The organism is Bradyrhizobium frederickii (assembly GCF_004570865.1).
In the GTDB taxonomy this organism is placed as follows: Bacteria; Pseudomonadota; Alphaproteobacteria; order Rhizobiales; family Xanthobacteraceae; genus Bradyrhizobium; species Bradyrhizobium frederickii.
This window is the reverse complement of record NZ_SPQS01000003.1, coordinates 1-57,671: the sequence shown is the minus strand read 5'-3', so window position 1 is coordinate 57,671 and position 57,671 is coordinate 1. Positions and strand designations below refer to the sequence as shown.

Annotated in this window: 50 protein-coding genes (1 of these 50 running past the window's edge); 12 read left to right on the top strand and 38 right to left on the bottom strand. The window is 63.3% G+C overall.

What is annotated here, in order from left to right:
* The 7 genes from E4K64_RS05725 to E4K64_RS05695 all read right to left on the bottom strand — a co-directional run.
* Window positions 1-419: the start of an ABC transporter ATP-binding protein gene (locus E4K64_RS05725; protein WP_167771827.1), read on the bottom strand. Its footprint begins 427 nt before the window's first position; the window shows 419 of its 846 coding nt (coding positions 1-419); the start codon lies at window positions 417-419; its stop codon lies beyond the left edge, outside the window.
* On the bottom strand, window positions 419-2,242 hold the full coding sequence (locus tag E4K64_RS05720) for an ABC transporter permease (protein ID WP_135162589.1): 1,824 nt from the start codon (window positions 2,240-2,242) through the stop codon (window positions 419-421). Before E4K64_RS05720 ends, E4K64_RS05725 begins: the two co-directional genes overlap by 1 nt.
* Window positions 2,243-2,298: 56 nt before the next feature.
* The gene (locus E4K64_RS05715; RefSeq protein ID WP_135162588.1) at window positions 2,299-3,456 is read right to left on the bottom strand and encodes an ABC transporter substrate-binding protein; all 1,158 of its coding nucleotides are present in this window, start codon (window positions 3,454-3,456) and stop codon (window positions 2,299-2,301) included.
* Between the two features lie 60 nt (window positions 3,457-3,516).
* The gene (locus tag E4K64_RS05710) at window positions 3,517-4,092 is read right to left on the bottom strand and encodes an alkylhydroperoxidase domain protein (protein ID WP_135162587.1); all 576 of its coding nucleotides are present in this window, start codon (window positions 4,090-4,092) and stop codon (window positions 3,517-3,519) included.
* Window positions 4,093-4,104: 12 nt separating this feature from the next.
* Window positions 4,105-4,704 carry a CMD domain protein gene (locus E4K64_RS05705; protein WP_167771826.1) on the bottom strand — a complete coding sequence of 200 codons (600 nt, stop codon included), beginning with the start codon at window positions 4,702-4,704 and terminating at the stop codon, window positions 4,105-4,107.
* 37 nt (window positions 4,705-4,741) lie between these two features.
* On the bottom strand, window positions 4,742-5,776 hold the full coding sequence (locus tag E4K64_RS05700) for a putative FMN-dependent luciferase-like monooxygenase (protein WP_135162585.1): 1,035 nt from the start codon (window positions 5,774-5,776) through the stop codon (window positions 4,742-4,744).
* 168 nt (window positions 5,777-5,944) lie between these two features.
* Complete coding sequence (locus tag E4K64_RS05695; protein WP_135162987.1) at window positions 5,945-6,739, bottom strand: MetQ/NlpA family ABC transporter substrate-binding protein; 795 nt, start codon at window positions 6,737-6,739, stop codon at window positions 5,945-5,947.
* Between the two features lie 585 nt (window positions 6,740-7,324).
* Here E4K64_RS05695 and E4K64_RS05690 point away from each other — a divergent pair.
* A complete protein-coding gene (locus tag E4K64_RS05690) occupies window positions 7,325-9,112 on the top strand; it encodes a peptide ABC transporter substrate-binding protein (protein WP_167771825.1) in 1,788 nt (595 codons plus the stop codon).
* A 352-nt stretch (window positions 9,113-9,464) separates the two neighbouring features.
* On the opposite strand, the gene E4K64_RS05685 is transcribed toward E4K64_RS05690, so the two are convergent.
* Together E4K64_RS05685 and E4K64_RS05675 are read right to left on the bottom strand one after the other, a co-directional pair.
* Window positions 9,465-9,806: a DUF2934 domain-containing protein gene (locus E4K64_RS05685; protein ID WP_235884563.1), complete on the bottom strand. Its 342-nt coding sequence runs from the start codon at window positions 9,804-9,806 to the stop codon at window positions 9,465-9,467.
* A gap of 130 nt (window positions 9,807-9,936) precedes the next feature.
* Window positions 9,937-10,098, bottom strand: coding sequence for a DUF2934 domain-containing protein (locus E4K64_RS05675; RefSeq protein ID WP_135162582.1), 162 nt, complete (start codon window positions 10,096-10,098; stop codon window positions 9,937-9,939).
* A gap of 349 nt (window positions 10,099-10,447) precedes the next feature.
* Between E4K64_RS05675 and E4K64_RS05670 the strand changes: the two genes are divergently transcribed.
* Window positions 10,448-11,485, top strand: a complete 1,038-nt coding sequence (locus E4K64_RS05670) for a FecCD family ABC transporter permease (protein WP_235884562.1) — start codon at window positions 10,448-10,450, stop codon at window positions 11,483-11,485.
* A complete protein-coding gene (locus tag E4K64_RS05665) occupies window positions 11,479-12,231 on the top strand; it encodes an ABC transporter ATP-binding protein (RefSeq protein ID WP_135162580.1) in 753 nt (250 codons plus the stop codon). The genes E4K64_RS05670 and E4K64_RS05665 overlap by 7 nt, the downstream gene beginning before the upstream one ends.
* Window positions 12,232-12,258: 27 nt before the next feature.
* On the opposite strand, the gene E4K64_RS05660 is transcribed toward E4K64_RS05665, so the two are convergent.
* The 10 genes from E4K64_RS05660 to E4K64_RS05615 form a co-directional block, all read right to left on the bottom strand.
* Complete coding sequence (locus tag E4K64_RS05660; RefSeq protein WP_135162579.1) at window positions 12,259-13,182, bottom strand: alpha/beta hydrolase; 924 nt, start codon at window positions 13,180-13,182, stop codon at window positions 12,259-12,261.
* A complete protein-coding gene (locus tag E4K64_RS05655) occupies window positions 13,175-13,936 on the bottom strand; it encodes a 2,3-dihydro-2,3-dihydroxybenzoate dehydrogenase (RefSeq protein ID WP_235884561.1) in 762 nt (253 codons plus the stop codon). Before E4K64_RS05655 ends, E4K64_RS05660 begins: the two co-directional genes overlap by 8 nt.
* Window positions 13,933-17,874, bottom strand: coding sequence for a non-ribosomal peptide synthetase (locus tag E4K64_RS05650; protein WP_135162577.1), 3,942 nt, complete (start codon window positions 17,872-17,874; stop codon window positions 13,933-13,935). Before E4K64_RS05650 ends, E4K64_RS05655 begins: the two co-directional genes overlap by 4 nt.
* Window positions 17,871-18,128: a phosphopantetheine-binding protein gene (locus E4K64_RS05645; RefSeq protein ID WP_209311943.1), complete on the bottom strand. Its 258-nt coding sequence runs from the start codon at window positions 18,126-18,128 to the stop codon at window positions 17,871-17,873. Before E4K64_RS05645 ends, E4K64_RS05650 begins: the two co-directional genes overlap by 4 nt.
* Window positions 18,125-18,775 (bottom strand): isochorismatase family protein, encoded by a 651-nt coding sequence (locus tag E4K64_RS05640; RefSeq protein WP_167771824.1) that lies wholly within the window; start codon window positions 18,773-18,775, stop codon window positions 18,125-18,127. The genes E4K64_RS05645 and E4K64_RS05640 overlap by 4 nt, the downstream gene beginning before the upstream one ends.
* Window position 18,776: 1 nt before the next feature.
* On the bottom strand, window positions 18,777-20,405 hold the full coding sequence (locus E4K64_RS05635) for a (2,3-dihydroxybenzoyl)adenylate synthase (RefSeq protein ID WP_135162575.1): 1,629 nt from the start codon (window positions 20,403-20,405) through the stop codon (window positions 18,777-18,779).
* Window positions 20,406-20,413: 8 nt separating this feature from the next.
* A complete protein-coding gene (locus E4K64_RS05630) occupies window positions 20,414-21,622 on the bottom strand; it encodes an isochorismate synthase (RefSeq protein WP_209311942.1) in 1,209 nt (402 codons plus the stop codon).
* A gap of 64 nt (window positions 21,623-21,686) precedes the next feature.
* Window positions 21,687-22,817, bottom strand: a complete 1,131-nt coding sequence (locus E4K64_RS05625; RefSeq protein WP_135162574.1) for an ABC transporter substrate-binding protein — start codon at window positions 22,815-22,817, stop codon at window positions 21,687-21,689.
* A 105-nt stretch (window positions 22,818-22,922) separates the two neighbouring features.
* Window positions 22,923-25,292, bottom strand: a complete 2,370-nt coding sequence (locus E4K64_RS05620; protein WP_135162573.1) for a TonB-dependent siderophore receptor — start codon at window positions 25,290-25,292, stop codon at window positions 22,923-22,925.
* Window positions 25,293-25,454: 162 nt separating this feature from the next.
* Window positions 25,455-26,303, bottom strand: a complete 849-nt coding sequence (locus E4K64_RS05615) for a helix-turn-helix transcriptional regulator (RefSeq protein ID WP_135162572.1) — start codon at window positions 26,301-26,303, stop codon at window positions 25,455-25,457.
* Window positions 26,304-26,744: 441 nt separating this feature from the next.
* Between E4K64_RS05615 and E4K64_RS05610 the strand changes: the two genes are divergently transcribed.
* Both E4K64_RS05610 and ppsA read left to right on the top strand, forming a co-directional pair.
* On the top strand, window positions 26,745-27,686 hold the full coding sequence (locus E4K64_RS05610; protein ID WP_135162571.1) for a 1-phosphofructokinase family hexose kinase: 942 nt from the start codon (window positions 26,745-26,747) through the stop codon (window positions 27,684-27,686).
* Window positions 27,687-27,790: 104 nt separating this feature from the next.
* A complete protein-coding gene (gene ppsA, locus E4K64_RS05605) occupies window positions 27,791-30,259 on the top strand; it encodes a phosphoenolpyruvate synthase (protein ID WP_135162570.1) in 2,469 nt (822 codons plus the stop codon).
* A gap of 769 nt (window positions 30,260-31,028) precedes the next feature.
* Here ppsA and E4K64_RS05595 read toward each other — a convergent pair.
* The 4 genes from E4K64_RS05595 to E4K64_RS05580 form a co-directional block, all read right to left on the bottom strand.
* Complete coding sequence (locus E4K64_RS05595) at window positions 31,029-32,978, bottom strand: S8 family serine peptidase (protein ID WP_135162569.1); 1,950 nt, start codon at window positions 32,976-32,978, stop codon at window positions 31,029-31,031.
* A gap of 47 nt (window positions 32,979-33,025) precedes the next feature.
* Entirely contained in the window at window positions 33,026-33,256 is a 231-nt protein-coding gene (locus tag E4K64_RS05590) for a hypothetical protein (protein ID WP_135162568.1), read from the bottom strand.
* A 63-nt stretch (window positions 33,257-33,319) separates the two neighbouring features.
* Window positions 33,320-34,495 carry a hypothetical protein gene (locus E4K64_RS05585; RefSeq protein ID WP_135162567.1) on the bottom strand — a complete coding sequence of 392 codons (1,176 nt, stop codon included), beginning with the start codon at window positions 34,493-34,495 and terminating at the stop codon, window positions 33,320-33,322.
* An 87-nt stretch (window positions 34,496-34,582) separates the two neighbouring features.
* The gene (locus E4K64_RS05580; RefSeq protein WP_135162566.1) at window positions 34,583-35,410 is read right to left on the bottom strand and encodes an AfsR/SARP family transcriptional regulator; all 828 of its coding nucleotides are present in this window, start codon (window positions 35,408-35,410) and stop codon (window positions 34,583-34,585) included.
* A gap of 1,395 nt (window positions 35,411-36,805) precedes the next feature.
* Here E4K64_RS05580 and E4K64_RS05570 point away from each other — a divergent pair.
* The 4 genes from E4K64_RS05570 (at window position 36,806) to E4K64_RS05555 (ending at window position 40,036) form a co-directional block, all read left to right on the top strand.
* Complete coding sequence (locus E4K64_RS05570) at window positions 36,806-37,000, top strand: hypothetical protein (protein ID WP_135162565.1); 195 nt, start codon at window positions 36,806-36,808, stop codon at window positions 36,998-37,000.
* An 880-nt stretch (window positions 37,001-37,880) separates the two neighbouring features.
* Window positions 37,881-38,237 carry a hypothetical protein gene (locus E4K64_RS05565; protein WP_235884559.1) on the top strand — a complete coding sequence of 119 codons (357 nt, stop codon included), beginning with the start codon at window positions 37,881-37,883 and terminating at the stop codon, window positions 38,235-38,237.
* A 240-nt stretch (window positions 38,238-38,477) separates the two neighbouring features.
* Window positions 38,478-39,290, top strand: coding sequence for a sensor histidine kinase (locus tag E4K64_RS05560; RefSeq protein ID WP_135162563.1), 813 nt, complete (start codon window positions 38,478-38,480; stop codon window positions 39,288-39,290).
* A 212-nt stretch (window positions 39,291-39,502) separates the two neighbouring features.
* On the top strand, window positions 39,503-40,036 hold the full coding sequence (locus tag E4K64_RS05555) for a DUF1003 domain-containing protein (protein WP_135162562.1): 534 nt from the start codon (window positions 39,503-39,505) through the stop codon (window positions 40,034-40,036).
* 104 nt (window positions 40,037-40,140) lie between these two features.
* Here E4K64_RS05555 and E4K64_RS05550 read toward each other — a convergent pair whose 3' ends face one another.
* Both E4K64_RS05550 and E4K64_RS05545 read right to left on the bottom strand, forming a co-directional pair.
* The gene (locus E4K64_RS05550) at window positions 40,141-40,512 is read right to left on the bottom strand and encodes a signal transduction histidine kinase (RefSeq protein ID WP_135162561.1); all 372 of its coding nucleotides are present in this window, start codon (window positions 40,510-40,512) and stop codon (window positions 40,141-40,143) included.
* A 26-nt stretch (window positions 40,513-40,538) separates the two neighbouring features.
* Window positions 40,539-41,042, bottom strand: coding sequence for a hypothetical protein (locus E4K64_RS05545; RefSeq protein WP_135162560.1), 504 nt, complete (start codon window positions 41,040-41,042; stop codon window positions 40,539-40,541).
* Between the two features lie 488 nt (window positions 41,043-41,530).
* Between E4K64_RS05545 and E4K64_RS05540 the strand changes: the two genes are divergently transcribed.
* Window positions 41,531-42,208 (top strand): Crp/Fnr family transcriptional regulator, encoded by a 678-nt coding sequence (locus tag E4K64_RS05540; protein WP_135162559.1) that lies wholly within the window; start codon window positions 41,531-41,533, stop codon window positions 42,206-42,208.
* A gap of 43 nt (window positions 42,209-42,251) precedes the next feature.
* On the opposite strand, the gene E4K64_RS05535 is transcribed toward E4K64_RS05540, so the two are convergent.
* Both E4K64_RS05535 and E4K64_RS05530 read right to left on the bottom strand, forming a co-directional pair.
* Window positions 42,252-43,406: an AI-2E family transporter gene (locus E4K64_RS05535; protein WP_135162558.1), complete on the bottom strand. Its 1,155-nt coding sequence runs from the start codon at window positions 43,404-43,406 to the stop codon at window positions 42,252-42,254.
* 213 nt (window positions 43,407-43,619) lie between these two features.
* Window positions 43,620-44,378 (bottom strand): DUF1236 domain-containing protein, encoded by a 759-nt coding sequence (locus E4K64_RS05530; protein ID WP_235884558.1) that lies wholly within the window; start codon window positions 44,376-44,378, stop codon window positions 43,620-43,622.
* A gap of 115 nt (window positions 44,379-44,493) precedes the next feature.
* Between E4K64_RS05530 and E4K64_RS40180 the strand changes: the two genes are divergently transcribed.
* The gene (locus tag E4K64_RS40180) at window positions 44,494-44,787 is read left to right on the top strand and encodes a hypothetical protein (protein ID WP_167771823.1); all 294 of its coding nucleotides are present in this window, start codon (window positions 44,494-44,496) and stop codon (window positions 44,785-44,787) included.
* 47 nt (window positions 44,788-44,834) lie between these two features.
* Here the strand turns inward: E4K64_RS40180 and E4K64_RS05520 are convergent, their stop codons facing one another.
* From E4K64_RS05520 to E4K64_RS05495, 7 genes are all read right to left on the bottom strand, one after another.
* Window positions 44,835-45,188, bottom strand: coding sequence for a phasin family protein (locus E4K64_RS05520; protein WP_135162557.1), 354 nt, complete (start codon window positions 45,186-45,188; stop codon window positions 44,835-44,837).
* Between the two features lie 204 nt (window positions 45,189-45,392).
* Window positions 45,393-45,629, bottom strand: coding sequence for a hypothetical protein (locus E4K64_RS05515; protein WP_135162556.1), 237 nt, complete (start codon window positions 45,627-45,629; stop codon window positions 45,393-45,395).
* A gap of 292 nt (window positions 45,630-45,921) precedes the next feature.
* The gene (locus E4K64_RS40175) at window positions 45,922-46,086 is read right to left on the bottom strand and encodes a hypothetical protein (RefSeq protein ID WP_167771822.1); all 165 of its coding nucleotides are present in this window, start codon (window positions 46,084-46,086) and stop codon (window positions 45,922-45,924) included.
* A gap of 171 nt (window positions 46,087-46,257) precedes the next feature.
* A complete protein-coding gene (locus E4K64_RS05510) occupies window positions 46,258-48,201 on the bottom strand; it encodes a glycosyltransferase (protein ID WP_135162555.1) in 1,944 nt (647 codons plus the stop codon).
* The gene (locus E4K64_RS05505) at window positions 48,198-49,580 is read right to left on the bottom strand and encodes an HlyD family secretion protein (RefSeq protein ID WP_135162983.1); all 1,383 of its coding nucleotides are present in this window, start codon (window positions 49,578-49,580) and stop codon (window positions 48,198-48,200) included. The genes E4K64_RS05510 and E4K64_RS05505 overlap by 4 nt, the downstream gene beginning before the upstream one ends.
* 153 nt (window positions 49,581-49,733) lie before the next feature.
* Window positions 49,734-51,698 carry a putative bifunctional diguanylate cyclase/phosphodiesterase gene (locus E4K64_RS05500; RefSeq protein WP_135162554.1) on the bottom strand — a complete coding sequence of 655 codons (1,965 nt, stop codon included), beginning with the start codon at window positions 51,696-51,698 and terminating at the stop codon, window positions 49,734-49,736.
* Between the two features lie 6 nt (window positions 51,699-51,704).
* On the bottom strand, window positions 51,705-52,709 hold the full coding sequence (locus E4K64_RS05495) for a TRAP transporter substrate-binding protein (RefSeq protein ID WP_135162553.1): 1,005 nt from the start codon (window positions 52,707-52,709) through the stop codon (window positions 51,705-51,707).
* Between the two features lie 857 nt (window positions 52,710-53,566).
* Here E4K64_RS05495 and E4K64_RS05490 point away from each other — a divergent pair.
* Complete coding sequence (locus E4K64_RS05490) at window positions 53,567-53,827, top strand: DUF1488 family protein (protein ID WP_135162552.1); 261 nt, start codon at window positions 53,567-53,569, stop codon at window positions 53,825-53,827.
* A 93-nt stretch (window positions 53,828-53,920) separates the two neighbouring features.
* Here the strand turns inward: E4K64_RS05490 and E4K64_RS05485 are convergent, their stop codons facing one another.
* The 4 genes from E4K64_RS05485 to E4K64_RS05470 all read right to left on the bottom strand — a co-directional run.
* Entirely contained in the window at window positions 53,921-54,274 is a 354-nt protein-coding gene (locus E4K64_RS05485) for a hypothetical protein (RefSeq protein ID WP_235884556.1), read from the bottom strand.
* Window positions 54,275-54,560: 286 nt separating this feature from the next.
* Window positions 54,561-56,210 (bottom strand): chaperonin GroEL, encoded by a 1,650-nt coding sequence (gene groL / locus E4K64_RS05480; RefSeq protein ID WP_135162551.1) that lies wholly within the window; start codon window positions 56,208-56,210, stop codon window positions 54,561-54,563.
* A 153-nt stretch (window positions 56,211-56,363) separates the two neighbouring features.
* On the bottom strand, window positions 56,364-56,681 hold the full coding sequence (locus tag E4K64_RS05475) for a co-chaperone GroES (RefSeq protein WP_126254966.1): 318 nt from the start codon (window positions 56,679-56,681) through the stop codon (window positions 56,364-56,366).
* A 755-nt stretch (window positions 56,682-57,436) separates the two neighbouring features.
* On the bottom strand, window positions 57,437-57,671 hold a 235-nt coding region (locus tag E4K64_RS05470), incomplete at its 5' end, for an integrase core domain-containing protein (RefSeq protein ID WP_135161597.1).

The following is a 57,671-nucleotide window of genomic DNA, read 5'->3' as shown; positions in this document are numbered from 1 at the left end:
TCCGCTCTGACACTGGCGGGACGCAACAGCGCAAGGCCAAGCTCCAGCAGCGGGCCGATGACCGGCACGGCCGGCTTCACCGCGCGCAAGCGCGTGTGCGCGCCGATCAGGACGTTGTCCATCACGCTGAGATTGCCGAAGACGCGGCCGAGCTGGAAGGTGCGCGCGATGCCCTCGGCCGCGAGCCGTTCCGGCGACAGGCCCGTGATCTCCTGGCCTTCGAAGTGAACCGTACCCGCGTCGGGCCGGTCGAGGCCGGTGACGAGGTTGAACAGCGTGGTCTTGCCGGCGCCGTTCGGGCCGATGATGCTGATCAGCTCACCCTTGGCGAGATCGAGATCGATGGCGTCGACGGCGGTGAGGCCGCCGAAGCGGCGCGTCAGCCCGCGCAGGGACAGCATGGGTGCGTGCTCCGCCATCAGATCGTCCCCAGCAGGCCCTGCGGCCTGAACCGCACGAGCAGCAGCAGCACGATGCCGTAGATCAGGATGCGATACTCCGCCGCGATCCGGAACAACTCCGGCAGGCCGACCAGCGCCACCGATCCGAGAATCGCGCCGACGACATTGCCGAGGCCACCGAGGATGACGACGGTCAGCGCCAGGATGGATTGCTGCGTGTTGAAGGTCTCATGGTTGATGTAGGAATACAGGTGCGCCGCGATGCCGCCGCTGATGCCGGCAGCAAAGCCGCCGAAGATGAAGGCCAGCGATTTGTAGCGGTTCAGGCTGAGGCCATAGGCGCGCGCGGCGATGTCGTCGTCGCGGATGGCACGGAAGCTGCGGCCGAGATGCGAGGTCAGCAGCCGCCCCTGCAGCAGCGCCAGCACCACCATCACCGCAAAGCTGAACCAGTAGATCGAGTTTGGGCTGATCAGATCGTAACCGAACAGCGACAGCGGCGGGATGCCTGAGATTCCGATCGGGCCGCGCGTGACGCCTTCCCAGTTCAGGATCACCAGCGAGACGATCTCGCCGATGGCAAGCGTCGCGATCGAGACATAGTGCCCGCGCAGGCGGAACGACGGCGAGATCAGCGTGGTGCCGAGCGCGGCGCTCATCAGGCCACCGCCGATGATGGCAAGGCCGACCGGAACGGAGAACGTGAGCGACAGCAGCGCGGAAGTATAGGCGCCGATCGCGAGCAGCGCGGCGTGACCGAGCGAGACCTGGCCGATCGTGCCCGCGACCAGCGTCAGGCTGAGAGCGAGCATGCCGAGCAGCCAGGCGTTGATCAGGGTCTGAAGCACGTAGAACGACACCGGGAACAACGGCAGGATCGCGAAGATCGCCGCCGCAACAGCCAAGGCCCAGCGCGGAATGCGCATGGGGCGGCTCGGCGCGATGAAGGTGCCGGTGAGCGGCTCGGGCGGCGCCTGCCGCGCGCTGGCGAACAGGCCGTTCGGCCGCAGCACGAGCACGACGACGAGCAGCAGGAACGCGAACAGATTGCGGTAGCTGGTGCCGAACACGGCGACGCCGTAGCTCTCCACCAGCCCCAGCAGCAGGCTGCCGACGACCGCGCCGGGCACATTGCCGGCGCCGCCGACGACTTCGGCGACGACGCCCTTGAGCGTCGCCTGAAGGCTCATCGCGGTGTCGATCTGGTTGTAGTACATGCCGACCAGCATGCCGGAGACGCCGCCGAGCGCAGCGGCGATGCCGAACACGGCCTGATTGACGCGGTTGACGTCGACGCCCATCTGCATCGCCGCGTCGCGGTCCTGCGAGGCGGCGCGCACCGCCCAGCCGAGCTTGGAGTAGCGCAGGAACACGAACAGCAGCAGCGCGCTGGTGATGCCGACGCCGGCGATCAGCAGGTCGAGCGGACCGATGGTGCCGCCACCGACCTGGAAGCGCACGTCCGGCAACTGGCTCGGCAGCGCGCGCGGATTGGGCGAGAAGGTCAGCATCACCAGCTGATCGAGCACGAAGCTGATGCCGATGGTCGCGAGCAGCGGCGCGATCCGCACCGAGTTCTGCAGTGGCCGCAGCCCGAACCGCTCGATGATCAGCCCGACCAGCGCGGCGGAAGCGGCCACCACGATGATGGTAAGCGGCAGCGGCGTATGCAGCTGCACCACCGCCACCCAGCCGACATAGGCGCCGACCAGATAGATCGACCCTTGCGCGAAGTTGATCAGCCGGCTGACGCCGAAGATCAGCGCGAGCCCGACCGCGACCAGGGCATAGACATTGCCGACGATCAGTCCGTTGATGGTGTAGTCGAGCCAGGAAGACAAACGTGGGTCCCCGCGTGGAAAGGAAGGCGACCGGAGCGAATGCTCCGGCCGTCAGGTCAGGTCGGCTTGCCGTCCCAGAGCGCGAACTGGCCCTTGCGGACGACGAGCTCGGCGTTCATGGCGCCCTTGACGCGGCGGCTCTCGACGTCGAACGTCGCTTGGCCGAAGATGACGCTGGAGACGTCCTTCACTTTCGCGAAGGCATCGCGGATCGCGCGGCGGTCGGTGCCGCCGATCTTGACGACAGCGGCGGCCATGTTCATCGCATCGTAGGAATAGGCGTTGAAGGCATCGGGTTCCTGCCCGTTGTACTTGGCCTTGAAGCCGGAGATGAACTTCTTCACCTCGGGCCTGGGATCCTGCGGGAAATAGCGCGTGCCGAGATGGACGTCCTCGACCGCCTCGCCGCCAAGCTCGATGAATTTCGGCGAGTAGACCGAGCTCGCGGCGCAGATCACCTGCTTGAGGCCGACCTGGCGCACCTGGCGAGCGATCAGCGCGCCGTCGGAATAATAGGAGATCAGGATCAGCCCGTCCGGATTGGCATCGCGCACGCGCACCAGCGTCGAGCGGAAGTCGCGCTCTTCCGCGATATAGCCCTCCGTCACCGCGACCTCCGCGCCATACTCCTTCGCCGCCTTGACGAAATAGTCCCGGCTGGTGCGGCCCCAATCGGTGTTGAGGTGCAGCACGGCGAGTTTCTTGAGGCCGAGACGCTTGACGGCATAGGCCGCCAGCAGCGGCTGCTCGTCGGCCTGGCTGACGGAGGTGCTCCACATGAAGTCGCCGCCCTTGGTGAAATCGGGGTGCGAGTTGGTGAAGCCGAACTGCACGAGGCCGCCGCGCTGGTAGATCGGCGAGGCCGCCATCGAGGCCGGGCTGGAGAAATCGCCGAGCTCCATCACGATCCGGGGATCGGACACGAACTTCTGGGCGATCGCCACCGATTGGCGCGGATCGCTCTGGCTGTCCTCGAATTGATAGGCGAGCTTGCGCCCGTTGATGCCGCCGGCCGCCATGATCTCGTCGAGCGCGAGATCAAAGCCCTGCTTCCACTGCGTGCCGTATTGCGCGTTCGGTCCCGTCAGCGGGCCGCTGACGCCGAGCAGGATCGGTTCGGACGATTGCGCGAAGGCACTGCGCGAGAAGGCCGCTCCCGCCATCATGGCGGCAAGCGAGCCCTTGACCAGGGTACGACGATCGATGTTGCTCATGCGCGGCTCCATCCACTCAAATGTTGAAACAAGCAGCAAATCTTGTGCCGGTCAGATTGCCTATTTCGAGGGCTCGCCGAGCGACAGCATCAGCCGGTTGGCCCAATTGAAGAACGAGGCGCCGTTGATGACGTCGACGATCTCGGCATCGTCGAGACCGGCGCGGCGCAGCTCCGCGATATTGTCATGACCGAACGCGATCGGCGTCGCGGCCAGCGCCACGGAGGCCTTGACCACGGCATTCCAGGGCTCCCCGAGATCGGCCCCGACGCCCTCGTCGAGCAGGCGCTGTACGTCCTCGCGGCGCTTGGAATAGGTGCTGGCGAAGCGCGCATGCACCGAGGCGCAATAGATGCAGCCGTTGTGGCGCGAGGTCGCAGCGGCCGCGAGCTCCCGCTCGGCACGCGGCAGGCCGTCGGCAACGTTGTAGAAGATGTCCTTGTCGGTCTTGGTGCGGGCTTCCAGCACTTCGGGATCGCGCACCAGGAGGCGGAAATAGTCCGACTTGGCGCGGGCGCGATCGACCAGGCCGGCGTAATGCCGCTCGGTCAACTCGACCTCGGGCAGCGGATCGATCCAGGAGACCCAACCGAGTTCATCCTGGGTGAAGACGACAGGGGGATTGACGGTGCTCATGATTGCGGTCTCCTAAGCGCTTGCCGCAGCGAGCGTGCGCAGGCCGCTGACGACCCGCAGCTGGAATGACAGGAACGCGACGAGCTGGGAGAAGGTGACGATGCCGGTGGCCGACCAGCCGGCGGCGAGCAGCGCCTTCATGTCGGCGGACGCGGCATCGCGCGGCCGGAACACCAGCAGATGCGCATGCTCGAGCGCCGCGACAAGCCGCGGACCGAGGGCGGCCTTGCGCTCCGAACTCACGCGGTAGATCAGCCCGGCCTTGTTCTCGATCGACAACGGGCCAGCCGGAAAGGCGCCGTACGGGCCCGACGTCCTGCCCCGCGCGATCTCGGCGTCGATCGCCTCCGCCAGGCGTGCGGCTTCCGCGTTCGCTGCAAGCTTCTCGCGATAGAAGGCGGCGACGGGCGATTCGCCATGAAGCCCGGTCACGAAAGCCGCGACCGCCGCACGCTCGGCAAGCGAAAAATCGCTCGCGTCGATCGGCTCGAACAAGGCGAGATAGCTCTTCTGCGCATTCTCACGCGCCTGCAGGCGGCGGGCGCGGACGACGTCGAGCGCCGAGCCCGGCTCGATCCCGGCGAGCGTGTCGATGATATCTTCAGTTGGCATCATTCAGCCTCGTGCAACGCGATCACATTCATTCCGGCTAGACCGCCAGCGCCACTTCGCCCGCCGTCCGGGTCCAGCCCAGCGCCGGCGCGACCTTCTCCGCGACCAGCTCGATCGAGCGCAGGACGTGAGGGTGCGGCGCATCGACCGAATGCACCTGGAACACGAGATCGGTCACTCGTTCCAGCGTCGCATCGGCCCGCAGCGAGGCAATGACGTGATCGGCATCGCCGACATGGGTGTCGAACGCCTCAATCATCTCCTCCAGCGTCTCGCCCGGCTTGGCGTGTCCGCCCTTCATGAATTGCGGCAGCGCGCGGCGCAGCCCAATGTCTGCGAGCCGCATTGCCTCACGATGATCGTCGGCGACGAAAACGCTGCGTGAGGCCATGATGCGCGGCTCGGCTCCCTTGGGCAGCGCGTCCAGATAGGCATCGATCACCGGATTCTGGATCTCGGCGAGAGTCGCCTTCGGCGCCTCCTTGGTCCGCGGCTGGGTGCGCGACAGCAGCAGGCCATCGCCCGCCTTGCCGGCGCGCGCCCCGCCGGCCACCGAGAACGTCGCCTGCCAGATCCGCTTGTCCAGTTGCGGCCGTTGCGGATAGATCGTGTCGCCGCCCGCGAGCGGCTTGCCGACCAAAGCGGTGCGGACGACCTCGAGATTGCTGGCAAAAATCTCGTTGCGCTGGGCGCTGTCGAGGCCGAAGGCGGCGAACGCCGACGGATTGCCGCCGGTGCCGACGCCGAGCTCGAAGCGGCCGTTGCAGAGCAGATCGAGCACCGCGGCGTCCTCCGCCACCCGCACCGCGTTCTCCAGCGGCAGCGTGACGATGCCGGTGCCGAGGCGGATGCGCGAGGTTTGCGCTGCGACGTAGCCGAGGAAGGTGAAGGGCGACGGCAGGCCGCCCTCACGCTCGTGAAAATGATGCTGCGCGATCCACGCGGAATCGAGGCCCGCCTTTTCGGCGCGCACGATCTGTTCGGCCGCGAAGCGGTAGCGGTCCGCCGGCGGGGCCTCGTCGAGCAGCCGCGTGAAAAATCCCAGGCGTTTCAGGTTTGCAAAGCGTTTCATACGACCCCTGTCGGACGAGGATGGCCAGTCCGGCGATGATGTCGGTAACTGCTGCTCCAGACAAGCGGACATTGCGCAAGGCTCATACGCAGGGCTCATACGTCAGACGCATACGTAAGGTGGCCCGCAGGGATCGCCCCTGCGCTGGGCTTTGCATGGGCAGACTGCCTACCAGCTCGGCAGCACCGCGCCCTTGAACTTGGCGAGGACGAACTCCTTCACTTCAGGTGTGTGGTAGCTGTCGACGAGGATCTTGACCCAGGGCTTGTCCTTGTCGGCCGCGCGCACCGCGATCAGATTGACATAGGGGCCCTTGGGGTCTTCGCGCAGGATCGGATCCTTGACCGGATCGAGTCCCGCCTGGGTTGCGTAATTGGTGTTGATCGCGGCAGCATCGACGTCGTCGAGCGCGCGCGGCGCCTGCGCCGCGTCGACCTCGATGAATTTCAGCTTCCTGGGATTCTCGGTGATGTCGAGCACCGTCGGCTTGAAGCCCGTGCCGTCCTTGAGCTTGATCACGCCCTTGTCGCGCAACAGCAGCAGCACGCGGCCACCATTGGTCGGATCGTTCGGGATCGAGACCTTGCCGCCCTCGGGAATGTCGGCGAAGGCCTTATGCTTCTTCGAATAGACGCCGATCGGGAAGTTCACGGTCAGGGCGACCGACTCGATCTTGTAGCCGCGATCGGCCTTTTGGTTGTCGAGATAAGGCTGGTTCTGGAACGAATTCGCCTGGATCTCCCCGGCATCGAGCGCGGCATTCGGCACGACATAGTCGGAGAATTCGAGCAGCTGGATGTCGAGGCCATTCTTCGCCGCGATCGGCTTCACCGCCTCCAGGATCTGCGCATGCGGCCCGGGCGTCACGCCGATCTTGATGGTCTCGGCCGTGACAGGGGCCGACCACAAGGCGAGCGCGGTGGACAGGATCAGGGGGAGGCGGAACGACATCTTGGTCTCCATGGCACGGCGAGAATGATTGGAACCGTATTCGCTGCTCTGCAGACCGAAATCAATGAAATGGAAATTCATATTGAGCTCCGGTCGCGGGCACGCTTTCTCCATTCGGCGGCAAACGCGAAACGAATTGACGGCAGCCGCGACGCCGTCCGCGTCCTTCACCGAGAAGGTCTCGCGCTGGCTGGCTCAGCCGAACAGGGCGCGCCAGCTGCTGGCTCGGGTCTTGCTGCTGTCGATGCCGGCGATCGGCGCGGCCGGCATCAGGCAGGTGCCGGCTGTCCCTGGGCTCAGGTGTGGCGATGTCGTGGCGGCTGCAATAAATCTCCGGCCGCCGCAACATCACGAAACTTGATGCGCCGGGAGTGACCGCGTTAGCGTTGTGCGCGGCCTTAGAACTTCCCCAAGTTCAGTCAAGTACGCACTGGATCGTCGCCTGGGTTACTCAGGCGGCGATCCAGGTCTCGGCCCGCAGGGGCTCTCCACGTCGTCATTTCGTCGCAGGGCGGCATTGCCGGCATTGCCGCCTCGCGCCTGATGCAACATGATGGTTGCCAGCGACGATTTGTCTTCGAGGTGGAGGGTCAATTGATGAACGAGAACGAAATCCGGGGTCTGGTCGGACTGGTGAAGCAAGGCACGCTGTCGCGACGCTCGTTCATGCAGAAGGTGGCCGCGTTCGGGATCGCGGCCCCGATCGCGAGCCAGATCCTGGTCTGGCACGACGTCGCGATGGCGGATGCCACGCTGCCGTACAAGCCGACCAAGGCCGGCGGCGGCGGCACGCTCAAGATGCTGCTGTGGCAGGCGCCTACCCTGCTCAATCCGCATTTCGCGCTCGGCACCAAGGACCAGATCGCCTCGCGCGTCTTCTTCGAGCCGCTCGCCGGCTGGGACAAGGAGGGCAATTTGATCCCGTGCCTTGCCGCAGAGGCCCCGACCAAGGAGAACGGCGGCCTTGCGGCCGACGGAACGAGCGTGATCTGGAAGCTCAAGCAGGGCGTCAAATGGCATGACGGCAAGCCCTTCACCGCCGACGACGTCGTCTTTACCTGGCAATACGCCGCGGATCTCGCCACGGCGGCCTACACCACCGGCTCCTACAAGGACATCAAGGTCGAGAAGATTGACGACTACGCAGTCAAGGTGATCTTCAAGGCGCCGACGCCGTTCTGGGCCGATCCGTTCGTCGGCTCGGTCGGCCTGATCCTGCCGAAACATCTGTTCGGCGACTATGCCGGTGCCAAATCGCGCGAAGCGCCGGGCAATCTGAAGCCGGTCGGCACCGGCCCCTACAAATTCGTCGAGTTCAAGCCCGGCGACCTGATCCGCGCCGAGCGCAATCCCGACTATCACATCAAGAACCAGCCGCATTTCGACACGCTCGAGATCAAGGGCGGCGGCGATGCGGTGTCCGCGGCGCGCGCCGTGCTGCAGACCGGCGAATATGACTTCGCCTGGAACATGCAGGTGGAAGAGGAGGTCCTCAAGCGCATGGAGGCGAGCGGCAAGGGCAAGCTTGACATCACGCCCTCCGGCAATGTCGAGTTCATCATCCTCAACACGACCGACCCGTGGACCGAGGTCGACGGCGAGCGCTCGAACGCCAAGACCAAGCATCCGACGCTGTCCGACCCGGCCGTGCGCCGGGCGATCAACCTGTTGATCGACCGCGATTCGATTCAGAAATTCATCTACGGCCGCGGCGGCATCGCCACCGCGAGCTTCGTCAACGCGCCCAAGCAGTTCAAGTCGCCCAAGCTGACATACGAGTTCAGCATCGACAAGGCCAACAAGGTGCTCGACGAGGCCGGCTGGAAGAAAGGCGCGGACGGCATCCGCGAGAAGGACGGCAAGAGGCTCAAATACGTGTTCCAGACCTCGACCAACGCGCCGCGCCAGAAGACCCAGGCCATCATCAAGCAGGCCTGCGAGAAAGCCGGCATCGAGATCGAGATCAAGGCGGTCACCGCCTCGGTGTTCTTCTCCTCGGACGTCGGCAACCCCGACACCTATTCGAAATTCTACGCCGACATGGAGATGTACAATACCACGCAGCCTCAGCCCGATCCGGAGCGCCTGCTGAACCAGTGCGTGTCCTGGGAGATCGCCACCAAGGAGAACAAATGGCTCGGCCGCAACAATTCGCGCTATTCCGATCCCGAAGCCGACAAGGCTTACAAGGCCGCCCAGAACGAACTCGACCCCGTCAAGCGCGCCGCGCTGCTGATGAAGGTGGACGAGATCTTCTGCGGAGCCAACGTTTTCCTGCCGCTGCTCTCGCGCCACATCGTCAACGCCGGCTCCAACAACCTCATGATCGACATCTCGGGCTGGGACACCATCACGTGGAATCTGGCGGCGTGGTATCGGATGTGATCCGGTGTCCCGGCTCGGCAGCGCACCGTCGAAGAGACGCTGCGCTGCGTCCGGGGCACGAGAGCGGAATGTAACGCTTCGCAAGTGCTCTACCCATCCTCCAGTCCCGAGCGCTCACGCGGCACGTTCTCACAGCCCTCACGCATCATCTTTCCATTGTGTGCTTCAGATCACAGCCGAATCGCGCGCCCTGGCCTACAAACACCCTGCATGGCCGCAAACAAGGTAACGGCGGTACGCGTAAGGCTGCGGAGGCAATCAACAGCTACGGACTTTTCGAGGCCGCCAGGGTGAGGAACCCGGCGGCCTTTTCTTCGTTGCTGGGCGGCACTATTGCAACGCAGCACTGCTGCTATCGCTTCGAGGACGCGTCGGAACCCTTCCGTTCTTCGCGCTCGTCCTCGATCTGCCGTTCCGCTTCGAGCCAGAACTCCAGTTCGCGATCGGCCGGCCGCCCAGCCTGCTCCCAGAGTTCGTAGGCGCGTGCGCGCACCTTGCCGCGCCGCATCATGCGACCGAGCTTTCGCTTCAGCTCCTCGGCAAAGCTTCGGAAGCGCTGCCCGGTGGTTTCGTCCCTGACGAGCGCGGCCGCTCGCGTTGCGAGTTCGATCTGGTGCTCTAGCTTCTTCTGCTCGTCCACCGCCGACACTGCCGTGGCAAAGGAATATTTTCGGAGCCCGTGCTGCTCAGACACTGAATTCCCGTCCGGGATGGTCTGTTCCCCAAGATGCAGCGCGCATCGCCGCGCTGTTCGCTCCAGGCCCGGAGCGGATGGTTTTCGCAGGGCCATCCCAGACCCCGGCAGAATGGGCAGGCCTTGTCGGTCACAGCGTATCCGGCGTCCGCAACGTGTTGGACTTGTCCTCGTTGCGCAGCTCCTGCTCGGCGGCCCGCCAGAACTCGTCCTCGCGGCCTTCAGGCTTGCCGGCCTGCTCCCACAGGCGGTGCGCGCGTTCTCTGATCTCTTGCTCGGTCGGTTCGGACACTGGCGCCTCCTCGCGTGACGCACGGCCCACCCTGGGGGGCATGGGGGCTTTGGAGGCGGGCCGTGCAGGCCAGCAATCGGCGGCGACTCTGGCCCGCTGATTCAAGCGCCGGGCGCGCGCGGGGTTCCTCGTCGTGGGTGAGCGCAACGACGCAGGGGCCGCCAGTATGGCAGCGCGCCAGGCCCTCTCCTTATAAGCATTCTAAGCAACAGGCCACTCGCTGCCAGACCATCACTGATATGAAGAACGGACACCGGACCTTTGGTCCGACCCGCCTCAAGTCAATCCCCGCTTCGTGAGCTGCATGGTACCGGCGAGTCAATCTGTCCAAGGAAGCTCCCAAATCGTCATGACGGGACGTGACCAATATCGTGCGCGCGTCTTTCGTCGGCTTGTCATCCTGGCGCTTCTCAGCCTTGCGCTTTGCGTCAGCATCGCGTGCGACATGGCGCTCGGGCCCGCCAATTATGCCCTGCGGCAAGTGCTGTCCGCCATCTTCGATCCCGCCGGCGCGGAGGCCCAATTGCACGTCGTCATCTGGGATATCCGAATGCCGATCGCCTTGATGGCGGTCCTCGTCGGCGCCTCGCTATCGGTCGCCGGCGCCGAGATGCAGACGATCCTCGCCAATCCGCTGGCGAGCCCGTTCACGCTCGGCATCTCGGCGGCGGCAGCCTTCGGCGCGGCCCTTGGCCTCGTCGGCGGGATCGCGCTGTTTCCCGGTGCGGTCGCGTACATGGTCCCGGTCAATGCCTTCATCATGGCGATGGCGGCCGCCCTGTTCATCCACCTGGCCTCGACCATGCGCGGCGTCAGCGTCGAAACGATCGTGTTGCTCGGTATCGCGCTCGTGTTCAGCTTCAACGCGGCGCTGTCGCTGCTCCAATACCTGGCTTCGGAGCAGGCCCTTGCGGCGGTCGTGTTCTGGACCATGGGAAGCTTCGCCAAGGCGACCTGGGCCAAGGTTGCGATGATCCTGGCGCTGCTGGTCCTCGTCGTGCCATGGCTCATGAAGGACGCCTGGGCGCTGACGGCGTTGCGGCTCGGGGACGACAAGGCCGCGAGCATGGGCGTCAACGTGCGCACACTGCGCCTGCGGGTGATGATGCTCGCCAGCCTGCTCACGGCGATCCCGGTGTCCGTCGTCGGCACGATTGGATTTGTCGGCCTCGTCGGTCCCCATATCGCACGCATGATCGTCGGTGAGGACCAGCGCTTCTTCCTGCCGGCCTCGGCGATCAGCGGCGCTCTGCTGCTGTCGGGCACCTCCGTCCTCAGCAAGACTCTCGTCCCCGGCCTGATCCTGCCGATCGGCATCATCACGGCGCTGATCGGGGTCCCGTTCTTCTTTATCCTGATCTTCGGCAGCAGGAGGCGCGCATGGTAGCCTTGGCGCTCCAGGGCGTCGGGGCCTCCTACGGCAAGACGAGCGTGCTGGCCGACGTGACGCTGGCTGAGCTTCGAAGCGGCACCGTCACGGCGGTGATCGGCCCCAACGCGGCCGGCAAGTCGACCCTGTTCAAGCGGATCGCCGGACTGATCAAGGGGCCGGGGCTGGTTGAACTGTCCGACACCGCGCGCGGACCGCAGGCGATCTGCTACATGCCGCAGGACACCGGCGCGAACGCGGTTCTGACCGTCTACGAATCGGTCCTGCTCTCGGCCAAGCAGGGCAGCAGCTGGCGCGTCAGCGACGCCGAGCTTGCGCAGATCGACGGCCTGTTGAAGGCATTGCGCATCGACAATCTGGCGTTTCGGGGCCTCGGCGAGCTCTCCGGCGGCCAACGCCAGCTCGTTTCGCTGGCACAGGCGCTGGTCCGGCGTCCGGAGGTCCTGCTCATGGACGAGCCGACCTCGGCGCTCGATCTGCATCGACAAATCGAGGTGCTGGGTCTCGTCGGCGATCTTGCCAAGCGCAACGGAATGATCGTGATGATCGCGATCCACGAGCTCAATCACGCGCTCCGCTACTGCGAGAACACGATCGTCATCGCGCACGGCAAGATGGCGGCGAGCGGGGCGACGGCCTCGGTCATCACGACCGAAATGCTGCGCAACATCTATCGGATCGATGCGCGCGTCGAGACGTGCTCGCGCGGCACGCCGTTCGTCGTCGTCGACGGCCCGGTCTGAGGCGACGCCGAGGCGCGGCGTCCGCGCTCAGACGGAAGGCGCGGCTCCGACGAAGCGGAGCGCCTGGCACAGCATTGCCGTGACGATGGTTGCATGATCGTCATTCTCGCCGAGCTCGAAGCGCACACCGGCCAGCGCGCCGAAGACGGCCCCGACCTCGCCTGAGATTTCGCGCGCATTGTCGATCATGCGGCGAACCTTGCGGATCTCGTGATAGCGCGCACTGAAATTTTCCAGGGCCTGCCACGGCGCAAGCTGCTGCTCCCAGCGCCCGACCGCAGTGTAAAGCCGGATTGGACGCGCGAGGGCGCTCGCCGCGGCCAGCGTCCTCGACAGGCCGGCCCTGTCCCACCAGATCGACGGGCTGAAGCTGATATAACCGTTGAACATGTCCGGCCGTTGCGACAGCAGGTCCAGCACAAAATAGCCGGCCAGGGAGTGCCCCAGAAGGATGCGGCGGTCCGGATCGACGTCGAGCCAGGCCTGAATATGCGGCAGCAGCTGATTGCGGAGGAACTGGACATAGGCGGCCTGGCCGCCGCAGGCATCCGTCGCCTTGTCCGGAAACATACCGGCATCCGCAGGCCCGCGGGTAAAATCGAGATGGCGGCGGTCGACATTGTATCCGGTCGTATTGGGATAGCCGATGCCGACCACGATCGAGGGAACGATGCCGGTGGCCATCGGACGCCGGGAGACGCGCCGCACGGTCTCGGCGACCGTGATGAAATCCGAATTGCCGTCGAGAACATAGATGACCGGAAAGCCGCGAGCCGGCCGTTCGACCTCCGGAACATAGACGAAGATCTCGTAGCGCAGCCCGGTTTCCGTCGCGCGCAGCGCAAACGTCCGGCAGCCCGGCATCACGAGCGCTTGCAGCGCCCGCATGTCCTCCGCGTCGCTGTCCGTCGGCACGCGCTCTGACGTGTTTCTCAGCGCCTTGTCATGCATGCAGCGTCGCACCTCCATCGACATAGAGCTCGGCCATGGTGATGTGCCCTGCCTTCTCCGACAGCAGGAACAGCACCGCGTTGACAACGTCCTCCGGGGTGGCGAGCTTGCGCAGCGGAATGCCGGTCTTGAAATTGGCCAGCGAGCCTTCGATCACCCGCTCGCCGCCGCGCGCGTCGCTCCACATGCCGGTCTGCATCGGCGTCAGCGTCGATCCCGGCGCCACGATGTTGCAGCGAATGCCATATTCGGCCAGTTCGAGGCCGAGGCAGCGGGTGAACATGGTCGCCGCCGCCTTCGAGGCGGCATAGACCGCCATATCCTTGCGCGGCACGCCGGCCGCATTGGAGCTGACGGTGACGATGCTGCCCTTGCGGCGCGGCGCCATGTGGCGAGCGAGCGCACGCGAGACGTGGAAAACCCCGGCGGTGTTGACGGCGAAGACGCGCTCCCATTCCGCATCGCTTGTGTCGACGACCGCTGTCGTCGACAGCACGCCGGCGATATTGATACCGAAATCGATACCCCCGCATCGAGCGGCGGCGTCCTGGATCAGGCGCTCGACCTCGGCGCTATCAGTCACATCGAGCGGCCGCGGCAGGAGATTGTCGCAGGCAAGCTCCGCCAGCGCGTCCACCGCCAGATCGGTGGCAATGACGTTCGCCCCCTCCCGCAACAGCGCCTTGACCATGGCAAGCCCGATCCCGCCGGCCGCGCCGGTCAGGAACGCGGTCCGGCCTTCGAAGTCGCTCACGATGCGCCTCCTTTCCCGTCTGCCTCGCGCGCCAGCAACGCCGCTTTCAAGGCCGGCGCGAGATGGCGCACGGCTTCCGCTCCGATCATGTCGGCATGAACGAGGGGCACGTCGTGGATATCGAGCGATCCGACGTAAGGCATCCAGCTTTCCGGCCGCAGGCGCGGGCCGTTCTGGTTCTTGGCGGCCCGAAAGTGCAGCACCGGCCCATCGTAGCGGCGATGACGGTGCCCCCGCACCAGGCGATTGTTCACGGCGACGACGCGCACCATGCCGTCGAGCGCCGCCGCCGGCAGCCGACCGAGCGGACTTCCGCTTTCGGCGAGAAACGCCGTGACTGCCTGACGCGTCAGCGGCAGATCTGGCAACGCATCAGGATCGTAGCCGCCGATCGCGAGCAGCGCCTTCAGCGCGGCCCCCGGCCCCGGGTCCGGCTCATCGCGCCAGCAATCGCAGGGATAGGCATCCAGCATGGCGACAACACCGACCTCACGCCCCGTATCCGCGAGGTGAACCGCGATGGCCTGTGCGAGGATGCCGCCGACCGACCAGCCGATGAGGTGGATCTTGTCGCGGTCTGCAATGAAGGCGATGCGACGCGCATAATCGCGCGCCATGTCGTCGAAGCTTTGCGGCGCCTGCGCATCCGGGTCGAGCGCCAGGGCCTGAACGCCCCAGGCAGGCCTGTCGGCGCCGAGCGCCCGGGCAAGTCCGTTGTAGCACCAGCTGAGCCCGCCGGCCGGATGAAGCATGAAGACCGCCGGCCGGTTCGGATCAGCCGCGTTCAGCCTGAGCAGCGGCTGCAGGCCCGCCCCCTCGCCCGCCGACCCCCGATCCAGATATTGGGCGAGCCTGCCGATGGTGGAGTGCTCGAACAGCACGCCGATGCCGGGCTCGCGGCCGGTCGTTTCGCGCAGGCACAGCATCAGCTCCACGGCCAGGAGCGAATGGCCGCCGAGATCGAAGAAATCATCGTCGATCTGCAACGGCCCCTGCGTCTGCAAGACCCGCGCGAACAGCATTGCCACCAGCTTCTCATTGTCGGAGGCAGGCGCCCGGCCGCGACCGCCTGCGAAGACCGGCGCCGGCAGCCTTGCGCGATCGAGCTTGCCGTTGCCGTTCACCGGCAAGGCGTCGAGCACGACGACAGCCGATGGCAGCATGTACTCCGGCACGAGGCGTCCGGCATGGGAGAGAATGTCATCCTCCAGGTCGCCCTCCGCCTCGCCGCGCTCGAGCGTGGCGTAGGCGACGATGCGCTTTTCGCCCGCCCGATCCTCGTGCAGGGCAACCACCGCCTGCGTCACCGCCGGATGGGACAGGATCGCGGCTTCGATCTCGCCGAGCTCGATGCGCAGGCCGCGCAGCTTGATCTGATGATCGGAGCGTCCGAGATAGAGGATGGCGCCGTCGCCGCGAACGCGCGCCAGATCGCCGGTGCGGTACATGCGCTCTCCCGGACGGAAGGGATCGGCGACGAAGCGTTGCGCCGTCAGCTCGCTCTGGCCGAGATAGCCGCGCGCCAGTTGGACGCCGGCGAGATAGAGATGCCCCTCGACGCCGACCGGGACAGCGCGCAGATGGTCGTCGAGCACGTAAAGGCGCGTATTCCAGACCGGATAGCCGATCGGGACCGGGCGGGAGGAATCGCCGGCGGCGGCCGGCCAATAGCTGACATCGACCGCGGCTTCCGTCGGACCATAGAGATTGTGCAGCTCCGCCGTCATGCGCGCGTGAAACCGATCGCGCAGATCCGCCGTGAGCTCCTCGCCGCTGCAGAAGACCCGCTTCACCGAAAGCCCGCGCGAGCTCGGCTCGGCGAGAAAGGCCGACAGCATGGACGGCACGAAATGCAAGGTCGTGATCTTCTCGTCGCGAATGAGCCGCGCGATCGCCTTCGGATCCTTGTGCATGTCCGGCGGCGCGACCACCAGCCGTCCGCCGCAAAGGAAGGCGAGGAAGAACTCCCAGACGGACACGTCGAAGGTCATCGGGGTCTTTTGCAGGATGACGTCGTCCGCCCCGAAATCGTAATGTTGTCGCATCCATTCGAGCCGGTTGACGATCGCCGCGTGCTCGACCACCACGCCCTTCGGCTCGCCGGTCGAGCCCGACGTGTAGATCACATAGGCGGCGCTGTCGCCCGCGGTCGGCGCAAGGCCGCGACCGTGCGGCGCGGTCGGCCAGTCCGTCGGCGGCAACGTCTCGAGCCCACCCAGCGGCGGGCTGTCCCCGGCGCCAAGGACGAGAACCGGCTGCGAGGACGCCAGGATCCTGTCCAGACGCTCGCGCGGATGAGTAAGGTCGAGCGGCATGTAGGCCGCGCCCGCCCGCAGGATTCCGATCAGCGCCACGACGAGATCGAGCGAGCGCGGCAGGGTCACGGCGACGATCGCATCGCGCCCGGCGCCGCGCGCGGCGAGCGCCTCCGCCAGCGCCGCGGTACGGCGATCAAGCTCGGCGTAGGTGAGAGACCGGCCATCGAAGCTGAGCGCAGGCCTGTCGGCGAAGGTCGCGAAGCTGTCGTCCAGCAGCTGCGACAGCGTCCTGTCGGTGACCGGATGCGCGGTATCGTTCAGTTGCTCGAGCAGCCAGAGACGCTCCTCATCCGTGACCGTCGCGACATCGCGCAATGGCCGCCCCGCAAGCGCCGCCTCGACCGCGGCGCGGACGAACGCGGCAAGCCGCCTGGCGTGGCTCTCCGCCTCGCCCTCTCCGTAAAGAAGCGGATTGGTATCGACCTCGAGGCTAAGATTGTGCGCGACCGCGTCGCCGCGAAAGGTGAAGGTGAGATCGTCGACCGGCCCGGTTCCGAGAACGGTCAGCCGCGTGTCCAGGCCAGCCAGCCCGGGCGGTGCATCGAAGGGCAGGATGTTGACGAGCGGGCCGTAGAGCCGCCGTTGACCGCCAACCAGGCCGAGATCGCGACGCATCTGTTCGCCGCGATAGCGGCCGTGGCGGCGATCGCGCGCGATGCGTCCGGCCGCCTGCGCCAGCCATCCGGCCAGCCCGGCCTCTTCATCGACGTCGAGACGAAGCGGCAAGATGTTCATCAGCATCGTCGGGACGCGGGCCGCGGCCGAGCCGAAACGCCCCATGAACGGCACGCCGATGGTGACCTCGTTGCGCCTGACGTGGCGGGCGACATAGGCGCCCGTCAGCGCCGTCAGGATATCGGCCCAGGACAGTCGCGTTGCCGAGGCAAGCCGGAGCAGGCTGCGGCAGATATCCGGCTCGACCCGGCTTTCGACATGGCCGTAGGATGATGCGGAACGCGCCAGCCCCGGTACCAGGCCGGTGACCTCGGCCATGTCCTGCAGGGCATCGCGCCAATAGGCCGCATCCCGCACAGCCCGCTCCGATGCCCGATAGGCGTTCTCTTCGTCGAGAGCGACCGCGTGATGGGTGAGTGGCGCACCGGGCGGCTCGTCGGCGACGGAGCCGTTATAGAGATCCGCAATGCGCTGCGTGACGAGGCCCGTCGCAAAACCATCGGTCACCACGTGATGCATGCGCTGATACCAGATGAAGCGGGCCGCGCCGAGGCGAAACAGCATCTGGCGCGCGAGCGGTCCGCTTGCCATGTCGAGCGGTGTGGCCATGTCCCTCTGCATCGCCGCAAGGGCCATGCTCCTGGGATCGCCGTATCGCGAAAGGTCTTCAATCTGAAGCAGCGGCCGATTGCGCTCCTCCACGATCTGCATGTCCTGGCCGGCGATGCGGACGGCGAGGCTGTCCGCCTCCATCGCGACCTGGCGAACCGCGCGCTCGAACGCCGCCACATCGAGCCTTCCGCCGATTTCGACGAAATGCCCCGTGTTGAAGACGGGATTGCCGGGATCGATGCCCTGCGCGAACCAGATGCCGGACTGAGCCTGCGTCAAGGCGAGCCCGCGCACGGGCTGGTCGGGAACGGATCTCGCGGTCCGTGCCGTCATGATCGCGCCTCCATGATTGCGTCCATGCACTGGCGGGCAAGCTGCCACCAGCCGGCCAGCGTCGGGCGCTCGGCCATGCGAGCGAAATCGAGATGCACCCCCCGCTCCTGCCAAAGCAGCACGAGATTCATCGCGCGCATCGAATCCAGCCCGAGATCGGCCAGATTGTCATCCTCGCCGATCTCCTCCGGATCGATATGGATCAGCGCGGCGATGTCCTGGCGCATGAGATCGCGGCTGAGCAGGATCGTCATGCGGCTGCCCTCCGCTCCATCGCGGAGACAAGGGCATCGACCGACAAGGGGATACCGCAGGTTGCGGCGACATAGTCCAATGCCATCTCGTGGCGCTCGCGCGAGAAATCAGCGACCGCATCGGCGGCGAAGAACGGCTTGATATCGCGCTGGAATGCCTCGCCCGCCGTCATCAGGCAGCCGATATGCGCGTAGATTCCGCTGATGACCAACTGGTCGCGGCCGCGCACCTGCATGACGTGGGCGAGATTGCTCATCTGAAAGGCGCTATAGCGATGCTTGACGAAAACGATGTCGCCTGCCGTCGGACGCAGCGGATCGATGATCGGCTGATGGTCCGGCGTGTTGCTCATTCCCGCACCCCAGAGATCGGCCTGCAGTCCGCGGTCGCGGCGATCCTGGTCGCCGGTCTGCGCGGTGTAGAGCACCGGCATGCCCGCCGCCGAGGCTGCCGCCTTCAGGCGCGCGATGTTGGCGATCACGGGGGTAATCGGAGAGGCATCCGGCACGAAAGCGCCGACGAAGTAGTTCTGCATGTCATGGATCAGCAGCGCGGCCCGGTCGGGATCGAATGCCCATCTGGCGCGCGCGGCGGGAATTTCCGCGACGGAAGGAAGTTTGTAATTCGCTATTCTCGGCAGCCCCACGTCAGACCTCCTCCGGTACGGTTTTGAGAAATTGCTCGCGAAGCTGCTGACGCAACACCTTGCGGCTGACCTTGCCGACCGCCGTCGTCTGGAATGCATCGACGAAGACGATCTGGTCCGGCACCTTGAATTCAGCCAGGCCCCGGCCGCGCACGAAGGCCTTGAGCGCCGCGATTTTCGGCCTTTGCTCCCGCGGTATGACGAAGGCGCAGCTCCGTTCGCCGAGATAGGGATCGGGGACCGAGACCACCGCAGCGTCGAACACGCCGGGATGCGCCAGGAGATGATCCTCGATCTCTTCGGCGGAGACTTTCTCGCCGGCCCGGTTGATATGGTCGCCCGCCCGTCCTCGCACCACGAGATTGCCTTCGGGCGTGCGCGAGACGATGTCGCCCGTCCGATAATAGCCGTCCGGCGTGAAGGCACGCGCATTCGCAGCATCGTCGTTGTGATAGGCGCGGATGGTGTAGGGGCCCCGCGTGAGCAGGAGGCCGGGCTCCCCGTCGGCGACGGCATTGCCGTGATCGTCAACGATCAGCACCTCGTCGTCGGGGCTGATCGGCCTGCCCTGCGTGTTGACGATCGTCTCTTCCGGATCGTCAAGCCGCGTGTAGTTCACCAATCCCTCGGCCATTCCGAAGACCTGCTGCAGAGTGCATCCGAGCGTGGCCCGGATGCGGGACGCCGCTTCGGGCGCGAATTTCGCGCCACCGACGAGCAGGACGTCGAGGCTCGAGACGTCGTACCTGGACGTTGCCGCCGCCTGCATCCACAGCAGCGCCAAGGGCGGGACCAGGCCGGTGATCGTGACGCGCTCCCGTTCGATCAGAGCGAAGGCCGCTTCTGCGTTCGGCGAGGAGCACATGACGATGCGGGCACCGGCGAAGAGCGCACCGAACACACCGGGCGAGCTCATCGGGAAATTATGCGCGACCGGCAGAGCCACCATGAACACGCTATCCGTGGTCAGGCCGCAAATGTCGGCGCTGGCGCGGAAGCTGTAGATATAGTCATCGTGGGTACGCGGAATCAGTTTTGACAGGCCGGTGCTGCCGCCCGATATCTGCAGGAAGGCGACCGCGGAGGCCGAAGGCGGCGGCGGCAACGTCACCTCGCCGCAGGAAAGGCCATCAAGGGCGCGGAACTCCTGGGCGTCGCCGATCACGATGACATGGCGAAGACCGCTTGCCCGCGCCCTGACCTCGCGGGCAAGCGCACGGAAGTCGAAATCTCCATCCCCGGCCGCGATGACATAGGCACTCGCTTCCGCCCTCTCGACGAAGTGGGAGATCTCGGCGAGGCGATGGGCAGGAAGCGCGAAGACCGGGATGAGGTTGGCGCGGAACAGTCCGAAGACGACGGACAGGAATTCCGGAATGTTCGGCAGTTGCACCACGACACGATCGCCGGGACGAAGCCCGAGCGCGAGAAAGCGAGCGGCGTTCCGTTCGGCCCGTTCAATCAGGCCGGCATAGGTCCAGCGTTGGTCGCCGCCGACAACGGCCAGGCGATCGGGAATCTCGCGGGCCCGCCGCTCGAGAAAGCCGAACATGGTTTCCCCGCGCCAGTAGCCCTTGTCGCGATAGCGCCGAGCATATTCCTCAGGCCAGACTTGCTTCAGTTCGAGCATGGCGGGCCTCACGCGTCGAACCTGCTGCCATCGATGCCGAAGGCATCGAGCATTGCGCGGAACTTGGCCGAGGTTTCGGCCAGCTCGCCCTCCGGCGTGGACCCCGGCACGATGCCGGCGCCGGCATAAAGCCGCGCGTGTCGACCCTCGATCTCGGCACAACGGATCGATACGTGCCAGCGTCCGTCGCCCGCGGAATCGCACCAGCCGACGGCGCCGGCGTAGAACTCCCGGTCATAGGGCTCGAGCTTGACGATCTGGTCGTGCGCGAGCCTGCGCGGCAGGCCGCAGACGGCAGGCGTCGGATGCAGGAGCCCTGCGAAATAGATCGACGACAGCGAGGCATCCTTGAGTTGGCCGACGATACGTGTGCCGAGGTGCCACATGCTCGACGTCGCCCTCAAACAGGTGCCCTCGGGCGCGGACAGACCGACGCAATAGGGTGCGAGCGTATCGAGAACGGACTCGACCACCAGCTTGTGCTCGCGGCGATCCTTGTCGGAGGCGAGAAGTCCGGCGCCGGCCTTGCGGTCCTCCTCCGTGTCCCGATGGCGACGCGCGGAGCCCGCGAGTGGATGGGAGCAGATCTGCCCGCCCCGCTTCTCGACGAGCAGCTCCGGCGTTGCGCCGATCAGGCTACGGCGCTGATGCCCGCGGGTCGGCAGAGGGGTCGCAAACACCGTAACGCTGTCGTCCGCGGAAAGCCTGCGCATCAGGTCGGCCGCCGAGAAATCACGGTTCGCCGTCACCTTGAGGCTGCGTGACAGGACCACCTTGCGCAAGCTGGCGTCCGCCGCGGTCAGCTGGCCGAGCGCGACAGCAACAGCATGAGCAAACTCGGCGGCAGCCGGATCCGCATCGACCGACAGGATGCCGGCCGCGCCGCCTCTCGCGGATGCGAGCCCGTCAAGGCCGGGGATCGCGCCGATGTCATGCCTTCCCTGGACGCGCAGAACGCGTTCGGGCTGGACAAGATGCGAGGGGCGCCCCGGATCGAACGGCAGGGCGCCGACCAGGACGTCCGGGCCCTCCGTCCGCTTCTCGAAGAAGCCGGCGGCACGCGCCGCGAGGTCGGCAAGCGGACCTTCGTCCAGCGTCGCGATCTGACCGAGCGCGAGCAACGTCTCCCCAGCCGTCTTCATGACAAAGGGAATCGGACGGGCGAGGGCGGTCTCGGTTGACGCCTGTTCGTCGATCCAGATCAGGGGGGGCGGCATGCTGCTCTCCAGTCTTCTTCGTGGATTGGGAATATCGGTTGCCCCTGCCCCACCGCGTCGATCGTCAGTCGGTCCAGTAGGTCCCTGTGAGCGGCACGGCCATGAGGCTGTTGAGCGTCCCTCGCGTCGTCTCGACATCGAGGTCCTCAAACAGCTCCGGATGGGTCCATCTCGCGATCAGTTCGAGCGCCAGCACGTCGAGCGGCGAATTGAAGATCTGCTGCGACAAGCCGTGGACCGCCCCTTTCGTCGCGGCAGGGATCGTGCGAAAGCCCGGCCGGGCGAGAAGCCGCGCCATGGAATCGCGCGTCTGCTTCGCGTCGTAGTTCGGACCGATGAGAAGACCGCCCCGATTGGCCATGTATTCGCCGCCGCTTGCGATGTAGACCTCCGGCTTCGAGGCGAGCACATATTCCAGGCTGATCTGCCCGAACGGCTTGCTGGCCAGGATATCGCCGATATTGCGCGCAGCCGCGAACTCGATGAATTTGCCGACACTGCCGGTGCCGGGCGAATTGCAGCAGGGCTCCTGCATCGAGGCATGCGTCTCCATGAAGACGACGGGGCGGCCGGATCGATCCGACCTGGCGATGCGCGCCGAGATCAACGCCTTGTGGTGCTTGCGAAACGCAATGATCCTGTCGGCATCCGCCTGCCGACCGACAGCCTTGCCCAGGATGTCGAGGCTCCGGTCGGAATTGGCGAAGGGATCGGCGACGAAATCGACGAAGATGACGGGAATCCCAGCCTGCTTGAGCTGCTCGAGCTGTTGCTCGGCCGGATGCGAATAGAGCGACAGCACCACGAGATCGGGATTGGCGGCGATGATCTGCTCGGCGATCATGTCCTGGGCGCTGCTCGCCGACCTCGGCAAGGTCGCGATCGCCGGAAACTTTTGCCGATAGGACGCATAGAGCTCGCGGCCGAAGCGATCGACGTCGTGCGGCCAGGCCGCGACGAGGCCGACGGGATCGTCGGTCAGAAACGAGAGCGCGAGGATCAAGCGACCATCATCCACCACCACACGGCGCGCCGGTGCTTCCAGCGTAACGGTCCGCCCCTTGAGGTCGTTCAGGACGATCTCGGCATGCGCGAGCGCCGGCATCGCCAGCGCGATCAGCAATGCGGAGATCACCGCGATCGGCCTTCGCGGAACGGTACGTGCCCTGACGGGGAAAGTCGTCTTGTCCATCATGATCGTTCCAGCTTCGAGATCTCAGCGGCAGCTTTCGTCAGACAGCCACACGCCACCGCAGGCCAACCCCGGCACGCCAGCCTCGAACCATTGCATCACGCAATCTCACCATTGATATTTGATCGTTCCCATCGTCGCCCGGCCGCTGCCGTAAAAGCACTGCGTCGAGGACGCGCAAGCCGAGACATATGTCTTGTCGAAGACGTTCGTCATGTTGAACGCCAGTTTCCAGCCCTTCAGCTGCGGCGACAGACCGTGGAGATCGTAGTGCAGCATCAGATCGGCGAGCGTGTATGCCGGAACGACCATCGCCATCGAATTGATGTTGTCACCGAAGGATTCACCCACATAGCGGATGCCACCGCCAAAGCCGAAGCCCGCCAGCTGTCCGCTCTGGAGCGTGTAGTCTGCCCACAGTGAAGCGGTATTGGCGGGAGCGCCGACGGGCGCCTTGCCCTGGATCGCGATGCCGCTGACCACCTGCGTGCTCCTGGTGATCTCGATGTCGTTGTGGGAAAAAGCTGCGATGAGGTCCAGGCCCGGCAGCGGCGAGACCTTCGCACTCAGCTCGATTCCCTTGGAGCGCACCTGACCCTGCTGAATCTGGCAATAGATGCCGGACTGCGTACATGCGGGATAGCTGGAATAGAGGTGCGTCGTATCGATCGTCAGGACGTTGTTCTGGGTGATGTCGTAGAGGGACAGCATGAACATGCCGTTGAAGCCTGTAGGCTGATACTTGACGCCGATCTCGTACTGCTCCCCGGTCGTGGGCGCAAAAGCCGCGCCGGTGTAGTCCGTCCCGATGGTCGGCTCGAACGAGGTCGAATAGCTCGCATAGGGCGCAAGGCCGTTATCGAACAGATACGTCGCTCCGGCGCGCCAGGTCGTTGCCGAATCCGAGGGATGGCTGCGATTGGTGTAGGCGCCGGTGGCGATCGTCCGAGTATCCGAGAACGCGTTCGCCCAGTCGTTGCGAACACCGAGCACCAACGCCAGCTTGCCGAGCCGCATCTGGTCCTGAAGATAGACGCCGGTTTGCTCGCGATTCTGCACCGTCTGGGTCGTCAGCGCCGGCGCAACGATCGTACCGTAATTGGGGTTGAGATAGTTGACGTTGGTGGACGTGCCGTTGCCGAAGGTCGCATCGGCGGACGATGTCTGATAGTCGCCTCCCATCAGCACGGTGTGCTGCAGCCAACCGGTTGCAAATCTGGCTTCAACCTGATTGTCGATCGCGGCGGCCTGCAGCGTTTCGAGATAGTGCGTGCTTGTGCGTGCCAGACAGAGGTTGGCGGTGGTGCCGGCGCCGCAGGTCGAGCCGGCGCCAAACCCGGTCACCGACAGGGCCTTGAAGTCGCTCGATATGTTCATGTAGCGGAAGTTTTGTCGGACCGCCCACGTATCGTCAAAGCGATGCTCGAACTCGTAGGCGATCGAATCCTGAGTACGGTCGTAGGTGTTGTAGTTCGGATGACCTGCAAAGAAGCTGCGTGGGATCTGTCCGTTCGGGTTGGCCTGCAGCGTGCCAAGTGCGGGAAGCGTGTTTGGCTGATAGCTGGATGGATCGCGATCGTGGACGGCCCGCAACGTGAACGTGGTGTCGAGCGTCGGCCGCCAGGTCACCATCGGCGCGATCAGCTCGCGTTCGGTTGTCGTATAGTTGACTTCGGTATCGGCTTTGCGGGCAAGTCCAATCAGGCGATACAGCAATTGCCCGTCCTTGGTCAGCGGTCCGCCGACATCGAAGCCGCCTTCGATTCTGTTGTGATCGCCAAACCGCGCCATCACTTCGCCCTGCGGCGCCGCCGTCGGGCTCTTGCTGATCAGATTGACCATGCCGCCGAGATTGTTCTGGCCGTAGAGCACCGAGGCCGGGCCGCGAAGGACTTCCACCCGCTCGAGCAGGTAGGGATCGATCGACGGCATGGCGTAGGAGACGCCGCGCGGTAGGCGCAGACCGTCCCAGAAATGCAGGTAGTTCGCGTTGGCGCCGAAGCCGCCAAAGCCGCGGATGAAGACGCCGTCGAAGCGGTCGCCGACGCGAGTCTCGGAGACGACGCCGGGCTCATAGCGCAGCGCCTCGGCGACGGTGCGGACTCCCTGGGTCGTCATCTGGTCTCTCGTCACCACGGTGATGGATTGCGGGACCTCCAGGATGGACGCATCGGTCTTCGAGCCGGTCGCGCTACGGTGCGCCACGACACCGCGCACCGGTCCGCGTGCCGTCTCGTTCGCCGCGCCGGATTCCGGTGCCGGCTTCGGCTGCGCGGTCGCGGCGCGAGGTGCCGCCGGTGGAATTGCGTGGGACGTCCTGCGCGCAGGCCGCGGCTTTGAGTGCTCGACCACGACCGGCGGGAGGTTTGTGCTGCTGATGGCCTGGGCGCTCGCGACGCTGACGGCTTCGATCAATTGGCCGGTGGTGACCAGCACAGAAACATGGAGAAACCACTTTGCGCGAAACGTCCTCATCATCCTCAAACCCGCACGACCCCGAATTCCTGCGGAAACAACTTCCGCACGAGGCCGTACTGACACGGCGCCCGCAGGCGAACTAGAGGCGGACTTTCGTTTGCCGGACTCTCGCTTTCGATCAAGTTTAGGAGACCTACAGACTGCCTGGGCATGCGCCCGTTGTCAGCGCAGGCGGCTGGGCGAGACGCCGAAACGTTTGCGGAAGATGGTCGCAAAATGGGCAGCGCCGTATCCGACATGGAACGCCGCCTGCGACACACTCATCTCGCCGGTCGATATCAGCTGGTAAGCCTGCTCCAGTCGGTATTCCTGAAGAAAGCCGAAGACGCTTGCGCCATAAAGGCTGCGAAAACCCGCACTGAGCTTTCTCACGTTCAATCCGACCTGTTGCGCCAGCGCGTCCAGGCTTGGCGGCTCGCTCATTGTCGCAACCAGGATATCCCGTGCCCGACGAATCCGTTCGATATCCCGAGATGCAAGGTTGGCATCGCAAACGGCCTCGCTGATACAGGATGAGATCGCAACCGCCACGAGCTGCATGGCCTTTCCGCACAGATACAGCTCGCGTTCCGGGCCACGGATCGGGCAGTTCGTGATCTGCGCGACAAGGGCCCGAAGCGCGTGCCCGACCGGACGTGACGCCAGCCTGGCCCCGGTGCCGCCGCGAGTCGCGAGCGCCTCGAGGGATTGGTCAAGCGCCGCGGCCGTTTGCGATCCAAGGACGCTTTCATCCATTTGCACGATCAAATAGCGTATCGGGACGTTTGCGGCGAAGACCTGATCACGGGCAGCATCCGCCGAGCTCCGGATCACCAGGACGGTCGGCCCGCACACCTCGCGCGCGCTGTCGCCCCCGATGCTGATCTGGAGCCGGCCGCTCAAAAGGACCACCGTCTTGATGCCGGCACGCAGGGCTACGTTGACCCGCTTCGGCTCGTCAAAGCGATTGACGCCGGCAGACAGGATCATCGCCCCGGAAAGCATGAAGAACCGCTCTTGCGCACTTTCCATGTTAGCTGCAATCGTAGGCCTTATCACCGCGCCCCGCCCATCAAGCTGATTGCGTACCCATCTCCCATGGAGATCGGCCAGCACAATAGGTATGCCATTGAGCCATTCTAGGTCTGTCGGCCACACCAGGGCTACGATCAAACGCTGTACACTACATCGCTTCTAAGATGTGGCGACCGATCGTCGAATAGCAGATATCAGAATACTCCAGAATAATGACGCGCCGCGGTTCTTGTAGGTATTCTAATCTACGAGCGGTTCGACGAGGTTTCGTCAGCTGATCGCCCGCTGCTGTGCCAGGTGAGCGGCAATAACTCCTCGGCTCGATTCTTCGACTGACCGACGGCGCAACATCGGCCTTGATCCAGATTAAGCTGGCGCCTGCTCTGCCGGATATCCTGCGAAGCCGATATTCCACTCCAAGCTGATACAGACAAGGTCATGCCGGACATCGCCACCGTCACGATCAATCCCGCAGTCGACGTGTCGACTTCGGTCGAACGGATCGTTCCCGTCGCGAAGCTGCGCGGCACGTCGCAGCGACGCGATCCTGGCGGCGGCGGCATCAATGTCGCGCGCGTGATCAAGCGGCTCGGCGGCCGCGGCGTGCGCGCGATCTATCCGGTGGGCGGCGCGACGGGCGATCTGCTGCGCCGCCTGCTCGACGCGGAGAGCGTTGACAGCCAGACCTTCCAGATCGCGGGTGAGACGCGAGAGGATTTCTTTGTCCACGAGCAGTCAACTGCCTTGCAGTACCGCTTCATCCTTCCGGGGCCGACACTCATTGACCGCGAATGGTCGGAGTTCCTGCAGCGGATCGCCTCGCTCGATCCCTTTCCCCGCTTTGTGGTCGCAAGCGGCAGCTTGCCAGGCGGAGTACCTGACGATTTCTATGCGCGCATGGCGGCGATCACCAAGCGACGTGAATCCCAGATCATTCTCGATACGTCGGGAGCGGCGCTTGCCGCGGCAGTTGCAGAAGGCGTCGACCTGATCAAGCCCAATTTGCGCGAGATGCGCGAATTGACGGGAACGGAGCCTCAGGACGCCGGTGAATGGGTGGCGGCCGCCCGACGCATCGTGGAGATGCGGCAAGCGTCGATCGTCGCGCTGACCATGGGACATCTGGGCGCAGCGCTGGTCACCCGGGACCGGACATGGCGGGCAAAGTCTCTGCCGATCATCCCGCAAAGCGCGGTCGGGGCCGGTGACAGCTTTCTTGGCGCACTGGTGCTGCGGCTCGCCTCCGGCACCGATCTGAGCGCCGCCTTCCGCTACGCGATGGCAGCGGGTGCCGCAGCCCTGCTCAATCCCGGCACCGAGCTGTGCCGGACCGCGGATGTCGAACGGCTGGCCGAACAGGTCGTGATTGAAGAAACATAGCTGACGCCTCCATTGATCTTTCGCAACACTGTACACCCCGCCTCCCGCCACATTGTCGATGCGGATCGCGTCCCGACCGGTGCCCTGGAATGCGGAGCGAAGAGATGAGCAGCAATCCCTATGTTCGCTGGTTCGAGGACATTGGCCTTCACGATGTCGGCATGGTCGGCGGCAAGACCGCCTCGCTGGGCGAGCTCTATTCGATGCTGTCGCGGCGCGGCATCTCGGTGCCGAACGGCTTCGCGCTGACGGCAGCCGCCTATCGCGCCGCCCTCCTGCAGCAGGGCGCCTGGGAGGAGTTGCGCAAGCTGCTTGCAGGCCTCGACAAGCGGCGTATCGCCGACCTCGCCCGGCGGGGTGCCGCGGCGCGGGACATCGTGTACGCCGCGACCGACGTCGCCGAGCTGAGGCAGAAGGTCGCGGAGGCCTATCGGCAGCTCGAGCAGGAATACGGGCCGAACGTTGCGGTCGCAGTCCGCAGCTCGGCCACCGCCGAGGATCTGCCGACCGCGAGCTTCGCCGGACAGCACGACAGCTTTCTCAACGTCCGCGGCGAGCGCGCGCTGTTCGAGGCCTGCCGGCGCTGCTTTGCATCGATCTTCACGGACCGCGCGATCTCCTATCGCATCGACAACGGCTTCGACCATTTCAAGGTCGCGCTCTCGGTGGCCGTCATGAAGATGGTCCGGTCGGACCTCGCGTCCAGCGGCGTCATCTTCACTCTCGATACGGAATCCGGGTTTCGCGACGTGGTGTTCGTGACCGGCGCCTACGGGTTGGGCGAGAACATCGTGCAGGGCGCCGTCGAGCCGGACGAGTTCTATGTCCACAAGCCGGCCTTCAACGCGGGCTTCCGCGCGGTCCTGTCGCGCCGGATCGGCGCCAAGGACAAGAAGATGATCTATTCGCGGGGGCGCACCACCACGCGCAACGTGCCGACGTCGCGCCGCGAGCGCGAGGGTCCTTGCATCTCGGACGACGACGTCCTCAGCCTCGCCGAGAGCGCAATCGTCATCGAGAGCCATTACTCGAAGAAGGCAGGACATCCGCTGCCGATGGATGTCGAATGGGCCAAGGACGGCACCGACGGAAAGCTCTACATCATCCAGGCCCGGCCCGAGACAGTTGCATCCCGCCGCACGCCCGAGGCGCTGGAAAACTATATCCTGAAGCCGAACGCCGCGGCTTTGCTCGGCGAAGGCCGCGCCGTCGGCGAGAAGATCGCCGCCGGCAAGGTCCGGCTGATTACCAGGAAGCAGGATCTGCGCGCCTTCAAGCCGGGCGAGGTCCTGGTCGCGCCGGCCACCAGCCCCGACTGGGAGCCGGTCATGAAGATCGCCGCCGCGATCGTCACCGAGCATGGCGGCCGGACCTGCCATGCCGCCATCGTCGCCCGCGAGCTCGGTGTTCCCGCCGTGGTCGGGATTGCGGGCATCACCAGGAAGGTGAAGACCGGGAAAACCGTGACCGTATCCTGTGCCGAGGGCGATATCGGCCATGTCTATGCCGGCCGCCTGCCTTTCGACGTCGAGCGAGTCGCGACCGGGGCACTGAAGAAGCCGCGCACCAAGATCATGGTCAATCTCGGCAATCCGGAACTCGCCTTCAAGACCGCCATGATGCCGAACGACGGCGTGGGCCTGGCGCGCATGGAATTCATCATCAACCAGCACATCGGCATTCACCCCATGGCGCTGGCAAAGCCGAAGCAGGTGAAATCCGCCAAGGACCGGCGATTGATCGAGCAGATCACCCGGCGCTACAAGAAGCCCTCGGACTTCTTCGTCGAGCGCCTGTCGGAGGGCGTGGGCACGATCGCGGCCGCGTTCCATCCGCGTCCGGTCATCGTTCGCCTGTCCGATTTCAAGACCAATGAATATGCCAGTCTCAAAGCCGGCGCCGATTTCGAGCCGCGGGAGGAGAACCCGATGCTCGGCTTCCGCGGCGCGGCCCGTTACGCCCACCCCGCCTATGCCGCGGGCTTTGCACTGGAATGCGCCGCACTGCGGCGCGTCCGCGACGACATGGGCCTGACCAACCTGAAGGTCATGATTCCGTTCTGCCGGCGGGTCGAGGAAGCCCGCAATGTCATCCAGACCATGGCCGGGCATGGCTTGAGACAGGGCGAGAACGGGCTGGAGATCTACGTGATGTGCGAGATTCCCAACAACGTCATCCTGATCGACCGGTTCGCGGAGCTGTTCGACGGCTTCTCGATCGGCTCGAACGACCTGACCCAGCTCACGCTGGGCGTCGACAGGGATTCGGACATCGTCGCCTTCGATTTCGACGAACGCGATCCCGGCATGCTGGAAATGCTCAGACTCGCCGTCGAGGGCGCCAAGCGCAACCGCCGCCATATCGGCATCTGCGGCGAGGCACCGGCGAACTATCCGGAGATCGCGCGGTTTCTGGCCGGGCTTGGGATCGACTCGATCAGCGTCAATCCGTCGAGCATCCTCCGGACGATCGGCGTCGTGTACGAGGCCGAGCAGAATGCCGACAATGCCGAGGAGACGAGCCGAAACGGCCAAGGATTTGACGTGCTGAATCACGCGTCCCTCAGACACTGATCGTGGCAGCTGTGAGGGACTTCAGGGATTGGGTCACGACTTCGCATCCTCGCGACGCTTTTCGCCCGAGCTTTGCTGGTTCACTCCACCCTCTCGTTCAAGAGGGCGCAGGGAAGGCCGGGTGCTGACCTCGCACCCGCGGTCTGCTGCGCAAAATGCACACGCAGAAGAACCGCACAGCAGCATACAGGTGGTGCCGATCACTCGGCCTTCCCTGCGCGGTGGTCGGACGGCTTATGCCGTGCTCTCCCGGGAGCCGAACTTTCCTTCTGGCCTCCCTCGCCCCCGCGGAATTCGCCGGCACCGCGCCGGTTGACGCAGATGCCGCCTCCGCAAGAGCTTGACCGTAGCAACGACGGCCAGGACCACACGGTTTTGCCGTACGCACGGCCCGCCATGTCGCCGCAGTTTTCCCGGCCCTGTCGACGGAGCCGGAAACTTACAGACGAGACGAAACCTAGCAGCGCCGTTCGTCCGCGCGCGGCCACGGGCTCACCGGGGACTACCCGCCCTGCCCGCGCCTCTCGCGCCCGACGCTGCCGCGTCCACCGCAAGCCCGGCTCGCGAACAAGACGACGACGTGATCGCCCCTCAAGGTGAGCCGGGATGGGCGGGGTATACGTCATTTCCGAATTTCGGTAAACTTGAATATTTTTGCCGCGAGGGGTTGACGGGTGGCGACACAGGCATTTGATTTCTTGCCACGGTGCAGTAAACGCGCGGGGCACAGCTCCTGCTGTGCCCCGCGGCAAGGTCACAAGGACGCGCGTTACAGCAATCCGACCCTGTGCATGATCTGCCGGATCTGAGCTGGATCAGGATCCATCATCATGGGGGCGACTGTCGCGTTCGCGATCTGTGCCGGACCGCGCATGACGTGGCCCGAGCCGTTCTGCAGGGGATCAACGGACTGCGGCGCCGGCGCGCTCGCCGGAATCATGCTCGGCGCTTCGACCGGCCGCAATCCAAGCAGACGACGCAGCGTTGCCAGCGAGGGATCGGTTCCGGACGCAGCGGCGGCAACCGGGGCGACGCCGGTTTCCAGGCCGAGCGCCCGCATCGCGTTCGGCAGTCCCGCGCCGGTACGATTCGGGTCACCGAACTGCAGCGGCGTCGCGGTTTCCTTCAGGATCTGGAACAGCCGCTCGACACGGCGTGCATCGCGATTCTGGAAGCTGCCTTTGGTGAAGTCCGGATGGTGCGCCAGCACAAGCGCGGCCAGGCCCGTGACATGTGGCGTCGCCATCGAGGTACCGTCCCATGCACCGAAACCATCGGCGGGAAGCGATGAGACGATCGCCACACCGGGCGCGCAGACGTCGACCTCCGGCCCGAAGCAAGAGAACTTTGCCGGAAAATAGCCGTCGCGGCTCTGGAAACCATCGAGGGCTTGCTGCGAATGATAGCTGTCATCGGGAAACTCGCCCCACTTGCCCAACGCGGCGACCGCCAGGCAATGCGGCGTCGAAGCCGGAAACTGCACCGGCCCCGAGGAATTCCCGGCAGCAATGATGCAGGCCATGCCCATTTGCTTGGCCCGGATGATTCGGTCCTCGATGATCCGCGAAGGCTCGCCGCCACCCAGGCTCATATTGGCGACGTCGATGCCATGCTCCATGCAGTAATCGAGCGCGGAGACGAGATCGCTGAACCGGCCGCCCGGAAAAATGCGGCAGACATGGATTTCCGCCGCGGGAGCGAAGCCGCGGATTCCGCCGCCGGAGCCGATCGGACCGCCGGCGATGATCCCAGCGCAATGCGAGCCATGGCCGATCGTGTCAATGGTCCACGCCGTTTTGTCATTGCCGACGATGCTGGTGCCTTCCCTGATGCCGTGCAGGTTGCGATGGGTCGGCGCCAGGCCGGAATCGATCACGGCGATCTTGATACCGGCGCCATCAAAGGACGGCGGCAGACGATCAAGGCCCATCGCGCGCTCACCCCAACCGGTCAATTGCTGGCCGGGGAAGCTCCGCAAGACCGCGCCGAGCGCCCTCACGACGATCCGGTTGACGCTGTTGGGAACGAGCTGCGGACGATCGAGCCAGAAGGTCCAGTAGTCCACTTTCGGTTTGACGAGAATCGAGCGGATGGTCTCCGGAGTTTCGCCCTGGAGTGTCACCGTGGCACGGCCGGTAGCGTCGGTGATGCCCTGTGCCGGCCACATGCTGCCGAACACATAGACCTCGGCTTCGGGCAGCGGACCGTCCTGGCCCAAGACTTCGATAGTCGCGGTGAAGCCGTCAGCCAGCGGCGTGAGCACCCCCGGATTGGGAAGGTGCGGCGTGGTCGGGTCGAGCATGTAGGTCAGCCGCTCGTCACGCTCCACCGCGCAACGCTCTCCTGCCTGGGTCTGCAGCAACCGGGCCTTGTCGGGAGTCATCTTGGCAAGGACCAGCGGACTGAGCGGCACTTGTCCGAGATCTGCGCTCTGAAATCCGAACAGGCGCGGCGGAGACACCGTTTTCACCACTTCGATGTCGGGGCTGTTGGTGAGCTGCTGGGTCAGAAAATCGATGCTGAAGGTCGCAAGCCCGGGTTGCTGCTGCGGCGCGATCATGAATTGCGCCGGGCGCGATGCGATCGTTGCGGGCCCCTGCCCTCGTGCCGGTGACGGGCTGGTGCCGTGTTCGGGAAGCGCACCGTTGCCGTTTGTCGTCAGTTCGGCCGCGCCGTGCTCGCCCTGCGCGGAAGTTCCTGATTTGCCTTTTGTGGCCATCTGCGGCCTCCTTGATGTTTTGCGTGTCCAATGTTTGCCCACCGAAATCAGTCGGCATCGAATGGCTTCAGCGCTGAATCCGGTTCGACCACGAGCGTGGCAAACGTCGATTTCAGGCGATCGGCCTGTGTCTGCGTCATCGAAAGGATGACGACGTCGGGTGCGACCTGCGCGACTCGCTTCACGCCGGGTTCACGCTGCAAGTGTTCGCTGAGCTGACCGGATTGGACCGGGTCTCCCTGCACGATGAATTGCTGCGACGCGTTTGAATCCGCCATCTGGTTTCCATTCTCGTCTGTGCGCAGAGGGCGGGCTTGCACCCGCCCCCCTGCGTCTTGGGTCTAGTGCATCGTGCCACCGGGCTGGCCGGCGTTGAAGACGCCGAGCTGGCGACCGATATCCAGGCCGGTCTGGGCACCCTGGCCAAGCTTCTTCAGCACGCTCCAGAAGCTCTGCAGCTCGATGTCGGAGACTTGCGCCGCAGCAGGTTGAACGCCGGGCTGGCCGGCGTTGAACACGCCGAGCTGGTGACCGACATTCAGGCCGGTCTGAACGCCCTGGCCGATCTTCTTCAGCACGCTCCAGAAGCTCTGCAGCTCGATGTCGGAGACTTGTGCAGCAGCAGGTTGAACGCCGGGCTGGCCGGCGCTGAACACGCCGAGCTGGCGACCGATATCCAGGCCGGTCTGGGCGCCCTGGCCGATCTTCTTCAGCACGCTCCAGAAGCTCTGCAGCTCCATGTCGGAGACTTGCGCCGCAGCAGGTTGAACGCCGGGCTGGCCGGCGCTGAACACGCCGAGCTGGTGACCGACATTCAGGCCGGTCTGCACGCCCTGGCCGATCTTCTTCAGCACGCTCCAGAAGCTCTGCAGCTCCATGTCGGTCGGCGGTTCTGCCGCAGCCGGCTGCAGGCCGGGCTGACCGGCGCTGAACACGCCGAGCTGGTGGCCGATATTCACACCGGTCTGCACGCCCTGGCCGATCTTCTTCAGCACGCTCCAGAAGCTCTGCAGCTCCATGTCGGTCGGCGGTGTTGCCGCGGCCGGCTGCAGGCCGGGCTGGCCGGCACTGAACACGCCGAGCTGGTGACCGATATTCACCCCGGTCTGCACGCCCTGGCCGATCTTCTTCAGCACGCTCCAGAAGCTCTGCAGCTCGATGTCGGAGACTTGCGCCGCAGCAGGTTGAACGCCGGGCTGGCCGGCGCTGAACACGCCGAGCTGGTGACCGACATCCAGGCCGGTCTGAACGCCCTGGCCGATCTTCTTCAGCACGCTCCAGAAGCTCTGCAGCTCCATGTCGGAGACCTGCACCGAACCTTGCGGCATTTCCGGACCGGCGGAAAGCGGCAGGAAACCTCCGCCGATGTTCCCTATGATCCCGCCGATATTCTTTCCCCTCTTGCCGCCGAGCAAGTTACCGATAACTCGTCCGGCCGCACCGCCGAGGATGGAGCCGAATATCCCCTGCGGATCCAATTGGCCGTAGTCCTCATATCCTTGCTGTGTTCCAGTCATGATCAAAGTCTCCTGATGAAGTGCCTGCGACACGCGTTCCCTAAAGGGAGTCGGGATCACTACGCACGATTGTGCGAGCGGCTAAGGCTACGACCAGGATCGTGATGCAGGCGTCACGCCGAGCGTGAAAGTTGCGTCAATGTTTTTGGCTCGATGCAATTTGAGTGAGGCAGACCGCAGGGGGGCAGCGTGGAACGTGCGGCGGATTTCGCGCTGCAGCTGCTCGGTCTCCCGCTCCGGCACTGCGCGAACCTCCCGCCACAGCACGGAGCGGCAAAGATCGTACTGACGCAACGCGTCGGTCCGGCGGCCTTGCTGCGCGTAGCAGCGCATCAAGATACGATGGACCTCCTCCTGAAGCGGGTCGACCGCAAGAATACGCAGCGCGAGCGCGATCGCTATCTCCGTGTGTTCGCGCCCGTCGGCGTCCAGCAGGCCCGCAAGCGCCTGCATCGCCTTCGTCCTCAGTCGTTGGCGCTCGGCAGACAGCCAGGCTTCGAATTGGCATGAGGTCGAACTGATGCCCTCGAGAAGGTCACCCCGATAAAGCGTCGCCGCGCGAGCCAGCCGTTCGGGATCTCCATCCGTCAGGAGCCGCTCGAACTCCCCGACGTCGGTACTTATGGCGTTCGGGCAGATGCGGATGTCGTCGCGATCAGCCGAGATCACATCGGAATATTGCGGCAACTCACGCCGCAATGTGAGCAGAGCTTGTCGAAGGCTGGCGCGCGCGCGGTCGCCGAACTGACCGTCCCACAACAGGTTCGCGAGCTTGCCGCGAGAAATGGCTCGAGGGGAACTGAGCGCCACATAGCCCAGAAGAGTTGCAGCCTTGCGACTGGAGATCAACACCGACTCGCCGGAAGCGCGCATGACTTCGACACCGCCGAAGAGATTGATCTGGAGCAGCGACATTGTCCTAATCCTTCGGTCATTGTCCTCTGTCCCTCATTCTATCCACGGCCGAACAATTTTCTTGTGATCATGATCACCAACGATTCGGACAACGCCTACCGTCCGTACGTCATCGACCAAGTCGAAATGCTCTTACGGCCACCATACAACCTGAATTAGACAAAGCAATGGAAGTCGCTTGGCGCCGATTCAGCAATTTGTGAGACCACTTATTCTCAATGTGTGAGATAGCCCATAGGCAAAATGCGAATTGTCGGCGCCGCGATCGGTCGCACTGATGCGTTCGTCGACGACGAAGCTGGAACCGCTGATGACGTTGGCATGATATGGCACACCGAACGCCGTGCAATGGTCGTCACCTCGTGCGGCGGTTGCATGTGAATGGCGCGCCATTCCGAATAACAATGCGAACCTTATGCAACTAAAAATCAATATGTAATTCAAGACCGACCGCTTAAGGGTTGAGCCGATCTTCAACAGGATAGGTACGCCGGCTGGAAGGACATTGGAACGAGAGAAGGCGAGTGACCTCAGTGCCGTCATGCATCCGGTGCACCCGGTCGGCGGCGCGATCCGTTGGTCGGGGACGACGACAGGGAATGAGCAGCAGGGACGCCCGCGGTTAATGTCCTTCAGTCAGATTTGCTGCCAAACTTCGCAACTCTGCGGGCGTGCTCCCATAGCTCAACATTGCTGAAATTCGTGAGCTGCTCGGCAAGTCTCTTTGCAGCGTCATCGTCGACACACTCAAGGTCGACAGCTCTGATGTGGTGGCCGTCTCGAGAAATGAGGTAGGCTTTGTAGTTCGACATAACCAATGCTCCGTGCTTGGGCGGGAGCCTGCAGCACTCTCTGTCACCGCTAACGGCCGACGACGAACGGTGATGCGTCAATGTGCTCTGGCTTTGTGTTCAGACCGCGTCTGAACTCGATCATCGGGGTAGACCGGCCTCGAGCGCCTCAGTTGCTGTCCGCGCTAACTTCAATTATTCGCTTTCGATCCAGTTTCGCTTCCCGCACTCGCAGGTGAACAAGCGGATTGTGCGCGCTGTCCGGGGCACCAGGATGCTGGTGACGAACTTGGGTCGCCTCCCGCAATCCGAGCAGGTCAGTGCGATCGACGCCTGTGACGGTTGGTTTTCCATGGGTGTCTCCCTTTCATGAGCGGGAGCACTGTCGGGTCTCTCAGCCACCGGAAGCCCAACGGACAGGCGGTGATCACGACAGAACGGCCACGAGGCCATTTGGTTGCAAATCATTGATGGATGGCTTGTGGGACAGGGGCACTGTCTCGCATTTCCTTCCCTGGCCGACAAAGTAAGGCTTGCGTTTGCTGCCAAGAGGCAGCCATTAATGATCTCGCGCGCCACGCTGCCAAGTCCGTTGGAGGGCGCAATGAATGACTACATCAATCACGAAAATATCCGGCGCTACAAGAAGCTCATCGCCATCGGCGAGGGTGACCCGCATCGGGATGAGGCTCGCCACCAAACGTTGATCCGGCTTCTGGCCGAAGAGGAAGCCAAGCATACGAAGCCGTATGACTGGCCCGACGACGTGGAGCCCGGCGTCCCCGGGCGTCGGAGCTGACAATTGGCGGCCTGGGTGGAGCCCAGATTGCGGCATGGATGATCCGGCCACCTTGGTAGAACCCTGCGCCGCGCCCTGATGGGTAAAGGTTCAATTCGGCTACGCTCCCCTCGGCGAGGCTGCCTGTGGTTTGCCTTGAAATGGTTTGCCTTGAAATGGTTTGCCTTGAAATTCTTGGCGGGTGAGCAAAACGGTACAGCGGCGGAACTCCGGCCGGTCCATTGTTGATGGATGTCCCAGACTTCCCCTCTCTCAACGAGCCGCTTCCCGACCACATCCAATAGCCACGGACCTGCTCGCGGCGACATTTTCTGCGGCTTTGAGTTCCCTCCCTCTGAAGCACCAGGGTTGGACTCCGAGAAAGCTCGGGCCCTGGAAGACCCAATCCGGTCGCTGATCTGGCTTGGCTGGATCGACGGAATCTCAGGCATTGAGAAGTGACGCAGATGCCGCCCACTCTCCTGATGGAGGAATCGGAGATACCGTCACCGCCCTGCGACAAATGTGACATGCCTATGAGGCATCTGGTCGATCTTCGCAGCGCTGGCACCCGCCCGGCCCAACGGATATTCCGTTGCGATAATTGCTGCCAAGTCGTTTCAGAGCCTGGGTGAATCGTCGGGGACGGCTTATGTCTCGGGAATGATGCGAGCTCAGGCATCACGGGACTCCATCTACGCCTCGATCAAGCCACGCTCATGACCGGCTTTATCGCAGGGTAGAACGACCGCCGGATCCGGCCTTTGGAGCGGAGCGGGACGTGCTCTTGACGTTGCCGGCGGATGAGGAGGCGAAGGAGCCTCAGCCGAAAGGAGGCGTTCTCTTGCCGCGTTGAACCGCATCAAGGAACGGCGTGCTCCAAGTTCGAAAGGATACGATCATGAACCACCAGACAACAAAAGGCGCGGCTGCCGTCGCGCTCTTCGGTGCGGCGATGCTTGGCTCGGTGCTCCCTTCGGGGGCAGCTCCGATCTCGGCGAGCATGGCGCTTCCGACACAGGCGGCCTCTTCATCCGAAGTGACCGAGGTCTACTACCGACGCCACTATCGTGGCCGCTATTACCGCGCTCCGGGGGCCGCAATCGGTCTCGGCATCCTGGGCGCTGCGGCTGGAGCCGCCGCCTACGGAGCCTACGGCAGTGGCTATTACGGGCCGGGTTATTCACCGGGCTACTACGCGCCAGGCTACTACGGCGGCCCGTATCCCTATCGCCGCCAATACTACGCCCCGTATTGAGCGCACGAGCGACGTTGTTGTGCGACGGTCTTCATCATGGACCGTCGCACTCAACGCGGTCGCGAGGCTCATCAAGGCCCCGCCTACCAGCGGGTACCGGACACAGCGAGTACAGCGAGCCCCTGCGAGCAAGGCACAACGTCGGGTGCCGGACATAGTTAATTTGCACTAGTTTGATCTTCTTTTGCCGTTCCAGTTCATCCCGCAGTTGCAGTGAAAATTTCTCGGGGGACCGACGTCATGATCGACGAAGACTCGTCAGGCGGTTCGGAATCACCTCCGGGCGTGATTTTTCAGGATCCGGATCAATGCCTGCCCGCTGCGGAGCTGACGGATTACCGGCTCATCGCGGTTCGACTGCGAAAGGCGCTTGCGAAGAGCGAGGCGCTGATTCTTCAAAAGGACGAATTGATCCGCAGGCTGGAACTGTTGAAGGCGGAATCCGACCATCGGCTGTTGAACGATCTCCAGATGACCATCAGCCTTCTTTCGCTGCAGAGCCGTAATTCAATCAACTCCGAAGCGGCTTCACAATTGAACGCGGCAGCAAGTCGCGTCTCCATGATTGCGCGCATCCACCATCGCCTTCATTCCTACGACGGTGTGAGAACCATCGAATTCAAGAAATTCCTTCAGGATTTCGGCCTCGAATTTTCTGCGATGTCGTCGTCGGACGCCTCCACCGGAAGAGTCAGCGTCGAAGGCAGTCAGATCGATCTGCCGGCCGTCACCGCCATTCCGCTCGGCTTCATCGCCAACGAGTTGATCACGAACGCAGCAAAATACGGCAAGGGCCGGATCGCGATCAGGTTGGAGCCGGATCCGAAACATGGCTATGCGCTGTCCATCTCCAATGATGGCCCGGCTTTGCCCGAGGGCTTCGACCCCGGCGCAAGCAAAGGGCTGGGAATGAAGATCGTTCGATCATTTACCGACCAGATCGGCGGCGAGTTGCGGATCGAACGTGGCGCCGACGGTCAGGGCGCGCGATTTACCGTGCTGTTTCCGGCACCGGTCGTCCAGCCGCTATCGCCAACCGCCGCGACCAGCTGAGACGGCGCTGAAATCCTTGCGGTACACTTCTTCTCCTGGCCCGGCGCGACGCACCCGGATCGGAGACTTCCCATCCGCTTTCCTGCAATCCAGGCGATTGCCACCGCGCTGGAACGCGTGTTTCCTCGTTGCTGACCGAAGCCGGACTTCGTCGAAACGTGCAATTCGCAACCTCTTTGTTTGGCAGGCCCTCTCAACTGTGGATGCAACAAATGAGCAATGAGCAAAGCCACAAGGTGCACCTAAGTCCCGAAGACCAAGAGCGGCTGCGAGAACTTCGGGCGCAAAAGCCAGCCCGCAACGTACCCAAGCTCGCACTGACGCCCGGCGCGATGCTTGCCGACCGGGTTGCCGAAACAGTTGGTTCTTGGCGCTTCATCATCATCCAAAGCGTGCTACTTGGCATTTGGATCGTGCTGAACATGATGGCATTCATCAGCCGTTGGGACCCTTATCCCTTCATCTTGCTCAACCTGGTTCTTTCTTTCCAAGCCGCTTACGCAGCGCCCATCATCATGATGAGCCAGAACCGTCAATCCGAGATTGACCGCAGGCACGCAGAACACGACTATCGGATAAATGTGAAGGCTGAACTCGAGATCGAACTGCTGCACAACAAGATTGACGCCTTGCGTGAGCAGGAAATCCTGCAGCTACTGAACATCATTCAGCGTTTGTCCGCACACCTTGCGCCCGAGCTTGTCGCAGCTATCGAGGCTGAAGCGGTGCCCGGTAAGACGAAGTGACCCCGCTACCGACGAGGCCGTCTGGATCGCCCTAAAGCGCGATGCGATTAGGATGAATCGTCATCGCGCTTTCGATTGTCGGCAGCACGCTCGTGGCGTCGATCTCAGGCCATCCTATGAAATGCCGGCGGCAACGCATCGCGCACGAGTTGACTTAGATTGAGATTCTCGCCGCTTTCCGTAATGTCGGAGAAGAGAATCTCGACAAAGGGATGTTGCCGGTTGAAGGCAGGGCCTCGCTGATATTTCGCGCTCGCAATGCGCTGAAGTGCGGCAAGGTTCAGTCTGCCGAGGGCATTGTATTGATCGCGAAATAGACTTTGTCGTCCTCCGCGATGCTCGACGGACTCCGCCCAGACGTCCATCACCTTCCGGCCCATGAACGCCTCGACCTGTTCATTTCCCTCCTGAGCAAGCAGCCGCAACCCGTCCATGGTATGTGGTCCGTCATCGACCCGAAACTGTGTAAGTGACATGGAAACCTCCTGTTATGGGCGTCCGGTTAGATCGGCGGCCCGTCGCCAGCTGCGCCTCCCTCATCGTCCCACCGTGACAGAGCCAAAGTGCACGATCTCGCTTCGGCGGGCGTGTCGTCCGCCAGAGGCCTTTTGCCGCGACCGGCGTCGTCCTTGTGGTTATGAAGAAATCGGGCGATCTGGCCGCGGAGCGCCGCCGTCTCCAGCAACTTGCCGATCGACCCGGCGGTGTCGAAGATCTCCCGTTGCAGCGTCGTCGGCAGGGCGTTCCACTGCATGATGATGGCTGCGCCAAGACACCGCAGAATAAGCTCTTCTTCGGCCGCAAGGGCTAGGCCGTGCGATCGGCCCTGTTCCGCCACCTGCACTGCATTGTCGTACTCGTCCGCCAGTCCCTGCTCGTTGTCGGCGAGCGAGGCAAATCGGTCTTGCTGCTCCTGAAGTCTGAGGATCTCATCCGGGTCGGTCGAACCCTTGATCAGTTCGTCGTACTCGGCTGCCTTTGCGCGGTATTGCTGAGATCTGAACATGCTGGGCTCTTTCGTTCGAACTCTCGGCCCATCTCCGGCCACCCCCGACCGTCACACTTGCATAGATGTGGGGATCGACGGTTCGAATAACGAGCCCCGGCGTACAAATAAGAGGGCACGAGAGTGAGCAATATTGACCAGCGCGCTGGGCTTCCGAGCCGGCATGCTGCCCGTCACCGCACGATCATCTGCATCCATGCGCACCGCCTCGCTCTCCCGATCTCAGGCAAGGCAATCGCTTATGCGAGCGATCTCGCCTGTGGCCATCCTTCGAGACGCCCGCCGTTGGCGGGCCCTCAGGATGAGGACCGGGTGCGATGCGCTTGGGGACGCGCAGACGATGCCGCCCGGCGGGCAGCCAACTGACGCGCTCGCAAAGTCGGGGTTTCCTGTAGAACTGACGAAGATCGGCAGGTAGTGTTGAACCGCAGGGCAACCCCCGCCAGTTGACCGAGGTCGGACAAGTTTGTGAGTCAAAGGAGGCTCTCGTGGCAAAGCCAACCAAGGACATCTTTGACCCCAAGAAATTCCTCGCCAAAGTGGGTGCGGGGAAAGCGATTCTCGAGCTTCCCAGGAACCGGCACGTGTTCCAGCAAGGCGATGTCGCGGACTCCGTGTTCTACATTCAAAAAGGGAAGGTCAAGCTGACGGTCGTATCTGAGCAGGGTAAGGAGGCGGTTGTCGCAATTCTGGAGCCCGGCCAGTTCTTTGGCGAGGGATGCATGAACGGTCATCCGTTACGCATCGCGACGACGACGACGATGGAAGACTGCGTCATCACGTCGATCACCAAGGACGCGATGATGGGGGCCATTCGTGACGAGCCGAAATTTTCACAGCTCTTCATGTCTTATCTCCTGACCCGGAACAGTCGGATTGAGGAGGACCTGATCGACCAGCTCTTCAATTCGAGCGAGCGGCGGCTTGCTCGACTGCTGTTGCTGCTCGCGAATTTCGGCAAGGAGGGCAATCCGCAGCCGATCAGCGCGAGCATTAGTCAGGAGACATTGGCGGACATGATCGGGACCACGCGATCTCGCGTAAGCTATTTCATGAACAAGTTTCGCCGGCTCGGCCTTATCAGCTATAATGGGCACATCGAGGTCCACAATTCGCTTCTGAGCGCTGTTTTGCACGAGAAGCCCCTGCTCAGAGAGCGCGACTAGCAGGACGGTTCCAAACGCCGAGTGAAATCGCCAGCCGACGTCTCTATTCCCCTTCGAGGAAATGCCCCAACGCCTTTAGGGGGCGCAACCTGTCGCAAACGATCTTCAGAATAGCCAGCATCGGCACGGCCAGGATCGCACCGAGCACGCCCCACATCCAGAACCAGAACACCAGCGACAGAATGATCAGCACCGGGTTCAGCGTGAAGCGCCGCGCAAGCAGCAGGGGCGTCAATGTTTCGCCCTCGACGAGGTGAATGCCAAAGTAGAGCACCGGCGGCAGCAAGGCCCACCACAAACTCTCGAAGCTCAGCATTCCGACCAGCACGAAGATGCAGACGCCGAAAAGCGGTCCCAAGATTGGAATGTAATTCAGAAGGAAGGCCGTGGTGCCCCACAACAGCGGATCTCCCAGGCCGCAAAAATACATCGCTGCCGCGGTCGTGACGCCCACCCCGGCGTTCATGGCCGTAATCGTGAGCAGATATCCCGATATGTCCTCCTGGATCTGCTGGGAGATATCGACGGCTTGTCGCTTGTTGCTGAACGTCGGCAGGATTTCCACGACCCGTCGGAGGAATATGTTGCCCGCGACCAGAAGAAAATAGAGCACCAGGACCGTCGTAAACAGGCCGTCGAGGACGGAGCGCGTGCCTGCGAAAAGGACGCCCGTTATGCCCAGATCGCGGCGAACCGAAACAATTGACCCCTTGCCAGGCGGAGCATCTGCGGCCTGCTCGGCCTGTTCAATGACCTTTTGCAACGCCTGGATTGGCCCGCTGACAAGCCGCAGGTGTGCCTCCAGGCGCGGGATGCCCTCGGGCAGCCGTTCGGCCCAGGTCGTGGCCGGCACCGACAACGCCGCCACCAGACCGACAATCGCTGCAATGACCAGAAAGACGGTCAACAGCGCTCCGACAGCCCGGGGCAGGTGCAAACGCCCCAAGAGGCGGACAGCGGGTTGAAGCAGGAGATTCAGCACGAGGGCAAGCATGACCGGAAGAATGATCGAGCTTGCGACGTAAAGCGCCGCCAGGACGGCTATTCCGAACAGTCCACCGAGAAAGAACGTCCGCGGATCAGACGGAAGCGGCATCTCGGTCTCATCAGCCGCTTCGCTTGCCGCAGTGGGCGGCTCTGGCGGATCGACATCCAGCGGGACGGAAGGACTCTGCGGCGGCGGTACGACGGCAACCATGGTTTTCCCTCTGGAGATGAGCGGATCATCTCTTCGGTGCCAATCATCCCCCTTTCAGCGCGAGGCTTCGCAAGAGCACAGGCGCGACGCTCCTGCTCCGCCCGCGGAGGAGAAAGCAATACCACGCGCAGCATCCGGTTCAGATATTGAGGGCGGCTCTCGAGCCGCCCTCTCGCGTCGTGCAGCCGCTTGTCGCGTGGCTGGCGAGCTCACCTAACCCTCGATGATGTAGACGATCTCATGCGTGCGCGGGCGAAGGACAAGGTACTTGCCGTGCACCAGGATGAAATCGTATCCACGCCATTCCGGATAGATTTCCACGATACGTGACGGCATCGGGTAATAACGGACACTGGCGGGGACCGCCGTTCCGATCGAGAGACTGAAATTGACGTTCGTTACTTCCTCGACCTTCTCTTGCTTCATCGCCGAGGTTATCTGCGAGCGCTTCTCGGCGGGAGGAGCTGCCATCGCCGAGGCTGCCGCATGTCCCGTCGTCCCACTGTCGGAGGTCGACGGCTTGGTCTCGGCAGTCGGGGTTTTCACGTCCTTTGAGGTGGCGGTCGAATCGACTGCCTTTGCCTTGCTGTCGGCTTTCAGCTCGCTTGCCGCCTTGCTCTCAGGAGGTGACTTCGATTCAGCTGTCGGATTCTTCATATCCTTCGAAGCGGCGGTCGGAGCCGTCGAGTCCGGAGCCTTCGACTGGCCCTCAGCTTTCTTGTCACCTGTCGTCTTTGCATCCGGCTTGCCCTGTACATGTTGAGGCTTGCCCTCTTTTGACGTGGCGCCGGGGGGTAAGGTCTCGGCTCCCTTTGCCGCTGGTGCGTTCATCGGCATCGCAGTATCGCCTTTAGGCGAGGTGGCAGCCGGAGATTCCTTCGCGGCTCCCTGATTGACGCCTTGCGCTGTCGCCAGCCCTGTCGTGGCCAATAGCGCCGCGACAGCCGCAGAAACCATTAAGGACTTCTTCATCTGATATTTTCCAATTCAAACTGCATTCAAGCCGACGAAGATCGGCCATATGAAGGAACGGGCCTGACAAGCTATAGTTCCGCTGCCGTCTTCGGTTGCGAGCTCGGCGCCGTCAATGACGATGCTGCCGGTAGTCGAGCGCGGTCAGTCCATGGATGGCACGCTCGCACAGCTTGTCGGCATCGCGCTCGCCGTCGCCTGCAGCCTGCACAATTCTCCTGGCTATGATCTCTCGATCTACCTCAAGCTGGCCGATGTGCTGAAGCGTTCGACACGCCAGCTCGTACGCCGCGTTCACGGCGGTTACCTGCTCCGGGTCAACGGACAAGCTTTCGAAAATCGGATTGACACTGGTCATAATGCTCCTCACGGCACGCTCGCTTGCGACGCTCGTTATGCCTCGCGATGAACCAGAGCCACTTTGCTCCGGCACCGCGGGACAGACATGCGGACATGTTACCGATTTGTCGGCGCCATCTTCGCAACGAGCTCGGCGAACGGCTTGTAGGACTGCTTGGCAAGATCGCCGTAGAGCGCGCCGATCTTCTGCGACTCCGCAACGAACGTGTCGTAAGTTGCCTTGGCGAAGTCGGCCTGGGCCTCCATCACCTTGTCGAGCGACTTTACGCCCGAGAGCTTCTCGACAAACAGCCTGGTGTCCTCAACCGACTTCTTCGTGTAGTCCCCGTAGGCAGTGGCAATCGCAAGGAAGCCCCCGGGAAAGGCGCTGGACGGAGCTCCTGTATCGGGTTGATCGTTGCCATTCGGTTGCTGCGGCACATTCTGCTTGGTCCGGATCTGATCTGACATTTGTGTTTCCCTGTTCGTTTGGTGGTTGATCAACGTCGCCCACCACCGATGGTTGCTTCAGGGGCCCTCAGTTCTCACCGATTTGTAGCTCGGCTTGCGTTCGTGCGACGAACAGCCACTGTGACTGCGCGTGCAGACATTTTCATCGCTGGTGGGCTGACGATGTGCCGGCGGTGGCCATGAGAGCGGCCTGACAATCGTATTCTAAAAATGACTCGAATCGTGAAAGCGGGTGTTTGGGGTAACCAGCGCTGGTTCGGGGAGGTGATCAATATTGGTCAGCGCAGCAGCAGGCATGGTTCCACAATGGCGCATCACCGCTCCAAGTGGCATCCACCGGTGACTGGGAGTTTCGCGCTCCCGCCTGATCAAGGCCAACTCCATGACCGTCCAGCCATCGATGCGTCGCAAATGCCAGACAAGCCTGATGCTGGCGCGCATGACGCCCGGTCCCACCGGGCTTTGCATTGATACCTTCGAATCTCCCGCTGGTGATCTCCACCGGCTCCTCGACGAGGCAGTCGACCCGATGAAATGCGCAAATACTCTAGCTTGGCTTCGGGGCGAGTTGCGGGCGCCGACATAGCCCGCGCGCAATCGAAGCGACCAAGCGCTGAAAGCCTCGACGTGGGCATTGCGGCCACGAAGAGCCGACTGCGAAGCCTGGCTTCGCAGCGGTCGTGACCGCTCAGCTCCAAAGCAATATCTGGCTCAGCGCATCTTTTCCGCGAACTCAGCGCCGCCCTTCGACATATCGAAGGATGGTCTCCGAAAGGCGCACGACGAGCTGTTTCAGCTTCATATTCTCCTTTTCGAGAGAGCGAACGGCGACCGTCATTCGATTCTCGTCGTCCGGACCATGCGGCCAAAAGCTGGGCGGATTTCGCTCGGCGATCATTCCTTCCTCCCGACAGCGCAAGCCCCCCAGGATATATGCTCTCAGGCGCACCGATTCGCTGGTCAATATTGCTCAGCTTCATGCTAGGACAGCCGTGCTGCCCAACCCCTTCCATGCAGCCGCCCGCGCAATGGCGACGCCTCGACCCGACGATATCGCCGGCAGACGCCGTCAGCCGAAGATCCGCATCATGATTGCTTTGCCGAGGGGCGCGGCGCGTATGCCGGTGAATGCAGTCACGTAGTCGCCGGAATAGAAGGCTCGAATGAGATCGACGCGCGCGTTGTGGGTTTCATCGAACCGGATCGCAAATCCATCCCCGGTGCGCCGCACGACCAGGGCGGCGACAGTTCTCCCCCGAAGAGTGCAATGAACGGCAGTACCGACAGGCGGAGGATTGTCGCTCACGAAGCGGGCCCCCGTAATCGAGATATCAGCCAAACGGTAGATGCGGGACCGCACACCGATACTGAAAGGAACCGGCTCAGTGCGCTCGAACCGCTCGGCTTTTCGCCGCCGCGGCTGCTCGATGGTTACCAAGCAGATGATGGTCAGGATGACCGCATTGTATAAGCTCCAGGCCAGCGCCAGGCCGCCATAGGCGATAGCGTCGCCTTGCGCATGAAGCACGAAGGCATGGGCAATTCCGGCGAGCGTGATCACCAACGCGGAGCCGTAGACCCTGAACAGCGACCATTCGATGAAACCTTGATTGCGATCCCCGCCCTTGGCGGTGACCTCGAATTTGTGCCCCCGCGGCTTCAGCAGTCCCGTCGCGACCGCTTTGAGAACGGCCGGCAGAGCAATGTATTGAGCGACGTCGGACATCACCGCCATTGACCGTCCGCGGGAAATCCAGGCCATGGTGAGCGAGTACCAGACATAAAACGGCAGGAAATATCCGAGGAGCACGGGAAGATCCGCCTGAACGGCTTTGACGCCGAACAGAAGATAAAGGCTCGGAACGACAAGACCGAATACCTTGACGACATAGGTCGAAGTCCAACTCAGGAATGCTTCGACGAGGGACAGCCTGTCGACAAAATCCAGCCGCGACCTTCGGGAAAAGGGGCCGCTGCGCCCCCGAATGATCTGCATGAACCCAAGGCACCATCGGCTGCGCTGAGTGATGTACTCCTTGAGTCCCTCGGGGGCCAACCCCAAGGTCAGACGCTCGTTCAGATACACCGTGCGCGCGCCAATTTCCTTCAGCCGCAGCGTCAGGAGATAATCCTCCGTCACGGAATCGGTCGGAAAGCCGCCAATTTTCACGAGCGACGAGCGTCTGACGACCGACGACGTGCCGCAACAGAAGGCCACGCCCCACGCGTCCTTCGCTGGCATCAGAATATCGAAGAAGAAGCGCTGCTCGTCCGGCCAGACCTTGGCCGCGGCGAGGTTGGTCTGGATCGGATCCGCATTGATGAAATGCTGAGGCGTTTGCACCACGCCCACGCCAGGGTCGCGGAGCAGGCACATCGCGCGGGCGAGAAATTCGGGCATGGGGACGAAATCGGCATCGAGGATCGAAATGAAGTCGGGGGGATCGACGAGCCCCGTCACGTGCCGCAGCGCATGGTTGATGTTGCCGGCCTTGGCGTCCTTGTTGTCGGGCCGTGCCAGATAGCGGCAGCCGAGGTCGCCTGCAAGCTCTTCGAGCCAGCGGCGCCGCCCGTCGTCCAGCACCCAAACTCGATAATTAGGATAGTTCATTCCAGTTGCGCCGACGATCGTGCGCTCGAGAATCGAAACTTCCTCGTTGTAGGTGCAAATGAACACGTCGACCAGAGGAGCGTCCTGTTCGGCAAGCCATAGCCTGTTGGCTTCGACTTGCGGCGTTCGATCGGTCGTGCGGCTCAGGAACAGCAGCGAGAGTGCACTCGCCGCGAGTGCCGCAGCCTCGACGACGAGGAACAGCGCTCCCACGACGAAATCGGCGGTCCAACCGACGGGCGGGACCGTGAACGCAAGGCGCCATCCAAAATAGCGGATCATGAGCAGCAACACGATTGCGATCATCAGCAAACGCGCCGCAGTGCTCCCAAGCCGGAGCCAGGGCAGGATGGCAAGGCAGAACCCGAGCGCGATAAGGCCCGGTGTCAGCGCGGCGATCATGGCCTTTTCGCACTATCTGCCGAGAAGATGACGCGTCCGGTTCGCCCGACCGGACAATTGTTGGAGCCATCGTTGAGAGCGGGGACCGAAATCGTGGCACGATACGGTTCCTTGCTCAGCGCATCAGGATTGATGGCGAGATTGGCCGGGGCTCCAGCAGAGCCGGTGAGATTGACGACGGTGCCGGCCAACTCGGGCCCGCCGGCGCTCGGGCGGAAATGCGCAACCGATCCCAGTTGCAGGCTGTTGTACACACTCTCCGTGACGTTCGCCGTCACCACCGCGCCGGAGCAATCGAGGAGACGAACGAGCGGTTGGCCGGCCCGCACGTCCTCTCCTGGTGCTGTCAGGATCTCCCAGACCCGGCCGGCGACGGGAAATTTGAGCTCCGCCTCCGAGCGGCTGACGTAGCGAGATCGCTCGGATTCAATCTCACCCGCAAGCCACGCGATCTGCGCTTCCGCATGCGCCAAGTCCGCTGTGAGCCCTTCCGCCCGCTGCCGCATCTCCTCCTCACGCTGCACGGAGCTCGGGCGATCGTTGTAGCTGTCGCCAAGAAACGTGCCGTCGCGCGCGGCGGTGAGCTCGACCTGGGTCGCATCCAGGCGGCGTCGCGCGCCGATCTCGGTCTGCAGTGCTATGGTTTGATCTCGCGTCAAGCGCCGTAGCTCGACGGAGGAAACGCTGCCTGACTTGATGAGCGCCAACGCTCTTTCCACGGCAGCCGCCGCCTCTTCCCGACGCGCCGCGGCCGCTTCGATCGAGGCTTGGATCTCGGCGATGCGCGCTTCGAGCTGACGCATCCGCCCCTCCGTGAACAGGGCCGCCTGACGCGCCAGATCCTTCTGCGCCGCGCGGGCCGAGGCAATCTTCGAAACCAGGCTTGGCCGCTCGTTTTCCAGCCGAGACATCTGGCTGCGCAGATCATCGAGCCGAACGTGGTCACCGCGCGTGTCGACGACACGAAGGATGAACGTGCCCTCGGCGACGATGCCTGGATCGCCCGACAGACCGGCGCCGGATGAAATCTTGCCGTCGATCGGCGACCTCAATGTCACCAGTCTCGAGTTGACGATGGCTTCGACGCTTGACGTCTGGAGAAGCGCCCTCAGGGGAAGCCAGCCGAAGACTGCGACGATGGCAATGCCCGCGGCTGCCTTCACAAATCGCAGCGGTATCCGGCTAGGCCTGGATTGCGCCACCTTCGCGGTCGGAGCGTCAGTCTCCGAAGCCCCGGTCTTGCCGGGATTGAGACGGGCATCCAGCTCGTGCTGCAGATCGGACGCGCCATTTGCTGCGTCGATCGATGCCGTGAGAGGTTCGGCGGTGTGTGGACCGCCGCTTTCGGATGCCGAGTTGTAACGGGGTTGATTTTTCATGGTAGACATGACCATCAACGCACAACCTCGGCGAGAGATGCAGGCCACGCGAAAAAATGCCCATCTTGGTAAGAAGAGCGCTAAATCAAACGCGAGAATGATTTACATAACGGGCGGCCGGAGCCGCATCGCCCCACAACGCGCAGTTTCGTGCTACCGTTCGGCCCTGGCGTTGACGACGTGCAGTTCGGTCACGGGCGAAGCCGACGGCATTGTCCTCGCGAAGCCCGCCAGAATGCTGGCGCCGAGTTCCGAGGCCGGCACTGGCCGGCCGAAGAAAAACCCCTGGACCTGATCACCGTCGGCTGTATCGAGAAACGCCGCCTGACTGGCGGTCTCGACGCCTTCGACCGTTACGCGCATATTCAGCTCGCGTCCGAGCGCGATGATCGCTTTGACGACCGCTCCGACCTGGCAATGGGGGCCGTCGAGGCCCTGCATGAAGGCTCGATCGATCTTGATCTTGTCGAACGGAAAGCGCCACAGGTAGTTGAGGCTCGAATAGCCGGCACCGAAATCATCCATCACGATGGCCACGCCCATCGCCTTGAGGGTCCGGAGCTGCGACACAATTGCTTCGGTGTTGCCAAGAAGCAAGCCTTCGGTAATCTCCAGCTCGAGCCGGTGCGGCGCGAGTCCCGACTCTTTCAGTGCGACAGCGACGATGTCGCCGATGGTGCCCGCCACGAACTGCTGGGGTGACAGGTTCACGGCAACGGTCAGGTGCGCCGGCCAGGTCGCGGCGGTGCGGCATGCCTGCCGCAACACCCACGCCCCGATCTTGTCGATGAGCCGCAAGTCCTCGGCGACCGGGATGAAGGCCAATGGCGGAATGAGTGTTCCGTCCGCCGCGGGCATCCGGATCAGCGCTTCGAAGCCGGCGAGGCGGCGCTGAGGTATCTCGAAGAGAGGCTGGTAATGCAATTCGAAGCGATCATTCAGTACCGCCTCGCGAATGGCTCTCTCGAGCTCGATGCGCGCCTGTAGCTCGGTATCCATCTCGGGCACGAAGAACCGGATGCAGTTGCGGCCGGCGGCCTTGGCCGCGTAGAGCGCGAGGTCGGCACTCTTGAGCAGCCGCTCCGGGGTGGTGCCCTCCTCCATCGCCAGCGCCACGCCGATGCTAGCGGTGGTGAGGATCTCGCGCTGCTTGAACTTCACCGAAGCATTGAGAGCGGTGGCAAGATGGCGCGCAAACGTCTCGGCCTGCCTCCTGCCGGCGATGTCATTCTGCACGACGACGAACTCGTCGCCGCCGAGCCGGGCCACCATGTCGTCACTCCGGACCGCGGCGCGCAGACGCTCGGCGATGGACTTGAGCAGAAAGTCGCCGCCGTCGTGACCAAGGGTATCGTTGACCTCCTTGAAACGGTCGACGTCGATGAAATGCACGGCGAGGCCGCCGCCGCGCATCGGCAGGTGAGCGAGGGCTCTCTCCAGTTTTTCGATCAGATGGAGACGATTGGCCAGCCCGGTCAGCGCGTCATGGTGGGCGAGAAAGCGGATGCGTCGGTCCGCCTGCTTCACCTTTGTTTCCCGATACCACGCAACTGCGGGAATGGAGAAAGCGAGACCCGACAGCAGGCAAAGGAATGCGGCCGCGGTCAGGAACGTATTGTGAAAACTCCTGCGTTGCTCCGTTTCATCCACGTAGGCCGCAACGACCGCAATGGGGCGACCATCGGCCTGGACCGGGACATAGGCGCGCGCGAAGAACGCCGGTCGGTCGACCGAATTGCTCTCCCTGACATCGACGATCGGTTGACCGTCGGCGACTGACCGCGCCGCATCGGGGCTGTATTCGGACAGGTCGACGAGCGCGATCTTCTCGCGGGTCGACACGAGCTGCGAATAACCATTGCGGTTGAAGATCTCGTAGTGAAACACTTCGCCGGCATTTCGCGCCGACAGGAAGAACGCAATGCTTGCGGCGGAAGGCTGCTCGCCGCCGGCGATCTGTTCGAGATCCCAGCTACGAGCGGTCGACGTCGCATCCTGACGCAGAAGATGATCGGTCGTGATCTTCAAGGTCGCCCCGGTGCCCAGCAGCAGAATGGCAAGCGCGGCGACGATGATGATGATGTTTCGCTGAGGCCAGATGCTGGCGAATGCTGACATCCGTGGCTACCGGGTCGATCGCATTTTTGTGAGCTCGGCCCGGACCGTATTCAGCAGCTCGGCATTGTGCTGACTTCTCGAGGCCCAATCATCGGCAATGGCCGCGAACACGGCATTTGCCGCATCCAGGTCTGACGGCGAGGGCATGATCACGTGACGCTTGGGATCGGACTTTAGCTCCGCCACAATGCTGCTTTCCACGGCTTCGTAGGTATCTACGAAGCGCCCGGCAGACCACGCCCCACTGTATTTGAGGATGATCGCCTGCGCTGATTTCGGTAGCCGGTTGAATGTCTTCCGGTTCATCAAGACCATCAGCGGCGCGCCGCTGATGCCAAGAAGGTAATGATTGGTCGCAACGCGTTTGACGCCGTAATCGACCACTGATGCAGGGTTAACGAGGGCGCCGTCGATGCTGCCGTTGCCGATGGCTTCGGAGATCTTGGTGACCGGCAGGAGCACAGGCCGCGCCCCCAGCTTTTCGAGCGCTGCGGCTTCGCCAGGATTGTTGACGCGAATTCTCTTGCCCTTCAGATCTTGCAGCGACGTGATCGGGATATTGCTGTGGACCGTCTCGGGCTCTGTGACGTAAGCGCCGATCACGGTGTAGTCATCGTATCCCTGCAGCGCGTTGGCGGCCATCAGCCGGGTGAACACCGCAACAGACTCGCGCATGCTCGCAAACAGGCCGGGCATTTCCATGATCGCATTGTCAGCGAACCGGTTGCGCGTCAGCCCCGTCACCACATAGGCAATGTCGGCCTTACCATCGAGCACGAGCTGGGGCTGCTCAGCCGGATCCTTGCCAAGCGCGCCGCTGAAATGGGTTTCGATTTCGACCTGGCCTTTCGCCTCGGCGTTGACCGCGTCGACAAATGGCTTGACCGCGGCGAGATAGCTCGTCGAGCGGTCGGAGCTGGGGAAGGCCAGTTTGAGCTTGATCGGTTCGGCGGCGGACACCGACGTCAAGACCATAGAGATCAACGCGCATCGTGCCAGCAACTTGAGCATCGGCTTTCCGATCGTGGCGGCGGCGCGTCACACAATCGTGCGAGGTTGTGCGAGACGCCGATTTCCTCTGGTCTCTAGCGAACCCTCATCGATAGACATGCTGCAGACAACTCTCATAAGTAGAAACTGGCGATCCCAGCAGCGAAAAAATCGCGCATCGTGGTTGGACGCGCGTTAACGCCAGCGAGGCAATTGTCTGGAAGAGCGCCAATGCGGCCTGGGCCAACGCATCCTCGCGGGCAGACTCACGACCGCCCGTGAACTTGGTTTTGGCCCCTTCATCAAGGACGACCTGTTGAGTCGGCATCTTGGACCGCAGCCGGATGTTTTGCTGAGCAATATTGCTCAGTTCACAAAGCCAGTGCTCGATGGGAATCGTGGACTGAACACGGCTACGGGCCTGCGCTCAGGATGCACCAGACCCAATGGAGGGAACTACCACCGAATAAGCACTGCAGCAGCGATCAGCAGCACGAAAAAGATCGGCAGCAATACGGGGGGTACCATCCACTCGCGAACACTGAAGTTGGAGATATTCGACATTTGACCGCCTCTTGGTCGCGGCGGGAGCACATTGCTCTCAGTCACCGATAACAGCCGATGGGCGCGCGGTGATGACCAAGATATAGTGCCCATTCGCGGAATAACGAGGCCAAGCGCAACTTTCCTGCCGTCGTCGGCATCGCGCGGCATTGTAATACGCTTCCAGCATGACCATTTGAGGGTTGGCGCAACTGGATCGCTCCAGCATCCCTCGCTTCGCGCCAGCTTCGGCCACGTCCGAGTTGTCTGCCTACAGCCTGCACGCGACCTCGACGTGGGCGTCGCGGAACACCGGCAACTGATCGGCCCCAACCATGATTGAGTTTCCAAATCACAGTCGTTCTTATGATCGCACGCGCCGTGCCGTGCGATTTTGGGGACACGACAGCGCTATTGAGGCGTCGTTCTTCATAAACGAAGGCGCGCTGAAGCGACTTCAACCAAGCGCCAGCTACGATGAAGCGGGGTTTCTCAGCGCGTTTGATTCCAATCGTGACGTGATCTGTGCCGCCGCTGCCAAGGTCTACAGCCGCGGCAGCAGGGGCTCTTACGATCTGGTCGCCGCAAATTTTTGAAACGCTCCTGCTCTTGCAGAGCTGGTCTTGCAAGCTGGGCCTGACCAGCTAAATTGCGGCGTTTCCGCCGCGCGAACTTGCCTGACTATCCGCCTATCCGCGCAACTCAACAGCTTTCTTGCTATCAAGCGATTCGGCGCAAGCTTTTGCGACGGCCGAGTTTGGCTCGGTGCTTCCCGGCATCGTGGCCCAGCCGCCCTTTTCGACGAATTTGCTCTGGTCCCAGGCGTAGGTCGCCTTCTTCATCTCGACCAGGTTCGCAGGTGCATCCGCGGCTTGTCGAAATTTCTCAACGCAGATCGGTGTGAGAGCTGCGACGACGGCCATCGCAGCGCTGTTCCTCGCGAGCGTCTCGGCGGTCCCGCCTGTCACCCAGCCGCCCCAGCTGAAGCCCATGATTGCCAGAGCGATTGCTCCGGCCACGGCGCCCCACAGCGCCGACCGCACGGCAGCTTTGGTCTCCCTGGAGATCTCCATCGCTTTCACCCTGACCTAGAGGTAAGTCGAGCTTCACCCGTCAAAGCGCGATGCGATTAGGATGAATCGTCATCGCGCTTTAGGTTGTTGTTTGAGCATGATCTTTTCGGAAAACCGCTGCGCACTTTTCCGGATCATGCTTTAGGGAGGCTAGACACGTCGAGCGATCGGCGTCTGTACCAAATTGCTCACACAATCGCGCGCGCACACGCGCGCGATGCCCGATGCGCCGGTTCGGCGTCGTGAGCCGGTTCGCTTAGAAATCCATACCTCCCATGCCCCCCATGCCGCCGCCGCCCGCAGGCGCGCCGCTGCCTGCGTTCCGCTTCGGCCCCTCGGCGACCATGGCTTCGGTGGTGATCAAGAGAGCCGCGACCGAGGCCGCGTTCTGGATCGCCACCCGAACCACCTTGGTCGGGTCGATGATGCCTTTGGTGACCAGGTTGACGTATTCGCCGGACTGGGAATCAAAGCCGTAGCCGTACTGATCCTTCTCCAGGATCTTGCCGACGATCACCGAGCCGTCTTCACCGGCGTTGATCGCGATCTGGCGCGCCGGATAGGACAGCGCCTTGCGCACGATCTCGACGCCGGTCTTCTGGTCATCGTTCTTGGTGCGCAGCCCCTTGAGATGCTCGGACGCACGCAGCAGGGCGACGCCGCCGCCCGGCAGGATGCCTTCCTCGACGGCCGCACGGGTCGCATGCATCGCGTCATCAACGCGGTCCTTGCGCTCCTTGACCTCGACCTCGGTCGCTCCGCCGACGCGGATCACCGCGACGCCGCCGGCGAGCTTGGCCAGACGCTCCTGGAGCTTCTCACGGTCGTAGTCCGAGGTGGTTTCCTCGATCTGCGCCTTGATCTGGGCCACGCGCGCCTCGATGTCGGCCTTCTTGCCGGCGCCGCTGACGATGGTGGTGTTCTCCTTGTCGATCATCACCTTCTTGGCGCGACCGAGCATGTTGAGCGTGACGTTCTCGAGCTTGATGCCGAGGTCTTCCGAGATCGCCTGGCCGCCGGTCAGGATCGCGATGTCCTGCAGCATGGCCTTGCGGCGATCGCCGAAGCCCGGCGCTTTGACGGCAGCAACCTTCAGGCCGCCACGCAGACGGTTGACGACGAGAGTTGCGAGCGCTTCGCCTTCGACATCTTCCGCGATAATCACCAGCGGCTTGCCGCTCTGCACCACGGCTTCGAGCAGCGGAAGCAATTCATTCAAGTGAGACAGCTTCTTCTCATTGATGAGGACGTAGGCGTCGTCCATCTCAACGCGCATCTTGTCGGCGTTGGTGACGAAGTAGGGCGAGATATAGCCGCGGTCGAACTGCATGCCTTCGACGACCTCGAGCTCGGTCTCGAGCGACTTGGCTTCCTCGACGGTGATGACGCCCTCGTTGCCCACCTTCTTCATGGCGTCGGAGAGGAACTTGCCAATTTCCGCGTCGCCGTTGGCCGAGATGGTGCCGACCTGGGCGATTTCGTCGTTCGAGGTGACCTTCTTGGAGTTCTTGACGAGGTCCGCGACGACGGCTTCCACGGCGAGGTCGATGCCGCGCTTCAGGTCCATCGGGTTCATGCCGGCGGCAACCGCCTTGGCGCCTTCACGGACGATCGCGGCCGCGAGCACGGTGGCGGTGGTGGTGCCGTCGCCGGCCGCGTCGGCGGACTTGGAGGCGACTTCGCGCACCATCTGGGCGCCCATGTTCTCGAACTTGTCCTCGAGCTCGATCTCCTTGGCGACGGTGACGCCGTCCTTGGTGATGCGAGGGGCACCGAACGACTTGTCGAGCACGACGTTGCGGCCCTTGGGGCCGAGCGTGACCTTGACCGCATTGTTGAGAATTTCGACACCGCGCAACATCTTGTCGCGGGCATCTACGCCGAATTTGACTTCTTTGGCCGACATCATGATCTCCGTTTTCGACTGGTCAGATCCCAAGGATCTCCCGGGGATCGCGCGCCTGGGCGGGCTCTCAAGGAGCGGGATTGAACTTGCGGGCCTCATCCTGCGAGACGCCGGCTGCGCCGACGGCTCAGGACAAGGAAAACTGACTGGAGCTTAGGCGACCTTCTTCTTGGCGACGGGCCGATCGACGAGAACGCCCATAATGTCGCCTTCCTTCATGATCAGCAGGTCCTGACCATCGAGCTTGACCTCAGTACCGGACCACTTGCCGAACAGCACGCGGTCGCCGATCTGGAGGTCGATCGGAATCAGCTTGCCGGCTTCGTCACGGCCGCCTGGACCAACCGCCGTGATCTCGCCCTGCGAGGGCTTTTCCTTGGCGCTGTCCGGAATGATGATGCCGCCGGTGGACTTGTCTTCGGCTTCGATGCGCTTGACCACGACGCGGTCGTGAAGCGGACGGAATTTCATGCTGTCCTCCTGTTTTCTCGTTGTTGTTGCTTTGGATGAAATAGCAGTCGTGGCCAGCAAGTGCCAATCAGCACATAAGCCGCCGCAGGGGGCGTACAAGACCGAGCCCAACCGATATTCTGAGAGCAGCGCGAACGGCACGACGCCGGCCCCGGCCCAATGGCGTCAAACTGGCAAAGCACGCCCACGAAGTTCCCAAGCCGAGCCCCGCGCTTTCGTCCGAAGCGCCGATCGATGCCGCCGCTATCCAACGCGGTGCCGGAGATGCGTTGGCTGCACTTGTCGAGGACCGCTTGCCAGGAGACGAGCGCAAAAGAGGTTCGCGCGCCCGTAGCATTGATACATTCCCTCCGCGCGCAACAGCGAACGGGTGAGACTGGGATTTTCAAGAATTGACCGGGAATGTGGTAGCGGGGGGACGCTACCGCCATTCCCCCCGAGAGGAGGCTTGTTTTCTCTTACGCTTTTGAGCGGATTTTCGGATGCTTTCGGGCGAAAGGCGGCTGTCGGCGTAAGAGTCGCCGACTACCGTTTCGGCGGTATCAAAATGCGCTTTCGTCTTACCCTGCGGTTGTTCTTCAGCTCGCCTAGAGCGGGGTTGGCGGTGTCCAAAACGATTCGATCCACGAAGCATGAAGCGCTTCGGACACTCATTCGCGATCGACGAAAAGCTGCGGGGCTGACGCAAGCGCAATGAGCTGGCCCCGGTTGTCTGAACAGAATATCCGCGTCGATAAGTGGAGCCTCTGCCGGGGTTAGGCTGCCGTGCGGAGCGGCAGCGGGGTGAAGTAGGCTTGATCCGGTGTGCTGCCGTCAAGGCTCGAATGTGGACGGCGGCAATTGTAGAAGTCCAGATAGCGGCCAATCGAGGCGCGAGCGTCGCTGACGCTGTCGTAGGCCCGCAGATACACCTCCTCGTATTTGACGCTGCGCCACAGCCGCTCAACGAACACGTTGTCCCGCCAGGCGCCCCGGCCGTCCATACTGATG

Coding starts and splice junctions, on each gene's coding strand:
- E4K64_RS05645 (WP_209311943.1), bottom strand. CDS start 18,128: ATGACGATCCTGCTCAGCCGCGATCTCATGCGCCAGGACATCGCCGCG.
- E4K64_RS05650 (WP_135162577.1), bottom strand. CDS start 17,874: ATGACGGCACGGACCGCGAGATCCGTTCCCGACCAGCCCGTGCGCGGG.
- E4K64_RS05620 (WP_135162573.1), bottom strand. CDS start 25,292: ATGATGAGGACGTTTCGCGCAAAGTGGTTTCTCCATGTTTCTGTGCTG.
- E4K64_RS05635 (WP_135162575.1), bottom strand. CDS start 20,405: ATGCTCGAACTGAAGCAAGTCTGGCCTGAGGAATATGCTCGGCGCTAT.
- E4K64_RS05555 (WP_135162562.1), top strand. CDS start 39,503: ATGAGCAATGAGCAAAGCCACAAGGTGCACCTAAGTCCCGAAGACCAA.
- E4K64_RS05535 (WP_135162558.1), bottom strand. CDS start 43,406: ATGGTTGCCGTCGTACCGCCGCCGCAGAGTCCTTCCGTCCCGCTGGAT.
- E4K64_RS05550 (WP_135162561.1), bottom strand. CDS start 40,512: ATGTCACTTACACAGTTTCGGGTCGATGACGGACCACATACCATGGAC.
- E4K64_RS05665 (WP_135162580.1), top strand. CDS start 11,479: ATGGTAGCCTTGGCGCTCCAGGGCGTCGGGGCCTCCTACGGCAAGACG.
- E4K64_RS05515 (WP_135162556.1), bottom strand. CDS start 45,629: ATGCGCGCCAGCATCAGGCTTGTCTGGCATTTGCGACGCATCGATGGC.
- E4K64_RS05580 (WP_135162566.1), bottom strand. CDS start 35,410: ATGTCGCTGCTCCAGATCAATCTCTTCGGCGGTGTCGAAGTCATGCGC.
- E4K64_RS05530 (WP_235884558.1), bottom strand. CDS start 44,378: ATGAAGAAGTCCTTAATGGTTTCTGCGGCTGTCGCGGCGCTATTGGCC.
- E4K64_RS05565 (WP_235884559.1), top strand. CDS start 37,881: ATGAACCACCAGACAACAAAAGGCGCGGCTGCCGTCGCGCTCTTCGGT.
- E4K64_RS05595 (WP_135162569.1), bottom strand. CDS start 32,978: ATGGCCACAAAAGGCAAATCAGGAACTTCCGCGCAGGGCGAGCACGGC.
- E4K64_RS05590 (WP_135162568.1), bottom strand. CDS start 33,256: ATGGCGGATTCAAACGCGTCGCAGCAATTCATCGTGCAGGGAGACCCG.
- E4K64_RS05545 (WP_135162560.1), bottom strand. CDS start 41,042: ATGTTCAGATCTCAGCAATACCGCGCAAAGGCAGCCGAGTACGACGAA.
- E4K64_RS05510 (WP_135162555.1), bottom strand. CDS start 48,201: ATGATCGCCGCGCTGACACCGGGCCTTATCGCGCTCGGGTTCTGCCTT.
- E4K64_RS05695 (WP_135162987.1), bottom strand. CDS start 6,739: ATGGAGACCAAGATGTCGTTCCGCCTCCCCCTGATCCTGTCCACCGCG.
- E4K64_RS05520 (WP_135162557.1), bottom strand. CDS start 45,188: ATGTCAGATCAGATCCGGACCAAGCAGAATGTGCCGCAGCAACCGAAT.
- E4K64_RS05700 (WP_135162585.1), bottom strand. CDS start 5,776: ATGAAACGCTTTGCAAACCTGAAACGCCTGGGATTTTTCACGCGGCTG.
- E4K64_RS05670 (WP_235884562.1), top strand. CDS start 10,448: ATGACGGGACGTGACCAATATCGTGCGCGCGTCTTTCGTCGGCTTGTC.
- E4K64_RS05715 (WP_135162588.1), bottom strand. CDS start 3,456: ATGAGCAACATCGATCGTCGTACCCTGGTCAAGGGCTCGCTTGCCGCC.
- E4K64_RS05660 (WP_135162579.1), bottom strand. CDS start 13,182: ATGCATGACAAGGCGCTGAGAAACACGTCAGAGCGCGTGCCGACGGAC.
- E4K64_RS05490 (WP_135162552.1), top strand. CDS start 53,567: ATGATTGAGTTTCCAAATCACAGTCGTTCTTATGATCGCACGCGCCGT.
- E4K64_RS05615 (WP_135162572.1), bottom strand. CDS start 26,303: ATGGAAAGTGCGCAAGAGCGGTTCTTCATGCTTTCCGGGGCGATGATC.
- E4K64_RS05585 (WP_135162567.1), bottom strand. CDS start 34,495: ATGACTGGAACACAGCAAGGATATGAGGACTACGGCCAATTGGATCCG.
- E4K64_RS05570 (WP_135162565.1), top strand. CDS start 36,806: ATGAATGACTACATCAATCACGAAAATATCCGGCGCTACAAGAAGCTC.
- ppsA (WP_135162570.1), top strand. CDS start 27,791: ATGAGCAGCAATCCCTATGTTCGCTGGTTCGAGGACATTGGCCTTCAC.
- groL (WP_135162551.1), bottom strand. CDS start 56,210: ATGTCGGCCAAAGAAGTCAAATTCGGCGTAGATGCCCGCGACAAGATG.
- E4K64_RS05710 (WP_135162587.1), bottom strand. CDS start 4,092: ATGAGCACCGTCAATCCCCCTGTCGTCTTCACCCAGGATGAACTCGGT.
- E4K64_RS05705 (WP_167771826.1), bottom strand. CDS start 4,704: ATGCCAACTGAAGATATCATCGACACGCTCGCCGGGATCGAGCCGGGC.
- E4K64_RS05475 (WP_126254966.1), bottom strand. CDS start 56,681: ATGAAATTCCGTCCGCTTCACGACCGCGTCGTGGTCAAGCGCATCGAA.
- E4K64_RS05500 (WP_135162554.1), bottom strand. CDS start 51,698: ATGTCAGCATTCGCCAGCATCTGGCCTCAGCGAAACATCATCATCATC.
- E4K64_RS05610 (WP_135162571.1), top strand. CDS start 26,745: ATGCCGGACATCGCCACCGTCACGATCAATCCCGCAGTCGACGTGTCG.
- E4K64_RS05690 (WP_167771825.1), top strand. CDS start 7,325: ATGAACGAGAACGAAATCCGGGGTCTGGTCGGACTGGTGAAGCAAGGC.
- E4K64_RS40180 (WP_167771823.1), top strand. CDS start 44,494: ATGACGATGCTGCCGGTAGTCGAGCGCGGTCAGTCCATGGATGGCACG.
- E4K64_RS40175 (WP_167771822.1), bottom strand. CDS start 46,086: ATGATCGCCGAGCGAAATCCGCCCAGCTTTTGGCCGCATGGTCCGGAC.
- E4K64_RS05625 (WP_135162574.1), bottom strand. CDS start 22,817: ATGATGGACAAGACGACTTTCCCCGTCAGGGCACGTACCGTTCCGCGA.
- E4K64_RS05505 (WP_135162983.1), bottom strand. CDS start 49,580: ATGAAAAATCAACCCCGTTACAACTCGGCATCCGAAAGCGGCGGTCCA.
- E4K64_RS05495 (WP_135162553.1), bottom strand. CDS start 52,709: ATGCTCAAGTTGCTGGCACGATGCGCGTTGATCTCTATGGTCTTGACG.
- E4K64_RS05630 (WP_209311942.1), bottom strand. CDS start 21,622: ATGCCGCCCCCCCTGATCTGGATCGACGAACAGGCGTCAACCGAGACC.
- E4K64_RS05560 (WP_135162563.1), top strand. CDS start 38,478: ATGATCGACGAAGACTCGTCAGGCGGTTCGGAATCACCTCCGGGCGTG.